Source organism: Ciceribacter sp. L1K22 (assembly GCF_017599385.1).
Classification (GTDB): Bacteria; Pseudomonadota; Alphaproteobacteria; order Rhizobiales; family Rhizobiaceae; genus Allorhizobium.
The window spans coordinates 1,576,907-1,633,847 of sequence record NZ_JAGFPK010000001.1; the positions used below are offsets into that span (position 1 = coordinate 1,576,907).

General features: G+C 60.3%; 53 protein-coding genes (2 of these 53 cut by a window edge). 23 read left to right on the forward strand and 30 right to left on the reverse strand.

Features of this window, described 5'->3' with window-relative positions; genetic code table 11:
- Both rpsF and J5J09_RS07955 read right to left on the reverse strand, forming a co-directional pair.
- A protein-coding gene (gene rpsF, locus J5J09_RS07950; protein WP_208549122.1) for a 30S ribosomal protein S6 crosses the window boundary here: on the reverse strand, nt 1–210 show its beginning. The gene continues 237 nt to the left of window position 1, outside the view; the window shows 210 of its 447 coding nt (coding positions 1–210); it begins with the start codon at nt 208–210; its stop codon lies beyond the left edge, outside the window.
- Nucleotides 211–499: 289 nt separating this feature from the next.
- Entirely contained in the window at nt 500–2,500 is a 2,001-nt protein-coding gene (locus J5J09_RS07955) for an EAL domain-containing protein (protein WP_208549123.1), read from the reverse strand.
- Nucleotides 2,501–2,778: 278 nt separating this feature from the next.
- Between J5J09_RS07955 and J5J09_RS07960 the strand changes: the two genes are divergently transcribed.
- Nucleotides 2,779–3,825 carry a class I SAM-dependent methyltransferase gene (locus J5J09_RS07960; RefSeq protein ID WP_208549124.1) on the forward strand — a complete coding sequence of 349 codons (1,047 nt, stop codon included), beginning with the start codon at nt 2,779–2,781 and terminating at the stop codon, nt 3,823–3,825.
- Nucleotides 3,826–3,911: 86 nt separating this feature from the next.
- On the opposite strand, the gene J5J09_RS07965 is transcribed toward J5J09_RS07960, so the two are convergent.
- The gene (locus tag J5J09_RS07965) at nt 3,912–4,823 is read right to left on the reverse strand and encodes a calcium/sodium antiporter (protein WP_348646479.1); all 912 of its coding nucleotides are present in this window, start codon (nt 4,821–4,823) and stop codon (nt 3,912–3,914) included.
- Nucleotides 4,824–4,955: 132 nt separating this feature from the next.
- Nucleotides 4,956–5,999, reverse strand: coding sequence for an aldo/keto reductase (locus J5J09_RS07970; protein ID WP_208549126.1), 1,044 nt, complete (start codon nt 5,997–5,999; stop codon nt 4,956–4,958).
- A 194-nt stretch (nt 6,000–6,193) separates the two neighbouring features.
- Here J5J09_RS07970 and fabD point away from each other — a divergent pair, with 194 nt between their 5' ends.
- From fabD to J5J09_RS08010, 8 genes are all read left to right on the forward strand, one after another.
- On the forward strand, nt 6,194–7,138 hold the full coding sequence (gene fabD, locus J5J09_RS07975; RefSeq protein WP_208549127.1) for an ACP S-malonyltransferase: 945 nt from the start codon (nt 6,194–6,196) through the stop codon (nt 7,136–7,138).
- 27 nt (nt 7,139–7,165) lie between these two features.
- Nucleotides 7,166–7,903 carry a 3-oxoacyl-[acyl-carrier-protein] reductase gene (gene fabG / locus J5J09_RS07980; RefSeq protein WP_208549128.1) on the forward strand — a complete coding sequence of 246 codons (738 nt, stop codon included), beginning with the start codon at nt 7,166–7,168 and terminating at the stop codon, nt 7,901–7,903.
- Between the two features lie 273 nt (nt 7,904–8,176).
- Nucleotides 8,177–8,413 carry an acyl carrier protein gene (locus J5J09_RS07985; RefSeq protein ID WP_120663470.1) on the forward strand — a complete coding sequence of 79 codons (237 nt, stop codon included), beginning with the start codon at nt 8,177–8,179 and terminating at the stop codon, nt 8,411–8,413.
- A gap of 111 nt (nt 8,414–8,524) precedes the next feature.
- Nucleotides 8,525–9,787 (forward strand): beta-ketoacyl-ACP synthase II, encoded by a 1,263-nt coding sequence (gene fabF / locus J5J09_RS07990; RefSeq protein WP_208549129.1) that lies wholly within the window; start codon nt 8,525–8,527, stop codon nt 9,785–9,787.
- Nucleotides 9,788–9,930: 143 nt separating this feature from the next.
- A complete protein-coding gene (gene mltG / locus J5J09_RS07995) occupies nt 9,931–11,097 on the forward strand; it encodes an endolytic transglycosylase MltG (RefSeq protein ID WP_208553349.1) in 1,167 nt (388 codons plus the stop codon).
- Between the two features lie 19 nt (nt 11,098–11,116).
- Entirely contained in the window at nt 11,117–12,007 is an 891-nt protein-coding gene (locus J5J09_RS08000) for a YicC/YloC family endoribonuclease (RefSeq protein WP_208549130.1), read from the forward strand.
- 2 nt (nt 12,008–12,009) lie between these two features.
- Entirely contained in the window at nt 12,010–12,657 is a 648-nt protein-coding gene (gmk, locus tag J5J09_RS08005) for a guanylate kinase (RefSeq protein WP_208549131.1), read from the forward strand.
- 115 nt (nt 12,658–12,772) lie between these two features.
- Nucleotides 12,773–14,965 (forward strand): methyl-accepting chemotaxis protein, encoded by a 2,193-nt coding sequence (locus tag J5J09_RS08010; RefSeq protein WP_281436215.1) that lies wholly within the window; start codon nt 12,773–12,775, stop codon nt 14,963–14,965.
- Nucleotides 14,966–15,002: 37 nt separating this feature from the next.
- On the opposite strand, the gene rsmA is transcribed toward J5J09_RS08010, so the two are convergent.
- The 6 genes from rsmA to J5J09_RS08040 all read right to left on the reverse strand — a co-directional run bounded on the left by rsmA (nt 15,003) and on the right by J5J09_RS08040 (nt 22,605).
- Entirely contained in the window at nt 15,003–15,833 is an 831-nt protein-coding gene (gene rsmA, locus J5J09_RS08015) for a 16S rRNA (adenine(1518)-N(6)/adenine(1519)-N(6))-dimethyltransferase RsmA (protein ID WP_208549133.1), read from the reverse strand.
- On the reverse strand, nt 15,833–16,858 hold the full coding sequence (pdxA, locus tag J5J09_RS08020; RefSeq protein ID WP_208549134.1) for a 4-hydroxythreonine-4-phosphate dehydrogenase PdxA: 1,026 nt from the start codon (nt 16,856–16,858) through the stop codon (nt 15,833–15,835). The genes rsmA and pdxA overlap by 1 nt, the downstream gene beginning before the upstream one ends.
- Nucleotides 16,859–16,879: 21 nt before the next feature.
- Entirely contained in the window at nt 16,880–17,827 is a 948-nt protein-coding gene (locus J5J09_RS08025; RefSeq protein ID WP_208549135.1) for a peptidylprolyl isomerase, read from the reverse strand.
- A gap of 160 nt (nt 17,828–17,987) precedes the next feature.
- Nucleotides 17,988–20,252: an LPS-assembly protein LptD gene (locus J5J09_RS08030; protein WP_246745935.1), complete on the reverse strand. Its 2,265-nt coding sequence runs from the start codon at nt 20,250–20,252 to the stop codon at nt 17,988–17,990.
- 98 nt (nt 20,253–20,350) lie between these two features.
- Complete coding sequence (gene lptG, locus J5J09_RS08035) at nt 20,351–21,433, reverse strand: LPS export ABC transporter permease LptG (RefSeq protein ID WP_208549137.1); 1,083 nt, start codon at nt 21,431–21,433, stop codon at nt 20,351–20,353.
- Nucleotides 21,430–22,605: an LptF/LptG family permease gene (locus J5J09_RS08040; protein ID WP_208549138.1), complete on the reverse strand. Its 1,176-nt coding sequence runs from the start codon at nt 22,603–22,605 to the stop codon at nt 21,430–21,432. Before J5J09_RS08040 ends, lptG begins: the two co-directional genes overlap by 4 nt.
- 334 nt (nt 22,606–22,939) lie before the next feature.
- Here J5J09_RS08040 and J5J09_RS08045 point away from each other — a divergent pair, with 334 nt between their 5' ends.
- Nucleotides 22,940–24,436, forward strand: a complete 1,497-nt coding sequence (locus tag J5J09_RS08045) for a leucyl aminopeptidase (RefSeq protein WP_208549139.1) — start codon at nt 22,940–22,942, stop codon at nt 24,434–24,436.
- 17 nt (nt 24,437–24,453) lie between these two features.
- Nucleotides 24,454–24,903: a DNA polymerase III subunit chi gene (locus tag J5J09_RS08050; RefSeq protein WP_208549140.1), complete on the forward strand. Its 450-nt coding sequence runs from the start codon at nt 24,454–24,456 to the stop codon at nt 24,901–24,903.
- Nucleotides 24,904–24,948: 45 nt separating this feature from the next.
- Here the strand turns inward: J5J09_RS08050 and J5J09_RS08055 are convergent, their stop codons facing one another.
- Nucleotides 24,949–26,829 (reverse strand): ABC-F family ATP-binding cassette domain-containing protein, encoded by a 1,881-nt coding sequence (locus J5J09_RS08055; RefSeq protein WP_208549141.1) that lies wholly within the window; start codon nt 26,827–26,829, stop codon nt 24,949–24,951.
- 130 nt (nt 26,830–26,959) lie between these two features.
- On the reverse strand, nt 26,960–28,009 hold the full coding sequence (locus tag J5J09_RS08060) for a GGDEF domain-containing protein (RefSeq protein WP_208549142.1): 1,050 nt from the start codon (nt 28,007–28,009) through the stop codon (nt 26,960–26,962).
- A gap of 626 nt (nt 28,010–28,635) precedes the next feature.
- On the opposite strand from J5J09_RS08060, the gene J5J09_RS22835 reads away from it, so the two are divergent.
- On the forward strand, nt 28,636–30,225 hold the full coding sequence (locus tag J5J09_RS22835; RefSeq protein ID WP_246745805.1) for a methyl-accepting chemotaxis protein: 1,590 nt from the start codon (nt 28,636–28,638) through the stop codon (nt 30,223–30,225).
- Nucleotides 30,226–30,285: 60 nt separating this feature from the next.
- Here J5J09_RS22835 and J5J09_RS08070 read toward each other — a convergent pair whose 3' ends face one another.
- On the reverse strand, nt 30,286–30,795 hold the full coding sequence (locus J5J09_RS08070) for a DinB family protein (RefSeq protein ID WP_208549143.1): 510 nt from the start codon (nt 30,793–30,795) through the stop codon (nt 30,286–30,288).
- A 135-nt stretch (nt 30,796–30,930) separates the two neighbouring features.
- On the opposite strand from J5J09_RS08070, the gene J5J09_RS08075 reads away from it, so the two are divergent.
- The 3 genes from J5J09_RS08075 (at nt 30,931) to J5J09_RS08085 (ending at nt 32,834) form a co-directional block, all read left to right on the forward strand.
- Nucleotides 30,931–31,614, forward strand: a complete 684-nt coding sequence (locus J5J09_RS08075; protein WP_208549144.1) for a glutathione S-transferase family protein — start codon at nt 30,931–30,933, stop codon at nt 31,612–31,614.
- Between the two features lie 117 nt (nt 31,615–31,731).
- Nucleotides 31,732–32,154 (forward strand): nucleoside-diphosphate kinase, encoded by a 423-nt coding sequence (gene ndk / locus J5J09_RS08080; protein ID WP_113459297.1) that lies wholly within the window; start codon nt 31,732–31,734, stop codon nt 32,152–32,154.
- 179 nt (nt 32,155–32,333) lie between these two features.
- Complete coding sequence (locus J5J09_RS08085; protein ID WP_208549145.1) at nt 32,334–32,834, forward strand: RICIN domain-containing protein; 501 nt, start codon at nt 32,334–32,336, stop codon at nt 32,832–32,834.
- Nucleotides 32,835–32,837: 3 nt separating this feature from the next.
- Here J5J09_RS08085 and J5J09_RS08090 read toward each other — a convergent pair whose 3' ends face one another.
- Nucleotides 32,838–33,368: a hypothetical protein gene (locus tag J5J09_RS08090; RefSeq protein ID WP_208553353.1), complete on the reverse strand. Its 531-nt coding sequence runs from the start codon at nt 33,366–33,368 to the stop codon at nt 32,838–32,840.
- Nucleotides 33,368–33,916, reverse strand: coding sequence for a CGNR zinc finger domain-containing protein (locus J5J09_RS08095; RefSeq protein ID WP_208549146.1), 549 nt, complete (start codon nt 33,914–33,916; stop codon nt 33,368–33,370). Before J5J09_RS08095 ends, J5J09_RS08090 begins: the two co-directional genes overlap by 1 nt.
- A 59-nt stretch (nt 33,917–33,975) precedes the next feature.
- Here J5J09_RS08095 and J5J09_RS08100 point away from each other — a divergent pair, with 59 nt between their 5' ends.
- The gene (locus tag J5J09_RS08100; RefSeq protein ID WP_208549147.1) at nt 33,976–34,872 is read left to right on the forward strand and encodes a branched-chain amino acid ABC transporter permease; all 897 of its coding nucleotides are present in this window, start codon (nt 33,976–33,978) and stop codon (nt 34,870–34,872) included.
- Nucleotides 34,873–34,878: 6 nt separating this feature from the next.
- On the opposite strand, the gene J5J09_RS08105 is transcribed toward J5J09_RS08100, so the two are convergent.
- From J5J09_RS08105 to J5J09_RS08125, 5 genes are all read right to left on the reverse strand, one after another.
- On the reverse strand, nt 34,879–35,340 hold the full coding sequence (locus tag J5J09_RS08105) for a molybdenum cofactor biosynthesis protein MoaE (protein ID WP_208549148.1): 462 nt from the start codon (nt 35,338–35,340) through the stop codon (nt 34,879–34,881).
- Nucleotides 35,341–35,344: 4 nt separating this feature from the next.
- Nucleotides 35,345–35,599, reverse strand: a complete 255-nt coding sequence (gene moaD / locus J5J09_RS08110; protein ID WP_208549149.1) for a molybdopterin converting factor subunit 1 — start codon at nt 35,597–35,599, stop codon at nt 35,345–35,347.
- Complete coding sequence (gene pgsA / locus J5J09_RS08115; protein ID WP_208549150.1) at nt 35,599–36,186, reverse strand: CDP-diacylglycerol--glycerol-3-phosphate 3-phosphatidyltransferase; 588 nt, start codon at nt 36,184–36,186, stop codon at nt 35,599–35,601. Before pgsA ends, moaD begins: the two co-directional genes overlap by 1 nt.
- A 114-nt stretch (nt 36,187–36,300) precedes the next feature.
- Complete coding sequence (gene uvrC / locus J5J09_RS08120) at nt 36,301–38,328, reverse strand: excinuclease ABC subunit UvrC (protein ID WP_208549151.1); 2,028 nt, start codon at nt 38,326–38,328, stop codon at nt 36,301–36,303.
- Complete coding sequence (locus J5J09_RS08125) at nt 38,325–39,089, reverse strand: SDR family oxidoreductase (RefSeq protein WP_208553357.1); 765 nt, start codon at nt 39,087–39,089, stop codon at nt 38,325–38,327. Before J5J09_RS08125 ends, uvrC begins: the two co-directional genes overlap by 4 nt.
- Nucleotides 39,090–39,446: 357 nt before the next feature.
- Here J5J09_RS08125 and J5J09_RS08130 point away from each other — a divergent pair, with 357 nt between their 5' ends.
- A complete protein-coding gene (locus J5J09_RS08130; RefSeq protein ID WP_208549152.1) occupies nt 39,447–40,088 on the forward strand; it encodes an outer membrane protein in 642 nt (213 codons plus the stop codon).
- A gap of 53 nt (nt 40,089–40,141) precedes the next feature.
- On the opposite strand, the gene J5J09_RS08135 is transcribed toward J5J09_RS08130, so the two are convergent.
- Together J5J09_RS08135 and J5J09_RS08140 are read right to left on the reverse strand one after the other, a co-directional pair.
- On the reverse strand, nt 40,142–40,738 hold the full coding sequence (locus J5J09_RS08135; protein ID WP_208549153.1) for a glutathione S-transferase: 597 nt from the start codon (nt 40,736–40,738) through the stop codon (nt 40,142–40,144).
- A gap of 30 nt (nt 40,739–40,768) precedes the next feature.
- Nucleotides 40,769–41,431, reverse strand: coding sequence for a ribonuclease (locus J5J09_RS08140; RefSeq protein ID WP_246745806.1), 663 nt, complete (start codon nt 41,429–41,431; stop codon nt 40,769–40,771).
- Nucleotides 41,432–41,512: 81 nt separating this feature from the next.
- Here J5J09_RS08140 and J5J09_RS08145 point away from each other — a divergent pair, with 81 nt between their 5' ends.
- Entirely contained in the window at nt 41,513–42,472 is a 960-nt protein-coding gene (locus tag J5J09_RS08145) for a lysylphosphatidylglycerol synthase domain-containing protein (protein WP_208549155.1), read from the forward strand.
- A 4-nt stretch (nt 42,473–42,476) separates the two neighbouring features.
- Here the strand turns inward: J5J09_RS08145 and J5J09_RS08150 are convergent, their stop codons facing one another.
- Nucleotides 42,477–43,325 (reverse strand): 23S rRNA (adenine(2030)-N(6))-methyltransferase RlmJ, encoded by an 849-nt coding sequence (locus J5J09_RS08150; RefSeq protein WP_208549156.1) that lies wholly within the window; start codon nt 43,323–43,325, stop codon nt 42,477–42,479.
- Between the two features lie 55 nt (nt 43,326–43,380).
- Between J5J09_RS08150 and J5J09_RS08155 the strand changes: the two genes are divergently transcribed.
- Together J5J09_RS08155 and J5J09_RS08160 are read left to right on the forward strand one after the other, a co-directional pair.
- The gene (locus J5J09_RS08155) at nt 43,381–45,519 is read left to right on the forward strand and encodes a molybdopterin oxidoreductase family protein (protein WP_246745807.1); all 2,139 of its coding nucleotides are present in this window, start codon (nt 43,381–43,383) and stop codon (nt 45,517–45,519) included.
- A complete protein-coding gene (locus tag J5J09_RS08160; protein ID WP_208549157.1) occupies nt 45,516–46,106 on the forward strand; it encodes an NUDIX domain-containing protein in 591 nt (196 codons plus the stop codon). Before J5J09_RS08155 ends, J5J09_RS08160 begins: the two co-directional genes overlap by 4 nt.
- 90 nt (nt 46,107–46,196) lie before the next feature.
- Here J5J09_RS08160 and J5J09_RS08165 read toward each other — a convergent pair whose 3' ends face one another.
- The 5 genes from J5J09_RS08165 to J5J09_RS08185 all read right to left on the reverse strand — a co-directional run bounded on the left by J5J09_RS08165 (nt 46,197) and on the right by J5J09_RS08185 (nt 52,901).
- On the reverse strand, nt 46,197–47,120 hold the full coding sequence (locus tag J5J09_RS08165) for an omptin family outer membrane protease (protein ID WP_208549158.1): 924 nt from the start codon (nt 47,118–47,120) through the stop codon (nt 46,197–46,199).
- Nucleotides 47,121–47,272: 152 nt separating this feature from the next.
- Nucleotides 47,273–48,793 carry an exopolyphosphatase gene (ppx, locus tag J5J09_RS08170; protein ID WP_208549159.1) on the reverse strand — a complete coding sequence of 507 codons (1,521 nt, stop codon included), beginning with the start codon at nt 48,791–48,793 and terminating at the stop codon, nt 47,273–47,275.
- Nucleotides 48,794–48,803: 10 nt separating this feature from the next.
- On the reverse strand, nt 48,804–50,996 hold the full coding sequence (locus J5J09_RS08175; RefSeq protein ID WP_208549160.1) for an RNA degradosome polyphosphate kinase: 2,193 nt from the start codon (nt 50,994–50,996) through the stop codon (nt 48,804–48,806).
- A 54-nt stretch (nt 50,997–51,050) separates the two neighbouring features.
- A complete protein-coding gene (gene hdaA / locus J5J09_RS08180) occupies nt 51,051–51,779 on the reverse strand; it encodes a DnaA regulatory inactivator HdaA (RefSeq protein WP_208549161.1) in 729 nt (242 codons plus the stop codon).
- A complete protein-coding gene (locus tag J5J09_RS08185; protein WP_208549162.1) occupies nt 51,780–52,901 on the reverse strand; it encodes an AI-2E family transporter in 1,122 nt (373 codons plus the stop codon).
- A 261-nt stretch (nt 52,902–53,162) separates the two neighbouring features.
- On the opposite strand from J5J09_RS08185, the gene purM reads away from it, so the two are divergent.
- Together purM and purN are read left to right on the forward strand one after the other, a co-directional pair.
- On the forward strand, nt 53,163–54,236 hold the full coding sequence (purM, locus tag J5J09_RS08190; RefSeq protein WP_208549163.1) for a phosphoribosylformylglycinamidine cyclo-ligase: 1,074 nt from the start codon (nt 53,163–53,165) through the stop codon (nt 54,234–54,236).
- Complete coding sequence (gene purN / locus J5J09_RS08195; RefSeq protein ID WP_208549164.1) at nt 54,233–54,883, forward strand: phosphoribosylglycinamide formyltransferase; 651 nt, start codon at nt 54,233–54,235, stop codon at nt 54,881–54,883. The genes purM and purN overlap by 4 nt, the downstream gene beginning before the upstream one ends.
- A gap of 60 nt (nt 54,884–54,943) precedes the next feature.
- Here the strand turns inward: purN and J5J09_RS08200 are convergent, their stop codons facing one another.
- Nucleotides 54,944–55,750, reverse strand: a complete 807-nt coding sequence (locus J5J09_RS08200) for an SDR family oxidoreductase (protein ID WP_208549165.1) — start codon at nt 55,748–55,750, stop codon at nt 54,944–54,946.
- Between the two features lie 201 nt (nt 55,751–55,951).
- Here J5J09_RS08200 and J5J09_RS08205 point away from each other — a divergent pair, with 201 nt between their 5' ends.
- A complete protein-coding gene (locus J5J09_RS08205) occupies nt 55,952–56,233 on the forward strand; it encodes a hypothetical protein (protein ID WP_208549166.1) in 282 nt (93 codons plus the stop codon).
- A 45-nt stretch (nt 56,234–56,278) separates the two neighbouring features.
- Here the strand turns inward: J5J09_RS08205 and J5J09_RS08210 are convergent, their stop codons facing one another.
- Nucleotides 56,279–56,941, reverse strand: the 3' portion of a protein-coding gene (locus tag J5J09_RS08210) for an esterase-like activity of phytase family protein (RefSeq protein ID WP_208549167.1). It continues 696 nt past the right edge of the window; 663 of the gene's 1,359 nt are visible here — the last part of the coding sequence; the start codon falls outside the window, past its right edge; its stop codon occupies nt 56,279–56,281.

The following is a 56,941-nucleotide window of genomic DNA, read 5'->3' on the forward strand; positions in this document are numbered from 1 at the left end:
AGCTGCCGGAGCGTCGATGTCCATCAGGGCGTAGTGAGCCTTGCGGTTCTTCTTGATGCGGTAGGTGAGGGACTTCAGACCCCAGTTTTCTACGCGCCCGACCTTGCCGCCGTTAGCTTCGAGAACACCCTTGTACTGTTCGACGAGGGCATCAACCTGCTGAGCGGACATATCCTGCCGGGCAAGGAATACATGTTCGTAAAGAGCCATTGTAGACTTGCCTTTCTTGCGGTTGTCACACCCGGATCCGGCGCTAAGCCTCAACGACTGCTCCTGATCGGATGAGCCGAGGCAAGAAAAGCGTTGTTCGAGACGGTCGAGAGCGGAGACACGGGAGACCGGAACCCTCTGGTTCCTGCGGCTTTCACGACGAAAACCAGCCCTCCGTTCAGCCACCAGCCAAATGACCGGGTGTTGTGAACAGCGCGCTTATACGGATTTTCCGGGGAAAGGCAAGGACTTTGCAAAGTTCGCCGTGCCGGTCAGGTCGCGGGTCTTGCTACCGACGCGCGGATGATTTGCGGCCTGCCACCGCCTCGACCTTCTTCGGCTCTGCTGTGAACTGCTCGACCGGCACGGGGCGACCGACATGGTAGCCCTGCAGGTGGTCGATCTTGTACTCTTCCATGAGAGCCTGTTGGTCTCCCGTCTCCACGCCTTCGACCAGGATGGTACGGGTCCTGTTCCGCAGCAAGCTGATGATGTCCTGCATCATCGTCCGGCCACGCTTCTGGTCGCAGTCATGCAGGAAGGAGCGGTCAATCTTCACCGTGTCGAAGTCGATCAGCCTAAGCCACGAGAGACCGGCGAAGCCTGTGCCGAAATCGTCGAGCCAGATCTGGACCCCCATTTTCTTCAGGTCGCTGATGCAGCGCAGGATATCGGAGTTCATCTCCATTTCCACGCCTTCGGTTATTTCGAACGCGAGGCGCCCGCCGGAGACACCGGTTTCGGCGAGGATAAGGGCGACAGACGCGGCGAAACCGGGCATCTTGAGCTGTATAGGCGAGACATTGACGCTGACGACCTGCACGAGGTCCTTCGCCAGAAGGTCGACGCAAACCGTCCGGATCGCCCATCGCCCAAGTTCGATAATGGCTCCTGTCCGTTCCGCGATAGGGATGAACACCGCCGGGGACACGGGCGCTCCGTCCAGCATTTTCAGCCGCATCAGCGCCTCGGCAGCTTCTATCGTGCCGCTCTGCACGCCACGGATCGGTTGATAGACGAGCGACACAAGCTTTTGCTCCAGGGCAATCTTCAGGATCGCCGCGATATGCTCGCTTTCGTCGCTGCTCTGCGGGTCGTCCGGATCGAAGAGCTTCACCCCGTTGCGGCCGTTGGCCTTGGCCGTGTAGAGGGCCCGATCGGCCTCGTGGATGATCTTTTCGAGCTTGACCGACTGGCCACGCGTCAGGGACGCACCGACGCTCACGGTGACAATCGAAATACCGTCGCGGCGCTGTCCGTGCGGCAGCGCCATTTCACGTACGGACCGGCATATGGTCTCGGCAAGGTCCGCGACCTCTTTCTGATCCTCGACTCGCGCGATGACGATGAACTCCTCGCCGCCATATCGCCCGATCGCCGCGTCATAATGGGATATGGCGTCGTACAGACCTTTCGCCACGGTGGTGAGGCAGCGATCGCCTTCCTGATGACCATAGCAGTCGTTATAGCGCTTGAAGAAGTCGACATCGACAAGCAGCACGGCGAACATCACGCCGTTTTCCTGCCAGTCCTGCCAGCGCGTGCGAAGGCGCTGATCGACCGCGCGTCGATTTTCGAGCCCGGTCAGTGGATCGGTGTTCGAGAGCCTGAGGAGCGCCTTGCCCCGTTCCTCCGATGCATTCTGCTGCAGGCGGGCCTCAAGCGCGTTCAGGAAGACCTTGAAACGCTCACGGTTCAGTTGGAGGTTCACGTAGGACGTAAATACGAAGCAGGATATGCAGAAGGCGCCAAGGATAAGTTTGTAGATCAGATCCATGGGCATGTAGGCGTAGAGCGACCCGAGGAAGATCGCCATTGTCGTTGTCGAGGCGGCGAGTGCCACCGGAAAGCGGAAGCTGAAAAACAGGTTCAGGCTCATCATGAAGATCGCGCCAAAAACCATGTAATAGGAGAATGACGCCGTCTCCGCAGTGTTCCAGCCGGTTAAAAGCCAGACCACGTAGCCGCTGAGAACGGCGGTTGCCGCCAGGACGTCCACCAGATTGGCGCTCGCCCGCAGGCGCAATGTCAGTTCCAGAAGGCAGAGCGAAACGATACCCACCGCAAACCGGCCCGCGACCGTCTGCGCGGCGACGTCTCGCAGGAACAGGACGTCTGTGAGGGAGTAAAGCAGGTATGCTGCGACAGCGATCCACAGACCATGCCGAGTGACCTGCTTGCGCTTGCTTTCACTTTCGCTGTCGTAAAGCGAGCGCAAGGATTCCGGAGCCGGCTTCATCGGCTCGCTGCGAAAGTCGGTCTCGATCATATCGGCCAATACATGCGTCATGCATTATCACCACCAGCCCTACGCCACCTCGCGAGAAACCTGCGTCTCGGGTGCAGCCGCCGCACTAACTCAAACCCTAAAAATTTCGTCTGCGCCGGCCGTTCAAAGGCCCTTTATGTGACACACACTACCTACATCGCGTTAACGTTTTCCAAATTCATTGAAATTGTAGGGGTCAAATTGGGAATTAACCAATCCTTGCGAATTCCAAGGCCCAAGCTGGCGTCGCTGGCAACTTTAGGGGTAGAGTTAACTGTATATTAACCAGTGAGGCTCCCATGGCTGAACTCAATTTTGCACTTGATGGCGAAAGCCTTATTACCCCCCAGTCTGTAAGCAAGGAACTTTCCTCCTCGTCTTCCGTCGACCAATTTGCCGAGCAGCTTCCCACTGCGAAGGCCGAGCTTGCGCTGATCATGCGCTTTGCAGTGCAGCGTATTGAAGATCGGGTGGACCCCGCCCAGACTGTCAAATGGCTCATCGGAGCCCTTCATGACATCCGCCACAAATTCGGACCTGCCATCTGGATGGAACTCATCCCGATCGTCCAGGCCCACCCTTCGGCCAGAATTTTCCAGCAGTGCCCGTTCACCCGCTGGTCTTTCGAAAAGCCGAGGGGCTACTCGGGCGATGCGAGCCTGATCGACTTCATCTACGGTCATCAGGATGTGGCGCACGAGGTGGCGAAGTCGACACCGCTTGGTCTCGGCATCTTCGAATACACGATCAACGCGCCCGGCCCGGTGGCCGTGCGGGAACGGCGGGATATCCTCACGCAGTACGTCGATGACATCGCCGCCGAGAAGGGGCCGGATACGGAAATTCTGACCGTTGCTGCCGGCCATCTTCGCGAGGCCGAAAAATCGGTCGCGCTTCGCAATGGCGGCATCAAGCGCTGGGTCGCTCTTGATCAGGATCCGATCAGCATCGGCACCATCTCCAGCCAGTTTGGCGGCACCTGCATCGAGGCGATCGACGGCTCGGTGCGTGGGCTTCTCGGAAAGAAGCACCAGATCGGCAAGTTCGACTTCATCTACGCGGCCGGTCTCTACGACTATCTGGCCGACAAGGTGGCGATCAAGCTCACCCAGGTCTGCATGGAGATGCTGAAGCCTGACGGTGTCTTTCTGTTTGCGAACTTCACCGATGAAATGGCCGATGATGGCTACATGGAGTCCTATATGAACTGGGAGCTCCTGCAGCGTTCGGAGGCGGACATGTGGCGGGTGATCAACTCCAGCGTTGAACGTAACACCGTGGACGCCCGCGTGTGGTTTGGCGACAACCGCAACATCATCTACGGAACGATCCGCAAGCGGGCGTAAAGTAGTGGCAGATCAGAAGTCATGGCCCGCCATTGGCGGGCCATTTCATTTTAAGGTACTAAACTTGCCGAGTGTGCTGGCCCAGGTCACACCTGAACCAGCGCGACCGTGTAGGCACCGTAAAACACGAGCATCGCTGCGGCCACGAGCCTCTTGACGCCCACATGCGTGAGGAGCAGGGCGGCGAACCCGAGGGTCACCACAAGCATCACCGGCACATCGAACATGCCGAACCGCGCATCGACGCCGATCGGCTGTATCACCGAGGTAACCCCGAGGATGAACAGGATGTTGAAGATATTCGATCCGACGATATTGCCGATCATGATGTCGGAGTGCTTGCGCAGCGCCGACATGACGCCGGTTGCAAGTTCGGGCAGGGAGGTGCCGACGGCGACCACTGTCAGGCCGATCACCGCTTCGGAGACGCCGAAATCGCGGGCAAGGCTTGTGGCGCCGCGCACCAGAAGCTCCGCTCCGACAAAGAGCGTGGCAAGACCGCCGAGAATGAGGAGCGCCATGAATCCCGGACCAAGCGTTTCGTGGCGAACGTCCTCATCCGCCGCACCCTTGCCCTGCACATACGCATAACCGAGATAGGCCGCCAGAACCGCGACCATCGCCAATCCGACGATCCGGCCAATCTCCCCGAACTGAACCAACCCCAGCAGCAGCAGCGATGCACCTATCATCACATAGGTGTCGCGCTTCACGCCTTTGTCCCAGTGCGTGATCGGGAAGATCATCGCACAGGCGCCGATGATCAACAGGATATTCGCCGTATTCGATCCGACCACGTTGCCGATCGCAATATCCGACGAGCCGGAGAGTGCGGCGCGGACGGAAACCAGAAGCTCCGGCATGGATGTGCCGAAGCCGACGATCACCAACGAGACGATCAGGGTCGGAAGGCCGAGTTTTTGTGCCAGCGCGATTGCGCCGCGCAGCAGCCATTCCGCACCAAAATAGAGACCGACCAGGCCCCCGAGAACCAGCACATAATCCAAGAAAATCCCCTTCTATTCGGGCGCGGGCGCCCTGCATCGACCGGAGAGCAGGTGGTAATCGGGTGTGTGTCTTTTCAAGAGCGACACGTTCACGAAAATGTTGGTCCGTGCTGACGGTACCGCTCAGATGGCCATGGGATACATGCGGTGCACCTTGGCAATCTCCCGCAACACATCCTCGGACAGCGTTATATCGGCCGAGCCGATGTCGATCTTCAACTGTTCCATGCTCGTTGCCCCGATGATGACCGAGGCCATGAACGGACGAGTCAGGCAAAAGGCGAGCGCCATCTGGGAAGGATCGAGGCCGTGATTGCGGGCGATATCCACATAGGCCCTCGTTGCCGGTTCCTGCATCGGCTTCAATCGCCCGCCGATGTCGCCGTTGATCGAAGCTCTTGAGCCGGCGGGCTTTTGCCCGTCGAGATACTTGCCGGACAGGATACCGCCAGCGAGAGGTGAATAGGCGAGAAGACCGACCTCCTCGTGATGCGAAAGTTCCGCCATGTCGAGGTCATGCGTTCGGTAGAGAAGATTATATTCGTTCTGCACCGTCGCCACGCGCGGAAGCCCGCGGCTTTCGGCGAGCGAAATGAATTTTTGTGTTCCCCACGTCGTCTCGTTGGATAGTCCGATCGCACGAATCTTGCCTGCCTTGACGCAGACATCGAGCGCTTCCAGCTTTTCCAGCATCCCGTCGATCGCAGCCTGCCGGTCCTGCGTCGAAGGATCGTATGTCCAGACCTGCCGGAAGTGGTAGTGGCCGCGGTTCGGCCAGTGAATCTGGAAGAGATCGATGTAGTCGGTCTGCAAACGCGTCAGGCTCGCATCGACCGCCTCTATGACGGTCTGGCCGGTGATTGGTCGCCCTTCCCGAATATAGGACCGCCCCGCGCCGGCGACCTTGGTAGCAAGCACCACATCCTTTCGTTTGCCGGTCTTAGCAAACCAGTTGCCGATGATCTTTTCGGTAAGAGTGTAGGTTTCCGGGGAAAGGGGAGTGGTCGGATAGAGTTCTGCCGTGTCGAAGAAGTTGACGCCGTTTTCCACGGCATAATCCATCTGCGCAAAGGCCTCAGCCTCGGAATTCTGCGAGCCCCAGGTCATGGTGCCGAGGCAGATTTCGGACACGGAAATGCCAGTGCGGCCGAGTGTGTTGTATTTCATGGAACGTCCCGGTTTCTGAAGAAGGCTGCGAGCTTGGAAGGCGAGACGCGAATTTAGGCCGCTTCGTCGTCCGCGCAAGTCGTTTCAGGTCATTTCTGTTACGCCTATTGCCTCGCCGCAACAGGCTGATCACTTGACTCCCGCCGGACAAACGTGAATTGGAGGGCAAAAAGATCAGGGAAGGACGACCGCCTATGTCAGTCGCATTCACGTTTCCAGGCCAGGGCAGCCAGTCCGTCGGCATGGGCAAGGAGCTGGCCGAAACCTATGCCGAGGCGCGTGCCGTGTTCGAGGAGGTCGATGAGGCACTCGGCGAAAAGCTGTCGGCGGTGATGTTCGACGGCCCGGAAGAGACGCTCACCCTCACCGCGAATGCCCAACCCGCCCTGATGGCCGTTTCCATGGCCGTGATCCGCATTCTGGAGGCGAGGGGCCTCAACCTCAAGGACAAGGTCTCCTTTGTTGCCGGTCATTCGCTTGGCGAATACTCAGCACTCTGCGCTGCCGGAACCTTTTCGCTCGCCGACACGGCGCGGCTTCTGCGCATTCGCGGCAATGCCATGCAGGCTGCCGTGCCGGTAGGCGAGGGCGCCATGGCGGCGATCATCGGCCTCGAGCACGGGGACGTAGAGGCCGTGTGTCAGGAGGCGTCCACCGCCGGTTCATGCCAGATCGCCAACGACAACGGCGGTGGCCAGCTCGTCATTTCCGGCGCGAAGGCCGCCGTCGAAAAAGCAGCCGCACTGGCGTCTGAAAAGGGCGCAAAGCGTGCCATCATGCTGCCGGTCTCCGCACCCTTCCATTCCGCGCTGATGGCCCCTGCCGCCGATGCCATGCGTGAGGCGCTTTCCAAGGTCGAAAAGAAAAGCCCGGTCGTGCCGCTGATCGCCAATGTCCGTGCCGCGCCGGTAACGGACGCCCAAGAGATTGCCGCATTGTTGGTGGAGCAGGTCACCGGTCAGGTCCGCTGGCGCGAGACCGTTGAATGGTTCGGCGCCAATGGCGTGACGACCCTCTATGAATTGGGCTCCGGCAAGGTGCTGACCGGCTTGGCCCGGCGCATCGATAAGACCGTCAATGGCATCTCCGTCAATACGCCGGCAGATATCGACGCCGCTCTGGCGACGATGCTCGGCTGACCACGTTCGAAAGAAAAGGATAGAAACATGTTCGATCTTTCAGGCCGCAAGGCCCTTGTGACCGGCGCGACCGGCGGCATCGGCGAGGAGATCGCCCGCCAGTTGCACGCGCGTGGCGCCATTGTCGGCTTGCACGGGACCCGTGTGGAAAAGCTCGAAGCGCTTGCCGCAGAGCTAGGCGATCGTGTGAAGATCTTCCCGGCCAACCTGTCGGATCGTGACGAGGTCAAGGCGCTCGGCGAGAAGGCCGAAGCCGAACTTGAGGGTGTCGACATTCTCGTCAACAATGCCGGCATCACCAAGGATGGCCTTTTCGTCCGCATGTCCGATGCCGACTGGGATGCGGTGCTTGAGGTCAACCTCACCGCCGTCTTCCGTCTGACGCGTGAACTCACCCATCCAATGATGCGTCGTCGTTTTGGCCGTATCATCAACATCACATCTGTCGTCGGCGTCACCGGCAATCCAGGCCAGGCCAACTATTGCGCTTCCAAGGCTGGCATGATCGGCTTCTCCAAATCCTTGGCGCAGGAGATTGCCACTCGCAACGTGACCGTCAACTGCGTCGCTCCGGGCTTTATCGAAAGTGCGATGACCGGCAAGCTGAACGACAAGCAGAAGGAAGCCATCATGGGTGCCATACCCATGAAGCGTATGGGCACCGGTGCGGAAGTCGCGTCCGCGGTGGTTTATCTCGCTTCCAACGAGGCCAGCTACATGACAGGTCAGACACTGCATGTGAATGGCGGCATGGCAATGATCTGATCCGCCTCAACCACCTGCAAAATTGGGTGTTGAGCGGATCGGACACGCACATTTTCTGGCTTTGCGACGGGAGTAAACCGTGTTAAGCGGGCCATGACTGTGAACAGTCGCCCCTTCAAGGGCATACGGCAATTGCGTTTTTCCACGATGTTGCCGAATGTGGACGGGGCCGAACGGGTTTGCCGGACGATAGGCAGAAATGCGTTGTCCGGCTTTGACAGGCAAAGGGTCCATCATGGACCTTTGTGATGATTAAAGGTCGAGGAAACCGACATGAGCGATATCGCAGAACGCGTAAAGAAAATTGTTGTAGATCACCTGGGCGTTGAAGCCGACAAGGTCGTTGAGAGCGCCAGCTTCATTGATGATCTGGGCGCGGATTCGCTCGACACGGTCGAACTGGTCATGGCGTTCGAAGAGGAATTCGGCGTCGAAATCCCGGACGATGCTGCTGACTCGATCCTGACCGTCGGCGACGCTGTCAAGTTCATCGAGAAAGCCCAGGCCTGATCGAGCGCGATCCGAAATGGAATGGGCAGTCGCTGCCCGTTCCCTCTGGCCCGCTTAGTGCGGGCCTCTCTGTTTTGAGTGGCATCTGCGAATAGGTGGGGTCAGCCGACGATGAGACGTGTCGTTATCACCGGGACCGGGATGGTATCCCCCTTGGGATGCGGAACGGAAGTGACGTGGTCCCGGCTTCTGCAGGGGCAGAGCGGTGCTCGCCTCGTGACGGAATTCGAGGTCGATGACCTCCCCGCCAAAATTGCCAACCGCATTCCTGTGGGCGATGGAAGTGACGGCACGTTCAATGCCGATGACTGGCTGGAGCCCAAGGAACAGCGCAAGGTCGATCCCTTTATCATTTATGCGATCGCGGCCGCCGACATGGCGCTGGCCGATGCTGACTGGCACCCGCAAACGGATGATGACCAGATTGCTACCGGCGTTCTGATTGGCTCCGGCATCGGCGGAATCGAGGGCATTGTCGAGGCTGGATACACGCTGCGCGACAAGGGCCCCCGTCGTATATCGCCATTTTTCATCCCGGGCCGCCTGATCAACCTCGCCTCTGGCCAGGTTTCGATCAAGCACAAGCTGCGCGGTCCCAACCACTCCGTTGTCACCGCATGCTCGACGGGTGCCCACGCCATCGGTGACGCCAGCCGTTTGATCGCTCTCGGCGATGCCGACGTGATGGTGGCCGGAGGCACGGAGTCACCGATCAGCCGTATATCGCTTGCCGGCTTTGCCGCCTGCAAGGCGCTGTCCACGGCCCGTAACGACGAGCCGACCAAGGCGTCGCGTCCCTACGATCGCGACCGGGACGGGTTTGTCATGGGCGAAGGAGCGGGCGTTGTGGTTCTTGAAGAACTCGAACACGCGAAGGCACGCGGCGCGAAGATCTACGCCGAAGTCGTCGGCTACGGACTGTCGGGCGACGCGTTCCACATAACCGCTCCGTCTGAAGACGGTGAGGGCGCCTACCGCTGCATGACGATGGCGCTGAAGCGCGCGGGCCTGGGCGCCTCCGACATCGACTATATCAACGCCCATGGCACTTCGACTATGGCCGACACGATCGAGCTCGGGGCCGTTGAGCGCCTTGTCGGCAATGCCGCGTCGAAGATCTCAATGTCGTCCACGAAGTCCGCGATAGGGCATCTGCTCGGAGCGGCGGGGGCGGTCGAAGCCATCTTCTCCGCGCTCGCGATCCGTGACAATGTCGCTCCTCCCACGCTCAATCTCGATAATCCCGACGTCGAGACGGCGATAGACCTTGTCCCGCATGTGGCGCGCAGACGCGACATCAATGTTGCGCTGTCGAACTCATTCGGCTTCGGCGGTACCAACGCTTCACTCGTATTGCGTCGCTACGAAGGTTGACGAGCGGCCTGCGGGCTGCGCCGGATTGTGGATCGCTCCCGTCGAGGCTGGCCGAACCGGTATTTTGCCGCAATGCTCGGCGAGACAGCGGAGCCGATTACTTTGAGAGGACTGCCGTGACCGATAACAGTCAGAACGATGGGATCCAGTTTGGCCGAACCGGTGATGCACCGCGGCCGGCGAGCGGACCCATCATTCCGAAGTCGCCGACAGAAGCGCTCCGGCCGGAACGCGTTCCGCAGCCGCCGCGTCGCTCCCGAAAGGCGCGCAGCCAGTTAGTCATTTTCCTGAACTTCCTGATGACCTTGGCGGTCGCCGTTTGTGTCGTGGCCGTCGCTGGCTTCTACTATGTCATGTCCGCCTATCAGGAGCGCGGACCGCTCCCGACCAATGCCCACTTCGTCGTGCAGAATGGTGCAGGCCTTGCGGCCATCGCCAACAGTCTCGAGCGCAACGGCCTGGTGTCGGACGCGCGTATCTTCCGTTATGTCACGGCGACCTACCTTCGTGACGGCGAGACGCTGAAAGCGGGAGAGTACGAGATCAAGGCGAACGCCTCCATGAAAGAGATCATGGAACTGCTGAAATCAGGTAAGTCGATTCTGTACGCCTTCTCGGTGCCCGAGGGACTGACTGTGAAGCAGGTTTTCCAGCGCTTGGCCAACGACGAGATTCTGGAAGGTGAGGTGCCTGAGGACTTGCCTGCGGAGGGCAGCCTGCGTCCCGATACCTACAAGTTCTCCCGAGGTACCACCCGCGGCGAAATCGTCCAGCAGATGCTGGCGGCGCAGCAGCGGCTTGTCGACGACATCTGGGAGCGGCGCGATCCGGATCTGCCGATCAAGACCAAGGAAGAGTTTGTGATACTCGCCTCCATCGTCGAGAGGGAGACCGGCAAGGATGACGAGCGCGCCCATGTGGCGTCCGTATTCATGAACCGCCTGAGCAAAGGCATGCGCCTTCAGTCGGATCCCACCATCGTCTACGGTTTGTTCGGCGGTGACGGGAAGCCTTCTGATCGTCCGATCTATCAGTCGGATCTGAAGAAGGAGACCCCGTACAATACCTATGTCATCAAGGGTCTTCCGCCAGGACCGATCGCTAATCCAGGCAAGGCCGCGCTTGAGGCTGTGGCGCAGCCGTGGAAGACCGAAGACCTGTATTTCGTGGCTGATGGCACCGGAGGGCACGCTTTTGCAGCGACGCTTGACGAGCACAACGCCAACGTCCGCCGCTGGCGCAAGATAGAAGCCGAGCGCGGCGTCGACCCCGATGTGGTGGTCGAGGCCGGGAGCGAAGACGCCAACTGATACGGGAAGGGAACCTGCCATGACGCTGCAATCCATGACCGGCTTTGCCCGCAGCGAAGGCACCAGTGGGCGCTACCGCTGGGCGTGGGAGTTGCGCTCCGTCAACGGCAAGGGTCTGGATGTGCGACTTCGCCTGCCGTCCGGCATGGAAGGCTATGAAGCCGAGGCCAAGCGTCTCGTGTCCGAGAAGTTCTCCCGCGGCAATCTGCAGGTCTCGCTGACCGTGTCCGTGGCCGAGACCAGGATCGAGGCGGTGCTCAACCGCGACGCGCTGGCGGCTGTCCTGGCGCTGCGCGAGGAAATCGGACCAGAGCTTATCGATATGGCGCCGATGAAGCTGGACACGCTCATGGGCATTCGCGGTCTCGTCGAGTTGCAGGAAGCCCCGGACAGTGACGAAGCCGTCGAAGCGCGAGAAGCAGTGATCCTTGCAGGCCTGGCCGACGCAGTCGATTCTCTGCGCCTGATGCGTGAAGGCGAGGGCGAGGCATTGAAAACCGTGCTCGCCGCTCATGTGGATCGCATCGAAGAACTGACGCGCACCGTCGAGCAGGATCCATCCCGCACACCTGCTGAAATTATCAGGAAGCTGGAGAGCCAGATATCCGCCCTGATCGACAGCGCCCCGTCTCTTGATCGTGACCGTCTCCATATGGAGGCGGCTTTGCTCGCCACCAAGGCCGATCTGCGCGAGGAAATCGACCGGCTCAATGCCCATGTTTCTGCCGCACGGGAACTCCTGGAGAAGGGCGGGCCGATTGGGCGCAAGCTCGATTTCCTGGCGCAGGAATTCAATCGCGAATCGAATACTATCTGTTCCAAGTCGAATTCTGTCGCTGTCACGGCGGCCGGCATCGAACTGAAGGTCGTGATCGACCAGTTCCGCGAGCAGGTTCAAAATCTGGAGTAGTTATGGCGACGGGGCAGACGGGGGCGATCGAGGTCGCCAGGCGGGGACTGATGCTGGTGATTTCCTCCCCCTCAGGGGCGGGAAAATCGACGATTGCGCGCACTTTGCTTGAGAAGGATCGCAACATCGGCATTTCAGTCAGCGTCACGACGCGCGAACGGCGCCAGAGCGAGATCGAAGGCGTGCACTACCACTTCGTCTCCAAGCGGGAATTCGAGCGCCTCAGGGATTCAGACTCGCTGCTCGAATGGGCCGAGGTGCACGGCAACTTCTACGGCACCCCGCGTGAACCGGTCGAACGGGCCATGTCGGACGGCCGGGATATGTTGTTTGACGTCGACTGGCAGGGTGCCCAGCAGATGCAGGACAAGATGGGAGCGGACATTGTCTCGATCTTCATCCTTCCGCCCACGATGGCCGAGCTGCAGTCCCGCCTTCATCGTCGTGCGGAGGATACCGAGGAGGTTATCCAGACGCGCCTTGCAAATTCGCGGGCGGAGATCGCCCATTGGCGCGAATACGATTACGTGATCATCAACGATGATCTCAACAACGCCTTTGACGCCGTTCAGTCGATCGTAAAGGCCGAGCGCCTGCGCCGGGATCGTCGGCATGGGTTGTTCGATTTCGTAAACGACCTTGTAAAGTAGCGCACAAGACTAGCCGTCAGGTTGTGGCTGAATATTTTTCTGCCTTTAAAATTCAATTTAACTAAAGTTAAACATAATACGCGCACAGATTGTGTCGAACTTATCGCTCGACCTGATGGGGGACAACGTGCGCCTTATCGATATTCCCGTGAAGTGGCGGTTGCTGGCGGCGCTGGCAGTGCCTTTGGCCGCTGCAGCGACTCTTTCCTATCTGCAAGCCGTGACGACGTTTCAAAGTTACAGAGATGCGAAACATCTGCAGGATGTAGGATCCGACTTGGCGGTTATTGGCGATCTCGTCCACCAATTACAGGGCGAACGTGGTATGACAGCCGGCTTTTTGAGCTCCAAGGGACAGAAGCTCGGCAAGGAGATGATGGCCATGCGCGAGAAAGCGGGCCCACAACTCCAATCGATGAACACGGTGATCGACCACATTTCAGCTGAGGGAGATCCGGCTCTCATCCGTCATGTTGACACCATCCGTACCGAGCTTGCCATGATCGCTGACATTCGCGGACGGATCGACAGACTGGAGGTGGAACGGGGCGAAGCCTTTGCCTACTACACCGGAACGATCATCCACCTCATGAATCTCTCGCGAGAGTTTTCCCTGGCAGTAACGTCCAAAAGCGTGACCGGCAAGCTGGTCGCCTACAGTCTGCTGATGAACGCGAAGGAGGTGGCCGGACAGGAGCGTGGCATGGGCAATGGCTATATCACCGCCGGCGCCTTCGATGCGAAAACCTATCTTCAGTTTATCGGTCTGCACGGCGCCCAGCTGGCGCTTCTGAACCAGTACATAGAGCTCTTGCCAGAAGATGTGCGCCCGCAGTTCAAGGCCGAGATCGAGAGTGAGGATGCGAGGAAAGTTCAGGAATATCGGAGCCGGATGCTGTCACTCGAAGCATCCAGGGATCTTTCCGGGCTTGACGCACGGGAGTGGTTTGACTTCACCACCCGGCGCATCGAACACCTCAAGGAAATCGAAAACGAAACGTTGGCCGGTATCATAGAGGATGCCAAAATTTTGGCCGATTCCGAGTTGCGGCACCTTCTTGTTGTCGTGTCGATCGTCGGCGGCGGTTTCGTGCTTGCGTTTCTCATGACCGGCTCGTTGACCTATACCGTGGTTCGCCCTCTTGGCATGCTGACGGACGCTGTGCAGCGGCTGGCGGCGGGAGAGGTTGACGTGCATCTGATCCACTCCGAGGGCAAGGACGAGATTGGTCGCATGGGACAGGCGATCCGTCAGTGCATCGCGAACTCGGAGGAACAGGCGGCGCGCGAACGTGAGGAGGAGCTTCGACAGATCGCGGCGAAGCAGGCGCGTGAGCGGGAAGCCGAACAGGAGCGGGCCCTGCGCGCCGAACAGATCAGCTTCGCTGTGGATCAATTGGCCGGAGGGCTGGACGCGCTTGCCGCCGGCAACCTCGGTTACCGGGTAAACCGCTCCTTCGCGCCGGACCTCGATGCATTGCGGCAGAATTTCAACAGTTCCATGGACAGGCTGCTGGACGTCATGTCGACGATCAGCGACGGGACGCGGACAATTCACGGTGGAACCAAGGAACTGCAGCAGGCAGCGAACAGCCTCGCTCAACGAACTGAAAGACAGGCCGCCGCCCTTGAGGAGGCCTCCGCCTCGCTGGGAGAGGTTACCGGCACTTTGAGAGACTCCGCCAAGCGTGCGGAACAGGTCGGCATGCTGGTCGGGCGGGCGACCGTGGATGCGCGTCGATCCGCCGAGGTGGTGGTGAGCACCGTAGAAGCCATCGGCCAGATTGAGCAGTCTTCAGGCCAGATCAGTCAGATCATTGGCGTCATCGATGAAATTGCTTTCCAGACCAATCTTCTCGCGCTGAACGCCGGCGTCGAGGCGGCTCGCGCGGGCGAGGCAGGAAAGGGATTTGCTGTCGTCGCCCAGGAAGTCCGAGAGTTGGCCCAAAGATCGGCCAGTGCCGCGCGTGAGATCAAACAGCTCATAGAGCGCTCGGCGCGCGAAGTGAAGGCAGGCGTTGATCTCGTTGGCGAGACGGGCCAGGCCCTAAAGGGGATCGAGGAACATGTTGCGCGCATCAACGATGAAGTGTCCGCGATTGTCCGCGCCACGCAGGAACAGTCGGCGGCACTCGGCGAAATCACGGCCGCGATCAACCAGATGGATCAGGTGACGCAGCAGAACGCGGCGATGGTCGAGGAAACGAACGCCTCAACCCATGGGCTCGCGACGGAGGCGGATCGTCTGAAAGAGCAGGTGAGCGTGTTCGACATCCGGACCGCACCGCCTTCGGCGCAGGCTGCCTGAGCGAAGTCTATGTCGAATGTCCGCAGAACGCCGTTGGTCAAAGTAGATTAGCGAGCCTTACGAACTCTTCGACCGAGAGTGTTTCCGCCCGGCGCGCCGGATCGATGTCCGCCTTGAGGAGCAACGCCTCGCCGCCGAGCGGTTTCAGGCTCTGGCGGAGCATCTTGCGGCGCTGGCCGAAGGCGGCGTGCGTCACTCTCTCGAGCTTGCCCGCGTCGCACGGCAGTGGCGAGGGGCGCGGCACCAGATGCACCACTGTTGACGTCACCTTCGGCGGCGGCGTAAAGGCCTGAGGCGGAATGTCGAATGCCATGTGCGCATCCGTCCGCCAGCCACAGAGAACGCCGAGGCGGCCGTAGTGATCGTCGTCCTCCTGTGCCACGATGCGCTGGCCCACTTCCTTCTGAAACATCAGCGTCAAGGACTGCCAGAAAGGTGGCCACCGACCGGGAAGGAGCCAGTCGATGAGCAATTGCGTGCCGACATTATAGGGGAGGTTCGCGATGATCTTCACCGGCTCTTCGGCTGGGACCAAGGCTGCAAAGTCGGTTTTAAGAGCGTCGCCCTCGATCACGTCCAGCCGTCCAGGATAGTGACCAGCAATCTCGGCAAGCGCCGGCAGGCAACGGCTGTCGCGCTCGACAGCGACAACCTTTTTTGCACCCAGCGCCAGAATGGCGCGCGTCAGCCCACCAGGACCGGGACCGACCTCGAATACCGTCACGCCTTCCAGCGACCCGGCGGTACGCGCAACCTTTTGCGTCAGATTGAGGTCGAGCAGGAAATTCTGGCCGAGCGCCTTACGGGCGTCGAGCCCGTGCCGCGCGATGACATCGCGCAGCGGCGGCAATCCATCGAGCGCCGCCATCAGGACGTTGCCACTGTTCGACCGGTGATGCTGTCGGCCAGCTTGAGCGCCGCGATCAGGCTGTTCGGTCTGGCTATTCCCGTTCCCGCCAGGCCGAACGCAGTGCCGTGATCGGGCGACGTGCGAACGAACGGCAGGCCAAGCGTCACGTTGACCGACTCGTCGAAGTCGAGTGCCTTGACCGGAATGAGCGCTTGATCATGATACATACACACGGCGACGTCGTAACGTCGGCGGGCATCATCGTGGAACATCGTGTCCGCAGGTAGCGGCCCGAATGCGTCAATGCCGAGATCGCGCACCTTCATCACGGCCGCATGGACGATATCTTCGTCCTCGGTCCCGAGCGCGCCGCCTTCACCCGCGTGGGGATTGAGACCCGCGACCGCCAGCCTTGGAGAAGCAAGTCCAAAACGGCCCTTGAGATCGGCCGAGACAATGCGGCAGGTTTCGACAATCGCATGCTCCGTCAGTGAACCCGGCACATCCTTGAGAGGAATATGCACGGTCACGGGAACAGCCCTGAGCTTGGGCCCGGCCAGCATCATCACGGGTCGATAGGCTTCATTCGTTCGCCGGCTTGCCAGATCCGCCAGAAATTCGGTGTGGCCCGGAAACTTGAAGCCGGACTCGTAAAGGACGGATTTTGCAATGGGATTGGTCACGACGCCGCGCACCTTGTCCTCCATGCAGAGGGCAACCGCCGTCTCGATCGCAGCGATGGTGGTTTTTGCGGTGGCCACATGCGGCTGGCCGGCGACCACGTCGATATCGCCACGTAGCGGAAGAACGGGCATGGCACCGTCAAACACGGCGGTCGTTTCGTTTACGTCCGTTTCGTGGATCGGCACATCCAGCTCCAGCTGGCGGGCACGAACTGCCAACACTGCAGGATCGCCGATATAAATAAAGGGCGGGATCGCCTTCTCCCGCCTCTGACGCCACGCCATCAAGGCGATGTCGGGGCCGATACCTGCGGGGTCCCCTTGGGTGAGGGCGAGGGGACGGTCTGAGCTGGCGGCCATATGCTGTCTTTCAGTCGACGATCAGCGATACACGATCTGCGCTTTGCTTCGCAGTTCTTCGATATACTTCTCGGAATTCGGATCGTCGCCCTTTTTCTCCTTGCCGATATCCTCGGCACGGAACACTACCTCTGCCGCAACATCGTCCGAGACCTGGCGCTGATTGCAGATCGCCAGATACTCGACGCCTTTTTCGGTGACGCGCGTGGCGGTCGTGCCGTTCGACGCCTTTTCGATCAGCGGCTTCCACTCGTCCGGCAATTCGGGTGCCATCACGCGGCCAAGATTGCGGATCGAGACATCCAGGTAATTCCGGGCAAAGTCCATGGCCCCGTCGCAGCCGGGGAACTTGGAACGCGATGCTTCCGCCTCGGCCTTACGTTTGCCGGTGATCGCATTCCGTTTCGATGCGGGCACGACGAAGATGACCTGCTTGAGGAAGTACTCGGTCGTCACCGGCTTCTGCTTGTTCTCAAGCATCTTGGCAATCACGTCCTGCTTGCTCAGTCCACCCGCACGTCCGCCGTAGCGGGCGTTGACGAGGCGAGGCCAGCTCATCTGCACCGCGAGGAATGACTTGAAATGCTCCACGCCGACACCGGCCTGTCCGAGGATTCCCGCCATCTGCTTCGGAGAAAGCTTGTTGGAGGCGGCGAAACGCTCGAAAGCCTTGTCTACTTCGGTGACGCTGACGGATGCGCCAACACGGGCGATCTCCTGCCGCTTCAGCGCTTCGGTGACAAGTTCCTCCAGCGCCAGCTTGTTCAGATTTCCGCTCCGGCGCTGCAGGCGCAGGAATGCTGCACGCTTCGCCACGTCGCCGCTCGTGATCGCGGTCTTGTTCACAACCGCCCTGATCTGACTCGCAGCCACAACAGGCGTCGGTACGAACGCCACGGAGGAGGCGACCGACACGGCCAGGAAAGCAGAAAGGATCGCCGCGCTCACGCCCTTGCGTCCATTGATCATCGAAAACCCCTTGCATTGCGTGCCAATTCACTGATGAACGTCATCAGCCGGGCACGGCGAGTATAATGTCACTCTCCGATTGCACAATCCTTTGGGCAAAACAATGACATGTGACCCTTAAGGCGTAACGCGATCGATCAAGCCTGTATCCGCAGCCGGATCAGCCGTCGAAACCGTCAATATCCGGGCTCCCGATCTGCACGTCGCCGAGTGTGCGGAAGGTGAGGCGTGCGCCGATCGACCAGTCGCTTGCTGACTCGTTCGTGATGTCACGCTTGCTGCTGTAACCGATCGAGAAGATGGTGCATTCGTCGGCATAGGAGATACCAATTCCGTGACGGTTGATCACGGCATTATTGATGTCCCAGGTCATGGAACCGAAAAGCGACCAGTATTCGTCCACCTTGACCGAGCTCGATGCCTGGAGTTCGTCGTTGTCAGACGTAAAACCATACTCTGGCTGAGCGGCGATCTGCGTGTATGTCAGATTTGCCTGCAGGTCCTCGTTTGCAAACGACAACGTGGCGTCTGTCCGCCGCAGTGACAGATCGTCCTCGTCCAGACGCGCGTTCGCCGCCAGAGAGACACCATTCGGCAAATCAATCGCGGCCATGCCGACGTAGTCCGAGACGTCTGTCTCAAGTCCTGAGTCTGCGCCGACCATCACGAGGTCGTCCGTCGCGAATGAGTTCAACCCTGCAAGGTGATAGGACTGACCGACAATGCTACGAAGACCTATTCCGTTGTCGAAAGAGCCGGTGTAGCGGATACCGACATTCGCCCGGGTGCCGCCCTCGACCCTGTCGAAGCCGGAGAATTTGTCCCGTTCGAAAAGGTTGGTGGCATCGAATACAAAGCTCTGAGCATCCTCGTTCGGCAGGCGTCCCGCCAGCCGCTCGTCGTTGCGCGCGTAGACCTGCGCGATCGGCTCGAAGATATGGGTGCTGTTGTCAGTGGTCACGAGCAGCGGGTACCGCGCCTCAAGGCCAGCAGTCAGCATGTAGCGCGAGGCGGTGTCCTCTTCGTAGTAATTGCCCGTATATCCACCCGGATTGTCCATCGCCAGGCCATAGCCGTCCCCACGCGCGGCGAGCAGAGGGGTCAGTTGCAGACCGCCCGGCATATTGACGCTGCGTTTCCACTCCGCTTCTGCTGTCAGGCGGGTGACGTTACCCTTAAGGCCGCGATAGCGCGTCAGGTCGTCAATACCGTCGCCGTTCGTGTCGACACTCGGATCGTCGGTCTTGAAGCGGGAAACCGACGTAAAGTTGAACGTCGCCGACAGCTGTCCGCCCGCCACCGGCTCCGGAGCATAATACTCGTAGTCAACGACTGGCAGAACGGTCGGCTGCTGCTTCTCCGCATTCTCCTCGGGATCGGCATCCTGCACGTCGAAATAATAACCGCGCATGTCGAACGAGTTACGTTTCCCCAGTCCTGTCAGGTAGATCTGGTTGGTATGCGTGGTATCGTCGAGGCCATCAAGTTCGTAGGTGCGCGCGAAGTTGTTGTCGGTTTGCGCCATCACGTCCCAGCCGAAAGACCAACGCGGATTGATCTTGAATTCGCCCTTGGAGGACACCATCCCACGCCAGTCTTTTTCGGCGTCGCTCGTTCCCGCATCGAACTTGTCTGGGTTCATCTGGTTGATGCCGGCGATGCGTAAAGAGGCGCTGCCCTTTTCGAAGCGCTGACGTATCTCGCCGTCGAGAAGCACCCCCTGCGAGGTAAAGCCGGTCGCGCTGACAGTCGCGTCCATATGGTTGGAAATGGCGTAATAGTAGGGGATGGTGATGCCGAAGCCGATGTTCTCCGCTGTCCGCATGGTCGGGAACAGGAAGCCCGACTTGCGCTTGACGGTATGGTCCGGAACTTCGATTGCCGGAACCGTCGCGATCGGTCGGCCGAACAGTTCAAAACGCGCTTTCTCGAGCCGGACGGTGTGCTTCTCGCCGTTCTGAATGACACGCTCGGCCTTGACCTGCCATAGCGGCGGTTTCTCCGGATGTTCGGCGCAAGGCAGGCAGGCGGTGTAAACCCCCTTGTATAGAATCAGATCGGTTCCGTTGACCCGCTCGCCCCGCTCAGCCGCCAGGCGGGTGTTGTCCGTCGTCTCGATCCGCAGCGCACTGACGAAGCCGTCAGCGAAGTTGTCGGTGACATCCAGCGTATCGGCATACATGCGGTTGCCGTTTGGCTCGACCAGCTCGATATCGCCATAGGCCATCATTCGGCCGCTCTTCTGGTCGTAGACGACGCGGCGCGCGACCATCTGGTAGCTGGCGTAGTTGATCTGCACGCCTCCGACTGCGGTGATACGCTCTGCATCACGGTCGTAGAGCAGCTCGTTTGCCGCAAGTATGAGCTTCGCGTCGGCCGGAATGGTCGGTTCGAGCGCGCTAACCGAATTGTTCTGCTGAGCCATTGCAGGCTGATACGCAGGCGCGACAAGAAGCGCAGCCGTGCTTGTCAGCAGAGCCGCGAGGAGCCGCCTGATCGTTTTGCGGTCACCTGCTGCCGCCACTAACCGTCCTCCTGATGAAGCAGAATCGTCGCCCCGAGCGAGAGCGCTACGACCACTGGAACCCAGGCCGCCACGAAGGGCGGAACGACGCCACTGCTTCCGAATGCTCTCACGAGCACCGAAACGACATAAAGCACGAAGCCGGATAGGATTCCACCCAGAATCACCGAGCGGGATTGGTTGAACCTGCTGAATTTCAATGAAACAGTTGCGGCAATAAGTGTCATGGCCACCAGGAGTAGGGGCAGGGAAATCAATGAATGATACTGTGTCTCGAGCGCCTTTGTCGACACACCGAAAGATCGTGCAACTGCGATTTTGTTAGAAAGATCATAAAATGCAACGGTTTCCGGCGTGGCCAGGCGCTCCTGAACAAATTCTCTTTGTAGATTGGTATCGACCTTGGCTGTGGCGAGCCTTGTGGGAATTTCACCCGGTCGAGTCTCTGTGACGTCGTTAAGCAGCCAGTAACCCTCTTTCAACTTTGCCGAGGCGGCGTCCTGTCGGAGGATGATTCGACCGTCCCCGTCGAAGTGGATGAGAACCGCGTCGACAAGAAGCGTTCCTTCTTCCATGACGGTTCTCGCCCCGAGAATGACGTCCTGATTGCCGCTGATCTGTCTCAACCACGGGATTGATCGGGAGCTCGCATTGTTTCCGGATTGGCGCCATTCCGACTGCGTCTGCAGGGCCTGTCGCTGTCCCCACGCGGCGAGCGGATTGAGCGCGAATGTGGTGACCAGACCCACGACGAATGCGCCCAACACAAAGGGTGTCATAAACTGCCACACGGAGATGCCGGCGGCTCGCGCCACGACCAGTTCCGATTTCCGGTTCAGCGCGATCAGTACCGTCATGCCCACGAAAAGCGTGATGAATGGGACCGTCTGCTGAAAGATAAGCGGAAGCCGCAGCGCGGTCAGATAAAGCGCGCCGGCAACCGTAAACCCGTCGAGGTCCGAGAAACGTCCCGTTGTCTCGCTGAAATCGATCAAGAAGGTGATCGAGGCCACGCCAAGGAAAAACCACAAGGTCACCACGACGTAACGCTTCAGAAAATACCGGCCGAGCGTCGTGATCATCGCGGCCCACCCTTGGGGTTGTCGATCCCGTCGATCCTTGCCTGCACGGCGCTCAGCCACCCCGAGCTATGTCGCGTGAAGGCTGCCGGCATGCGCAGGGCTCGTCCGCGCAACAAAACAAGAAGCGCGCCACCACCAGCCACCAGTGGAACCAGGTAAGGAAGCGGCGTGTAGGCGGGACTGCGCTCAACAAGGTTCACGGTGTAGCTTGAAAGCCAGTAGAGACCGAGTGCGGTTGTCAGTGTGATCGCCATCGGATGGAGCCGCGCTTCCCGATGCGAGCGAGCGTCTCCCGCGATGACCAGCGATATCAGGGCGACGACCATCGGCATAAGCCAGCCTGTCAGCCGCTCGTGAAACTCAGCACGATATTCACCCGGTGATTTGATGACGTCAGGGTCCGTCGGGTCCGGCGACATAAGAAAGAAAAGATCCCGATCATTGGCCTTGTAACGAGCCTGGCCGCGAGTCTGGGACAATTCCGAAAGATCGAAGGAGTAGGAATCGAAGCGAACGACCGACACGTTACCGTCCGGAGCCTTCCGCTGAACTTCACCGTCCCGCATCACCAGCGCCTTTCCGCTTTCGTCGACGGCCCCTTCGCGCGCGTAGTAGATAAGGTCGAAGTTGGGATCTCGCGAATCGGCGACGAACAGCCCCTTGAGGATGCGCCCCGACAGCCGCTCGGAAATCTGCACGTAAAGGCCGTCGCCAACCCGTCGAAATGTCTTTTCCTCGATGACCGAGGAGAGAAGGTCGGCATAGGCCGCCGCGATCATGTCGCGCGCAGCCACCCTGAGCTTCGGTTCGACGAAATTGCTCAAGGTGAATGAGAAGGCGCAGAGCGCGGCGGCGAGAACGATAACGGGGCGGTTGATGATGCTTCGTGGCGCTCCGGCCGCGTCGATGACCGGTAGTTCGGAGTCGTTGTTCATGGCGGTCAGCGTTTGCGTGATTCCGATGACCAGCGCGAAAGGCATCACGGCCGGGATGAGCGTCGGCAAAATAAGACTTGCGAGCTTCATGAACGAACCGATCGACTGCCCGCTATCGGTCACCAGGTTGATGCGCGCCAATACCTGGGTCGTCCATATGATCGCCAGCACAGGCAGTAACGCGGTCAGAAACATCTGCCAAACGCGTTTGAGAACATAGGCTTCGAGAAGCTTCATCCGGTAACCTGATTTGTCCAGCGGGGACGATAACATCCAATTCGACCGGCTTATTACGCTGTCGAAACCGTTTTGGCGACAGGCAACATGAAGGGCAGAACGTCCTCCCCGTCGGTTCCTCGGACACGCGGCAGCAAAGACACAGGACGCACCGACGGCAGAGTGCCCTCGCTTTTTCACCGGGATTGAGGCGATAATCGGAACAGTCGCGCAGCGCGGTGTGCCCAAGCCCATGCATCAAGGGGTTGGGAAGTAAAATGTCGAACCGCTCTTGCCTTGCCGGCCGAAACCGACATGATCGCGCCTGACAGATAGCATACCTGATGGAGTGATCATGGCTGCCAAACTCGATATTTCCTTCGCTAAATCGGCACGTCTCGCAGGAGCGACCGCGATCCTTCTTCAGACGGCGGAGGCAGGCCCGGCAGGATTGTCCGACGCTGATCCGGCCGGCGTATACGACCGGGCTGCGACTGTAAGGAAATTCAAGGCGAAGGCCATGTCGACCCTCGATATCGTGGCACCCCACGGCTCCGAAGCCGACCGGATTGTCGTCCTGGGTCTGGGCAAGGCCGACTCGCTGAAGGGACATGATTGGCTGCGTGCCGGCGGTACCGCTGCCTCCGTTCTAAAGGGCGCTGAAAAGGCCGTCGTCTATACTGATGCTCCAGGCGCAGATGTTTCCGCAAACGCCGTGGCTGACTTTGCGCTCGGCATGCTTCTGCGGGCCTACAAATTCGATACCTACAAGTCCGCCAAGAAGGATGACGAGGACGAGGCCCCCTCAAAAGAGAAGACGTTAAAGGTCACCATCGTCACAGCCGATGTGGCAGCCGCAAAAAAGGCGTTTCAGGTGGCCGAGGCAGTCGCCGAAGGCGTTATCCTCGCGCGAAACCTCGTCAACGAGCCGGCGAATATTCTTGGTCCTGAAGAGTTCGCGGCGAAGGCGCGCGAACTGGAAAAGCTGGGAGTCGAGATCGAAATCCTCGGAGAGAAGGAGATGAAGAAGCTGGGTATGGGCGCTCTGCTTGGTGTCTCCCAAGGATCGGTGCGGCCGCCCCGGCTGGTGATCATGCAGTGGAAGGGCGGCAAGCCGAAGGACAAGCCGCTCGCTTTTATCGGGAAGGGAGTCGTTTTCGATACCGGCGGCATCTCGATCAAACCCGCTGCCGGCATGGAAGATATGAAGGGCGACATGGGCGGCGCGGCCGCCGTGACCGGACTGATGCACACGCTCGCCGCGCGCAAGGCGAAGGCGAATGTCATCGGCATCATCGGCCTGGTCGAGAACATGCCTGATGGAAACGCCCAGCGTCCTGGGGATATCGTCACCTCTATGTCGGGCCAGACGATCGAGGTCATCAACACCGATGCCGAAGGCCGCCTCGTGCTTTGCGATGCGCTCTGGTATTGCAATGATAGGTTCAAGCCCGAGTTCATGATCAACCTTGCGACATTGACCGGCGCCATCATGGTCGCGCTGGGAAGCCATCATGCCGGCCTCTTTTCGAATGACGACGCGTTGTCGGACGCGCTACTGAAGGCCGGCGTGGCAAGCAACGAGCGGCTGTGGCGCATGCCGCTCGGCGACGAGTACGACAAGATGATCGATTCCAAGTTTGCCGACATGAAGAATACCGGCGGCCGTTACGCCGGCTCGATCACTGCTGCGCAGTTTTTGAAGCGCTTCGTCGGATCGACGCCGTGGGCGCATCTTGATATCGCCGGGACCGCGATGGGGTCGCCGACGGATGAGATCAATCAGTCCTGGGGTTCCGGCTTCGGTGTCCGCCTGCTCGATGAGTTCGTTCGCGCCAATTACGAAGCCTGAGAGGGACGTGGACGGTCTTGGCCGAGATCCTGTTTTACCATCTGACTGAATCCAAATTGGAGAACGCCCTTCCGCCCTTGCTTGAAAAAAGCGTCGAGCGGGGCTGGAAGGTTGCCGTGCAGACCGTCGATGAACCGCGGCGGGATGCGCTCGACGCCCATCTGTGGACATGGCGTGACGAGAGTTTTCTGCCCCATGGCACCGACGCAGCACCGGATGCCGAGGATCAGCCGATCCTGCTGACGACGGAAACGGACAATCGTAACCGCGCCACCGTGCGTTTCGTCGTCGACGGCGCGGAGCCGCCGCCGACCCTTGACTATGACCGCGTGGTGTTCGTCTTCGACGGACATGACCAGAGCCAGCTTGAAGCTGCGCGCGAGCATTGGAAGCGGCTGAAGGGCGCGGGGCACGCGCTTACCTACTGGCAGCAGACGCCAGAAGGGCGATGGGAGAAGAAGGCCTGATTGTTCACGCGAGACCGGTTCTGGCTGCTTGCCGTTGCAAGCGTCTCATCCAGCCATTGCTTCCTCGTACTCGGTCGACAGTTCTAGCCATTCTTCCTCGGCAGCCGAGAGTTTTGCCGCTGCCTCGCCACGCTGCTTCGCTTTTTCCGCTGCCTTGGCGGGAGCCTTCTCGTAGAGAGCAGGATCGGCAAGTTCGGCATCAAGCGCCTGAATCAAACTCTCCAGCTTCTTCGTCAACGTCTCGATATCGTTGATCCTTTTCCTGAGCGGTGCGAGCGAGGCACGCTTGTCGGCGGCGGCCTTGCGCTGGTCGGCCTTGTTGACCTGAAGTCCCGCGTCGAGCTTCTCCTCGGCCTTTTTCGGCGAAGCGACGACAAGGCTGCGATAGTCCTCCATGTCGCCCTCGAAGACGCTGACGGTCCCGCCGTTGACCAGCCAGAGCCGGTCGACGGTCGCCTCGATAAGGTGCCGGTCGTGGGCGATCAGGATGACGGCGCCGTTGTAGTCGTTGAGAGCCTCGATCAGCGCCCGGCGGCTGTCGATGTCGAGGTGGTTGGTCGGCTCGTCGAGGATAAGCAGGTTCGGGGCATGAAATGCCGAAAGCCCCATCAGCAGACGCGCCTTTTCCCCACCGGACAGGTCCTTCGCCGCCGTCGCCATCTTCTCCGTCGAGAGCCCCATCTGCGCGACGCGGGCGCGCACCTGCGCCTCGCCGGCCAGCGGCATCAGCCGGCGCACGTGGTCCACAGGCGTTTCGTTCGGAATGAGATCGTCGAGCTGGTGCTGGGCGAAGAAGCCGACCGAGAGGTTCGGGGCTAGCTTCATCTCGCCCGCCTGCAATTGAAGTCGCCCGGCAATCAGCTTGGCGAACGTCGACTTGCCGTTGCCGTTCGAGCCGAGCAGCGCAATGCGGTCGTCGTTGTCGATCCGCAGGTTGATCCCTTTCAGGATCGGCTTCCCCGGTGCATATCCCACCGCGCCGCCGTTGATGGCGACGATGGGGGAGGCGGGCTGCTTCTCCGGCTCAGGGAAAGTGATCGGCTGGACGTGGTCCTCGATGACGGATGCCACGGTCCCAAGCCTTTCCAGCGCCTTGACGCGGCTCTGCGCCTGCCGGGCCTTTGACGCCTTGGCCTTGAAGCGGTCGATGAAGCTCTGGAGATGCTTGCGGGCCGCTTCGTTCTTGGCCTTTGCCTTCATCTGCAACTCGTCGGCCTCAGCCTTCTGCCGCTCGAACTGGTCGTATCCGCCGCGATAGAAGGTCAGTTTCTTCTGGTCGAGATGGATAATCGAGTTGACGGCGGTGTTGAGAAGGTCGCGATCGTGGCTGATGACGATGACGGTGTGCGGATAACGTCGCACATATTCTTCCAGCCAAAGCGTACCTTCAAGATCGAGATAGTTGGTGGGTTCGTCGAGCAGCAGCAGGTCCGGTTCTGAGAACAGCACCGCCGCCAGCGCGACGCGCATGCGCCAGCCGCCGGAAAAGGACGAGGCGGGCCGCAACTGCGCCTCGTGATCGAAGCCGAGACCAGAGAGAATGGTTGCGGCGCGCGCTTCCGCCGAATGGGCACCGATATCTGCGAGCCTCGTCTGGATTTCGGCGATCCGGTGCGGATCGGTGGCCGTTTCGGCTTCCGCTAGCAGGGCCGCCCGTTCCTTGTCTGCGGCCAGCACGATCGAGATCAGCGAGTCTTCGGTTCCCGGCGCTTCCTGGGCAACTTGGCCGATGCGCGCATTCTTCGGGATCGACACGGCTCCACTTTCGGCCGCAAGGTCGCCGGTGATGACACGAAACAGCGTCGACTTTCCCGCTCCGTTACGGCCCACCAGGCCGGCTTTCGCCCCGGCCGGCAGCGACAGGGTCGCATGGTCTATGAGAAGGCGCCCGGCGATACGGGCGGAAAGGTCGGTTATCGTAATCATGTTACGGCTTTTGCCCCAAGGCCAAAGCCAAGACAAGTGTCTGCTGACGAGATCAGAACGGCGGAATGCCGACGTTTAGGCTGTAGCCCCGCACGGCCGTCAGGCAACGGCTTCGACGTTGCCTGTCGGTCTAGCGTCCGAAGCGCATGATCGGATTACGGCTCTCCTGGCGCGCGCCTTTCAGTGCATGCTCGGCCTGTGCCAACAGATCGTCGGGGCGCACCGCGTTGTCGGCGAGGGAATAGCCGACGGCCAGTTGCACGCCGCCGCCGTTCAGTTCGTTTTCCGCGGCGTAGATCAGGTTCGTTTCGACGGCGTGCCGCAGCCTTTCGCCGATCGCCACGACGTCATCCTGATCTACTTCGTGGAAGATGAAGAGAAATTGGCTGTCATCGTTGCGCGCGACGAAATCGTTCTTCTTGATCGTCTTTCGGAAGATCGCGGCAAGTCGCTTCAGCATGCGGTTGGCGGCATCTTCGCCATATTGGCGGCGGATTGAATCCAGATCGTCTGCTTCGGCCGCAACGACGGCGATACGAGGCTGGGTGGCGGCGCCGTAGATGTCCTCCAGGCGACGGGTCATCGCCACCCGGTTGGGCAGGCCCGTCAAGCGGTCGCGCAAGGCTGCTTCGTGAGCCTGTTTTGCAGCCTTCTCGGCCGTTTCGATCTTTGCCAGTCCCGATTTGAGCGTCTCCGCAAGGCCCAGCTCGGCCTGGCCGAGTTCGGTCGCCGATGCGTTGAGGAAATCCAGCTCGTCGATCAGGCTCGCCAGGCTGCGCTGCTCGTCCTCGCGCAGCGCGTTAGCGATCATGTCCAGCGAGCGGACGAAAGTCTGTTTTCGCTCAATACCGCTCGCGAGCATGTCGGACAGGTTCTTGAGGATCGTTACCGCGTCGCGCTGGATCTTCTCTTCCGCCAGTCCACAATGGCTGACGAGACGGTACTTGAGGCCCAACTGGTCGAGGTGGAGCTGAGAGGGACGGCTGCCGAGCGCCTCAAGGTCACGGCCGAGAGCCGGATCGTGCCCAAACATCGATTCGTAAAAGAGTTCGTAGTTGCGCGGCAGACCGGCCACCTGGCGTCGCGCCATGTGCTTGGCGACCTTCTGAAGCGTTTCGATGCCAAGGCTCGGCGTATGTTGATCCGTCCTGGCGGTCTTGCCTCTCGTCATAACATCCATTTTTCTCACCAAACCATGCCAGCGGGCTGGCTCTAAAAGTCGTTTTTAAATCTTGCCTGGAATACTCCCGTCAGGTTCTTGAAATTTACATAAAATACGAGTTTACGGCGGTTCGGCCGGATGCTTTCGGAACTCAGGGTTAATGCACGGTTTCCGCTTTGCAACCCGCTGTCTCTCACCCAGATGGCAATTAAGACATTCTTAGCGCCGCACTATTAAATTGCTGAATAGGGAAGAATACGTTCGATCGAAGTGTTCGGACGCAGGAGGGTGGGCTTGACCCGGCGGGCGACAATTTCTCCACCGAGGGTGCGACCGGGGGAGGCGGCGATAGACAAGAGGGTCGTCGCGACGTTTTTCGTTTTATTTCTCATTCTGGTTCTCGCCTTGTGGTCATTGCCGAGCGGGCGTTTCGTTCTGGTTCTAACCAGTCCGGCGGCGACAGCCAGTGACACCCTGGAGGTAATTGGCTCGGCAGGCGGCTCCTTCGTCTCTGCCGGGCGTCTTCCCTGGATGGCCGTAGCCTATTCTGACGCTGACGATTTCCCGGCCCGCCTCATGCAGGCGGGAGCGATGCTGGTCCTTAACCACCAACTGGCCGTAGGCTGTTATCAAAGGAATTTGGAATGAACTCCCTAGCAATGCTACGCCAGAAGGCGTCAGTTGGCATCATAGCGATCTTGTGGTTGAACTTTGCTTTAACGTTCGCTCGCGAAGTATTCCGGGCCGATGGCTTCGACTACATGACAGTGCTGGCGAGTGCCATCATCGTCGGTTCGTCCTCGCTTCTGTGGGCTAAGGACCGTACGGGTCCGAACACGCGCGTGGTGACATCCATGGCGCATGCGGCAACCGTTGCGCTGCTGGTTTATGCTTTCCAAGGCTCGCCGCTCCAGATCGATATTCATATGTACTTCTTCGCGTCGCTCGCGATCTGTTCGATCTGGATCGATTGGCGCGCACTCGTCGGCTATGCCGCGTTGGTCGCCGTACATCATCTGCTTCTGTATTTTGTCATGCCGCTCGCCGTTTTCCCGGGCGAGTCGGACTTCTCGCGCGTCGTGCTTCATGCCGTCGTTCTCGTGCTGCAAACAGGCATCCTAATCGCACTTTCCTACGCCGTCGTGAGAGCTTTCGTTTCCTCTGACGCAGCCGTGGAGGCTTCGACTTCCGCTGAGCGAAACGCGACCGATATGGCCGACCGCGCGCGCCAAGCCGATCGTCAGGCTACCGAACAGCGCGAACTGCGTGAGCAGGAAAAGGCACGTGAGGCCGCTGCCGTACATGCGGCCGTAAGCGAGCTCGGAGATGCGCTGTCGGCGCTCGCCAACGGCGATCTCGCTTACCGAATTGGCAAACCGTTCGAGGGTGAGCTGGACAAGCTGCGAGGCTTCTACAATGCCTCAATGGAGAACCTTGAGGCTGTTCTCGGCAGGGCCGGCCAGGTCGTCGAGACGATTCGCGCTGGTGCTGGCCAGATCAGCCACGCCAATGGTGACCTCTCTGCGCGAACCGAGCGTCAGGCCGCTTCGATCGAAGAGACAGCCAGTGCGCTTGGCTTGGTCACCGGCACCGTCAAGGAAACCGCTCGCGTTGCCGAGGAAGTCGGACGTCGGGTTTCGCATGCCCGTGACGGCGCGGAGAAATCCGGAGCGATCGTAACGAGTGCGGTCGAGGCCATGAGCAAGATTGAAGCCTCTTCACGCGAGATCAACCAGATCATCAGCGTGATCGACGAAATCGCGTTCCAGACCAACCTGTTGGCGCTGAATGCCGGTGTCGAGGCCGCACGCGCAGGTGAAGCCGGCAAGGGGTTCGCGGTCGTTGCGCAGGAGGTGCGCGAACTGGCTCAACGTTCGGCCAAGGCCGCGAAGGAGATCAAGGCGCTGATCGGTGCCTCGGCTGATCAGGTGAAGAGCGGTGTCGGTCTCGTTGACCAGACCGGTGAGGTGCTGCACGTCATCGCCGAAGAGGTGAAGAGCATCAGCGCCGAGATCGAGAAGATAGTCAGCGGCGCGCGCGAACAGGCCCAAGGCCTGGTCGAGATCGACAGTGCGATTGGAGATATCGATCGCAACACCCAGAAGAATGCGGCCATGGTGGAAGAGTCCACTGCGGCGATTACAACGCTGGCCGCTGAAGCCGCCGCGCTGGAAAATCTTATGCGGCGATTTACCTTCAGCCAGGTCAACGCGTCGCACCGAAAAGCGGCGTGAGACGACAGAGCAAAGTCATCAGGAAATCGGTGCGGCGCTCATGAGGCGCCGCTCCACGATTCATAGCCATTCCTTGCCATCGCTCCTCAGGAAGTAGATCAGGTCAAGGCTCAGGCTTGGCTTGCCGAGCGCCGTCAGTGTCGAATGGCATTGGCCACGGTGATGGGTCTGGTGGTTGAAGAAATGTGCCACCGCGGGAGCGAGCTTGTGGGTGATCGGCGTCGGATTGGTCACCGGCGTGTAGGTGAAGGTCTGCGAAAGCTGCTCCGGCGTCAGCGTATCCGCCCATCGCACAATGCGCTCGTCTTCCGCCTGGCGGGCGATGGACAGTGCCGCGAAATCCGCAAATGGCTTCTCGTCAAGAGTCCGATGTACCGGGCCTTCGCCCGTGAACCGATGCATCCATAGTCGGTCAGTGACCACAAGATGCGTCAGCGTGGCGAACAAAGAGCCGAAGAATGCGCCTTTGTCGGCGTGCAATTCCCCGTCCGACAGTCCTTCGGCAGCCGTGTAGAGCAGGCCGTTGGCCCAAGCGTTATAGGCGGCGAACATGCGATAGTGTTCCGTCATCATGCGATCCTCCGGTCCTTCATCTTTGCGTCGAGATTTAGCGGAAGTCGTCGTGATGAGTCTCATGAATTAAGCTGATTTGATCTGCCCGCGATCGGCGGCGATAATGGACGCTGTTTGACCCAAGGAGTCCCGATGTCCATCACCCTCTACTCGCTATGTGGCGCCGATCGCGGGCGCCCGTTTTCACCGCACTGCTGGAAGGTGGTCATGGCGCTGCGGCACAAGGGACTCGATTACGTCGAGGAGCCCCTGGCCTTCACCGCCATACCCACGATCGAAGGCGGTGCGACGAAGATCGTGCCCCTTCTGCGCGACGGGGACCGACTGGTTGCGGACAGCTTCGCGATCGCAGACTATCTCGATCAGACCTATGCGGATCGCCCGACCTTGTTCGGAGGGGAGGCGGGCCGCGCTGCCGCGCGGTTCGTGGAGAGTTTCTCCCAGTCTGTCGTCCATCCTGCGATCACCAAGATCGCCGTCATGGACATCCACGACATGCTGGACGACGTGGACCAGTCCTATTTCCGCGAAAGCCGCCGCCAGCGGCTGGGACGCGACATCAGCGAATTTGTGCCGGGCAGGCAGGCTGAGATCGAAGCCTTCCCCGCAAAACTGCAGCCGCTTCGCGTAATGCTCGGCCATCAGCCGTTCATCGGCGGCGCTTTGCCCCTCTTCGCCGACTACATCGTCTTCGGCGCGCTGCAGTGGCTCAGGATCACGACAGGGTCGGTTCATCTGCCTGGAGACGACCCGGTCCAGTCCTGGTTCGAGCGGCTGCTGGATCTCTACGAGGGCGCGGCGCGCAAGGTTGCCTGATCGCGCCTGTGCCTTCCATTGTGACGCCTGCGTGAATTTCGCCGATCCCTCTTGTCTTCGTGATTCGGGGCGGGTAGATACCGCCCACTTTCCCTGACAGACAAAAGGATGAGACTGATGGCGATTGAACGCACCTTCTCGATGATCAAGCCCGATGCCACCAAGCGCAACCTGACCGGCGCCATCACCAAGGTCTTCGAAGACAACGGCCTGCGTGTCGTCGCTTCCAAGCGCGTATGGATGAGCAAGCGCGAAGCCGAAGGCTTCTACGCCGTTCACAAGGAACGCCCCTTCTTCGGCGAACTGGTTGAAGGCATGACCTCGGGCCCGACCGTCGTTCAGGTTCTCGAAGGCGAAAACGCCATCCTGAAGAACCGCGAGATCATGGGCGCCACGAACCCGGCCAACGCCGATGAAGGCACCATCCGCAAGATGTTCGCCCTGTCGATCGGCGAAAACTCGGTTCACGGTTCGGACGCCCCGGAAACCGCTGCCCAGGAAATCAAGTACTGGTTCGCCGACACCGAGATCGTCGGCTGAACGGATCCTCGCGGTCTTTCCGGCGATTGATGATGAATTCGAAACCGGTGCCGAAAGGCGCCGGTTTTTTGTTGTGCCCTCCCGTTCCGTCAGGAGCGGCATTCATGCAAACTTTGGTCGGGATTTCGCGGCGGTTTCTGCTAAAGCCTTGGGCCTTGCAACGCGATCCCGGAGGCAACATGACTTTTTGTACCCGCTTACTTGGCGTCTCTTTGGCGATATCGACCATGCTCGTTCCCGTCGTCGCTGCCGCCGAGTCGATAAGGCTCGCGACGCAGTTCACCGGCACCGGTTCGGGCATGCAGGTTTGGACCGACGGACCCTTTCAAGGGATGGCGCAGATGGTGCCACGCAATGGCGACCGGGGTCAGAACTGGATCGTGACATCAGAGCCAGAGGGGGATTGGGTGCGTCTCCGCAACGAGGCGACCGGCAACGGCATGTGCCTCGATGTTACGAATGGCGGTGATCCCGCTTACATCGTCAGAATGCAGCCGTGCGCCAATTATTCGGGCCAGCTCTGGCGGATTTCCGGCGCTGACGACAAGATGCGATTTACGACGCAGTTTCTCGGCGAAAGCTACTGCCTCGACGTGGTCAATGGCGGCATGATGGACCGGTTCCTGCTGATGGCGCCGTGCGGCAATTATTCCGGTCAGCTGTGGAACTTGAACCCGTAAACGTCACGTGCTGGTATCGACGGCGGGGCAGTCGCGGGCCGGTGAATAGTCGGCCGTCCCGTCGCCGGGATAAACCTCGGGGTTCGGCGTGTAGACCGGTCCGACAACAAGCGGCTTGGCCGGCAGGATCGTCTGGTCCAGGCTCGAGGTGACGCTGGTTTCGATTGTCTGGATCGGCTTTCCGTTTCCATCGCTGATCCGGATCGACACGGCATAGGGACGATCCCGGACGATGCAGTGGACGGCCGGGCTTTCGAGCGCGATCTTCTCCCAGGTCGGGGAAATCCGGGTGTGTGTGACGAGCGGCGGACCGCCTGCTGGATTCTCGAAGCTGGTTTCGATGACGCTTTCGTCCGGCAACTCGCCCTTGCGGGCAAGGGTCAGGACATAGGTTGCCTCCGCGACGCGGTAGTTGAAGATGAAGATGCGGCCGGACACCGCCAGTGGACCTTCGTCCTCGCGCTGACATCCGGTTGTCGAAAGCGCCATGGTGGCGACCAGCAAGACTGTGGTCGCGGCTCGCGTGAACGTCATCATGACGTCGTCTCCTTTTTCCGTCGATAGTGTCTGTTAGCTTTGGTTCGGTTGCCGCAGACGGACATGTCGCACCAGGTCCGACTGCGGTTCTTGCTCCGGTCGAGAAACAGCCAGCCGCAATTACCGCAGATTTTCATTCGCCCGGGTTCTGGCTCGGCGAGTAGTTTCAGCGCCGAGCGGGCGGTGGAAACCGCGAGATCCGACTCTTCGGAGGCGCTGCGAAGGCAGGTGGCTGCTCGTTCCAACAGCCGCGCCAGTCTGATCCTATCGTCCAGACCCAATGTCCTGCTGCGGAAATAGTCGTCGATCGCTTCTCTCAGGGCGATAAGCGCCGGGCGGCTCTCCTCTCGCACAGGCTGCAACTCACCAAACAACGCCTTCTCAGCACAGAAGGCGTTTGCCGCGTCGGCGAAATCATCCATCTGCGACGCGATTGCAAAGCGGTCGACGCTGCGAGACGGATCGAAGCGCAGGATGACGCTGTTGGCCACATCCAGAGCCAGGGCTCCGCCAGAAAAGCGGTGAGGGGTCCAGGAAAAGGTCATACGGAAATTATAACTGGTAAAAGCTTTTTTGCTAGTTATAAAAGCAGCAGGAGCGACCGATGGCCTATTTTCTCCAGCAACTCGTCAACGCGATACCGATCGCCGCGCTCTACGCGGCGCTCGCCTTCGGATACTCCGTCGCCTTCGGCATGACCCGTCGCGCCGATATCGTGTTCGGAGGGCTTTTTGCCTTTGCCGGCCAGATCTATCTGCTTTTCACTGCCATGGGCTGGAACGCTTTCATCCTGGTGCTACCTGCGGCGCTGGTTATGGGCGGCCTCGTATCCCTTGGCTACACGCTCGCCGCCGGGTATTGGGTCGGAAAAAGCGTCATGCTGCCTCTCCACCGGCGCTCTCCGAATGCCGTGATCGCAGCGTCGCTGGCCGTTCTCGTCGTCATTTCAGAAACCGGGCGGCTTGCGCTTGACAGTCGGGGACTATGGCTGCCGCGATTTCTTGACCAGCGCTTGATCTTCTGGCGCTCGGCGGGTTTCGACGTCAGTCTCACGCTTATCCAACTCGTGAACGCCACGCTGATGGCGACAATCGTTGCCAGTGGGCATGCGATCTTGTCGAGAACTTCCGCCGGTCGGATCTGGCGCGGCGTTTCGGACGATCCGGCGGCTGCCGCGCTGTGCGGCGTCGATGCTGGGCGGGTATTTATCCTGTCCTACCTGGCGGCGACAGCGATCGCGGCCATCTGCGGCATCCTTGCCACGTCCTACTACGGAACGATGGATTTCGGGGCAGGGCTGATGTTCGGCCTGAAGGTCGTGCTGATCGCCGCCGCCGGTGGCTATGGCGTCCCGCTTCGTTCCGCGCTTGGTGCTGCGGCGATCGGGGTGGCCGAGACCATGTGGAGCGGCTACGCCCCAATCGTCTGGCGGGACTTAATTGTCGTCGGCGCCCTTGTGATGGTGTTGGTAATCAGTCGCCGTGAGCGCGTCGTACCGTAGGCGGTGTCAGGTCCACTTGTCCCTGGCGCGGTCGTCCGCATCCCTTGCGGCAACCCAGTCACCCGCCGAGCCGTCCGTGCCGTGTTCCTTCTTCCAGAAGGGAGCGGATGTCTTCAGGAAGTCCATCATGAAGCTCGCACCATCGAATGCCGCCTGGCGGTGAGGAGCGGAGGCGGCAACGAGTACGATGTTCTCGCCTGGCGCGATCTTGCCGAAGCGGTGGACTGCCACCAGCCCACGCAGGCCGAAGCGCGAAATGGCTTCCGCGCCGATGCGCTGCATCTCAGCTTCCGCCATGCCCGGATAATGTTCGAGTTCCAGCGCTGCCAGCCGACCGCCGTCATCCCGGCAAAGGCCGGTAAAAGTCACCACAGCACCAATGTCCTTGCGGCCGCCGCTCAAGTGGCGCACTTCCGCGTTCAGGTCGAAATCCTCCCGCTGAACGCGGATGACGGGAGCGATGTTCATTGCTTCAACCGCCCGTCATCGGCGGAAATAGCGCGATTTCGCGGGCACCGGTGATCAATTCGTCGTGCTGCACATGCTCCTGGTTCACGGCGACGCGGATGGCAGTTGGAACACGCAGGGCATTTTCGTAGTCCTCGCCAAGACCGCGGAGATGTTCGATCAGGTCGCCGGCGGTCTTCACGTCCTCCGGCAGGTCGAGCTCTTCCTCACCCTTCCCGATCCGTTCGCGCACCCAGGCGAAATAGACGAGCTTGACCATTAGCCCTCCTCGACAATGTGCTTGGCGCCGGCCTTGAAGTAGTCGTAGCCGGTATAGAAGGTCAGGATTGCGGCAATCCAAAGCAGCACGATGCCCAGTTCGGTGGTGTAGGGAAGCACCTTGTCCCCTGCCGGGCCGGCAAGCAGGAAGGCGATGGCGACCATCTGCACGGTAGTCTTCCATTTGGCAATCCGCGTTACTGGCACGCTGACCTTCAGCGCGGCGAGGTATTCTCGAAGCCCCGACACGAGGATTTCACGGCAGAGAATGGTGATTGCGGCCCAGAGCGACCAGCCGGCGATCGTGCCGTCGGCTGCCATAAGCAGCAGCACGGACGCCACCAGCAGCTTGTCAGCGATCGGATCCAGCATGCGACCGATATTGGAGGTCTGATTCCAGATCCGCGCCAGATAGCCATCGAAGAAGTCGGTGATGGACGCAATCACAAACAGGGACAGCGCCGTCCAGCGTGCGAAATCGGAGCTCTGCAGCCGTCCCTCGAGGAAAAAGCACAGCACGATCAGCGGCACCGCAACAATACGGCCGTAGGTCAGGAGATTTGGAATGTTGTATGCGCGGGAAGCCATGATGACCTGTCTTGGTGAGGTTGCGGGTAGATGACGGTTTTCACCGGCCGCCGTCAACACCCACGGTGACGGAATCAAATAGACAATTTTCCGGTCGCGGCGCCCGAAGACACGTCATTCGGCGCCGTTTTCGTGAAAATGATTGTAAACAAGCCGCGCGACGGCTTCTGAAATCCCTTCGACGGCCATCAGATCGCTGACGGCTGCCCGTGACACGGCTTTCGCCGTTCCGAAATGCTGCAGCAGCGCACGCTTGCGCGTCGGGCCGATCCCGGCGATCTCGTCGAGCGGGTTCTTGACCATTTCCTTCTTGCGCCGCGCCCGATGGGAGCCGATCGCGAAACGGTGCGCCTCGTCGCGCATGCGCTGAATGAAATAGAGGACCGGATCGCGCGGCGGCAGCGTGAAGTCAGGCTGGCCATCGACGAAAAAGCGCTCGCGCCCCGCTTCGCGATCCACGCCTTTTGCGACGCCGATCGCCGTGACGCAGTCGCGAATGCCCAGTTCGTCGAGGATTCCGCGAACAGCCGTCATCTGACCCTGACCGCCATCGATCAGGATAACATCGGGCCAGGCCGGAAAACCGGCATCGGCGTCGTCCGGCGGCGCGTTGGAGCGGTCCGGCTTACCTTCTTCCTTCAGAAGGCGGCTGAAGCGGCGCGTCATCACCTCACGCATCATGCCGAAGTCGTCACCGGGTGTGATGTCGGTGGAGCGGATGTTGAACTTGCGATACTGGTTCTTCACGAAGCCTTCCGGGCCAGCGACGACCATGCCGCCCACGGCATTCGTGCCCATGATGTGGGAGTTGTCGTATATCTCGATCCGGCGCGGCACATAGGCGAGCTTGAACGTTTCGGCAAAACCGGCAAGCAGCCTTGCCTGCGATGAAGTCTCGGCAAGTTTGCGCCCATGCGCCTCCCGGGCATTCGAGACCACGTGATCGACGACGTCCTTCTTCTCGCCCCGCTGCGGTACGAGGATCTGCACCTTGTGCCCGGCCTTTTCCGACAGCGCTGTCGCCAGCAGGTCCTGCTCATCGATTGTCTCGGACAGCAGGATCTGTCGCGGACACGGCTTGTCGTCGTAGAATTGCGCAAGAAAGGCATTCAGCACTTCCGCGCCCGTCATTTGCGGATCGGCTTTCGGGAAGTAGGCACGATTGCCCCAGTTCTGTCCGGTGCGGAAGAAGAACACCTGGATACACGTAAGGCCACCTTCGTGGTGTACGGCGAACACGTCGGCCTCTTCGGTGCTCGACAGATTGATGCCCTGGTGGCTCTGAACGTGGCTGAGCGCCGCGAGCCTGTCGCGGTAGACCGCGGCGCGCTCGAAATCGAGGTCTTCCGCCGCCTCGTTCATCTGGCCCGCGATTGTCGCCTTCACCGCCTGGCTCTTGCCGGAAAGGAAGTCCTTCGCCTCGTCCACCAGTTCATCATACGCCGCATCGCTGATCTCGTGCGTGCAGGGACCGGAACAGCGCTTGATCTGGTAGAGCAGGCAGGGTCGGGTACGGGTTTCAAACACACTGTCGGTGCAGGTCCGCAGCAGAAAGGCGCGCTGAAGCGAGTTGATGGTGCGGCCAACGGCGCTCGCCGAGGCGAAGGGGCCGAAATAGTCGCCCTTGCGTGCACGGGCACCACGATGCTTATAGATGGCCGGCGCCCGGCTGTCGCCGGTGATGAGGATGTACGGAAAGCTCTTGTCGTCGCGCAGCAGCACGTTGAAGCGCGGGCGGAGGCGCTTGATGAGGTTGGCTTCAAGCAGCAGCGCCTCGACCTCGGTTCGCGTGGTGACGAACTCCATGTGGGTCGTCTCTCGCACCATGCGTCCGAGACGGTTCGAATGCACACGGCCCTGGGCGTAATTGCCGACCCTCTTCTTCAGGCTGCGGGCCTTGCCGACATACAGCACGTCGCCATCCGCGTTCAGCATGCGGTACACGCCGGGGGCGTTCGGAAGCTTCTTCACGAATTCCGCGATCAGCTCGGCACCCTTCAAACCCTGCGTATCGGCGCCGCCTTCGCTCCAGTCGATGGCCGGGACGGCAACGGGGAGGGAGGGTTCGGAGACGACGTCGTCATCTTCTTCCTCCGTCTCGTCGTAAAGTACGCCGCCATCGGTGAGCTTGCCGCTCGTCATTCATTGATCTCCGCTTCGCCGGGAAGGCGCCAAATCAGATGTTGTCCCCCATCCAGTGCAATCATTTGGCCCGTGATCGACGGCGTGTCAAAAAGAAAGCGGACCGTCCGGCCGAACTCATCAAGAGACGGCCCACGTCCGAGTGGCAGGCTGTCGATCTGGGCCTGGAAGTCTGCCTCGGCCTGCCGTTCGCTCCGCACCGAAGGGCCTGGTCCAATCGCATTCACGCGAATTCGGGGGGCGAAGGCTTGCGCCATCGTACGCGTCATCGTCCACAGCGTTGACTTGGAGAGCGTGTAGCTGAAGAAGCGTGGTGTCAGCGCCCACACTCTTTGATCGATGATGTTCACGATCAAGCCTGGCGTATCACCCGGCAACTGCCGCGCCAGCGCCGCCCCTAGGATCATCGGAGCCCGGACGTGCAGATCGAAATGGCGCGAATAGGTCTCGGCGTCGAATTGATCTGCGCCATCCTCGGCAAAAACGGATGCATTGTTGACCAAAACCTGGATCGGGCCCAGCAGCGCTGCAGCCCGCTCAACAAGGGTATCGACGTCCGGCGATTGCCGCAAGTCGGCCGAAACGGCGACGGCCCGGTATCCATCCCGTCGCAGCATCGCGGCATGTTGCTCGGCCTCCTCCAGCGAGCCGTTCGCATGGATCGCAACCCCATATCCCTGACGCGCGAGGTCATCCGCAATGGCGCGACCTAGTCGTTTCCCCGCGCCGGTGATCAGCGCATTGATGTTTTTCGTGTCCAAGATCGTGTTCCCCAACCGCCAGCCCTTGTAGCGGGGGATATAGCTCTTCGGTTGACATAAAGAAGGGGCGGATTGGCGCTCTGCTGCCAAATCATGGCCAGATTCATGTTCGCAGACGACATGAACTCTGTGGCGTTAAGACGTTGAAGAGAATTATCATTTTGTTAGGGTTAACCCTTTCCCTGTCGCATTATAGCAACATCGAATTTTCACCATCTGGCCGCCGCAAACATTTCACATTTTGGCTCTTTCGAATCCGCATTTGAAATCCATCTTCCGGTGGAACGGGCAGGGACCACAAGCGTTCTGGTAGCCAAGCCGCTCAGCGGCACACCCGGACTGAAAAGGAGAATTATAATGCGTAAATTCATGCTGACCCTCATGGCCTCCGCGGCTGGCGTGATGGCCTTTACCTCGGCTCAGGCAGCTGATGCCGTCGAGCAGATCCCCGAAGCTCCGGCTGCGACTGAAACCTACACGGCTCCGCCGCAGGGCTGGACCGGCGCCTATATCGGTGGCGGTGTCACCTACGACTGGGGTCGCATGGGCGGCGGTGACCGCGACATCGACGGCATTGGTGGCACCGTCTATGGCGGTTACAACTGGCAAAGTGGCCCGATCGTGTACGGTGCGGAAGCTGACGTGTCTTATAACGGCGCAGACGGTGACGCCGGAGCAGGTCTCACCGGCGAAAACGGAGTAAACGGCTCTATTCGCGGTCGTATCGGTTACGACATGAACCCCTTCCTGATCTACGGTACCGGTGGTCTGGCGGTCGGCAATCACGAGCTTTCGGATGGCACGAACTCTGACGACAAGACGGCGCTCGGCTATACTGTAGGTGCTGGTGTCGAAGCCTTGGTGACCGACAACATCACCGCACGCGTTGAATATCGCTACACCGACTATCAGTCGAAGGACTTTGACCTCGGCGGAACGACCTACTCGCGCGGTTTCGACGACCATAGCGTCAAGGTCGGTATCGGTATGAAGTTCTGATCCGAACAAGACAGCGACAAGGAAGCCGGGCCACTGTGCCCGGCTTTTTTCGTTCAGGCGCGCGGCTTTAGGTCATGAAACGCAGGGAACCGCTTCGAGAATTTACCGGTCCATGCGGCAAGCGCCACCCGTCCGTCCTCCCATTGTCCGGGAAAACGCAGGAGAAGATACCCGATCATCGCAGCCATCGAGAAGTGGCCGCCGTGTAGAGTCTTGCCTGTCTTTGGCAGGTTCGCGTCGAGCCAGTCCAGTCCGCGCGTCACCTTTCGCCATTGTTTATCGATCGCCGGCTGATGGACCTTGTCCTCAGGCCGAAACCGCCGTTCGTAGACGATGGCGACGAGGCTATCCATGATGCCGTCGCACAACGCCTCCAGAACCTCGGCCTCGGTCCGTTTGCTGTCTTTGCGCGGGTAGAGTTTCCGGCCGGAGTCCCGATCGAGAAAATGCATGATCGCGCGGCTGTCGAAGATCGCTTCTCCTGCGTCGGGAATAAGTGTTGGAATTTTCCCGAGCGGATTTGCGTCCGTGAGCAGTGAGGGCTCGTCGGCTGTTGCCACCTGAATGAGGTCTAGCGGAATGCCGAGATAGGATGCCGCCATCACGACCTTGGCGGAATAGGGGGAACTGGGCGAATAGAGCAGTTTCATAAGTTATACCCTGCGGGTTTTTCGAGCGAGCTAGCGAATGGGCGGGAGCGTGAGGCTGCTTGCCTTGCATCCCGCAGTGTCGACCTGGTGGCATTCGCGGAACCGCAGGTCGCTGGTCAGGCATATCCGGACTTCCTTGACCCGCTGACCATCACAGGCCACGGCTATGCCTCCGCGCAAAAGCCCGGGATTTGCGGCGACAAACAGATCCTCGATCTCTGTAGCACCGATTTCGTCGCCGTGGCTGCCTTGCCCTAGAAGATTCTCGGGCAGATGTAAGGCTTCGAAAGCCCGACGCGTCGTTTCCAGATATTGTTCTTGGCTGAGCCCCGAGCAGGTTCCGTGCTTGCGCCATTGATGGCCGATCAGCCCCATGCTGGGCATGATGTCGAAAAAGCGACGTCCGAGGCTTTCAGGCACGCGACCGGGATGAGGGCTGGTGCAGAATTCCGGATAGCCGTGCTCGTACTGTGGCCACAGGCCATGAACCACGAAACCGTGCCGCTTGGTCAGCCCGCATTGCTGCCGGTTGTTCTGTCCTTCCTCCGACAGGCAGTACGTCGGCGACCATGACAGCGAGAGCACGAAGAAATCGAACAGGTCCTCTCGGTGTTGATCAGCCCTCACCGGAAACAGGAGGACGAAAAATGTCGCAAGTGTCGCAATTAGGCGCCGCAAAGGTTGATCGCTCAAGGGCAGGACCTCTAAGGTGATGCTTCGAACGCGGCCCCCCGAGGAAGTCAAGGTCGCGGGGAGACAAGAACGGCAAGACGCATGGGATTCAAAAAATACCTTTGGCCCGCCGTGGCGACGGCGACCATAGCGGTTTCAGGTTGGCTTCTCTACAAGGAATTGCGGGGATTATCGGTCGAGGAACTGGGCGACAGCCTCGGGGCCATCACGCCGGGAGGCTGGTTCCTGTGTGGGGTGTCCGCGGTGATATCCTATATGGCCCTTGCCGGATATGACCGGATAGCCCTGGCCCATCTGGACAGGCATGTGAACTGGCTTTTCATAACCGTCTGCTCCTTCACCACGTACGCGCTCTCCCATAACGTGGGGGCATCGGTTCTTTCAGGTGGCGTCGTCCGCTACAGGGCCTATTCGTCGAAGGGGTTGAACGGCGCTGAAATAGGCATTCTGATTGCCTTCTGTTCCTTCACGTTTGCGCTCGGAACCATCCTCCTTGCCGGCGTGGTGCTGATCGTCGATCCGTCGATCATGGAGCGTTTCGGCGACGCCCTTCCATTGCGGGCCACTGCGGCGACAGGTTACGGGCTGCTGACGCTCGTCGCCATCTACTTCGTCGGCAGCTTTCTGAAGGTCAGGACGTTGACGCTCGGTCCTGTCAGGATGGCATATCCGGCGCCGCGCATCATACTGTCCCAACTCCTGATCGGGCCACTGGAATTGATAGGCGCCGCCGGAATCATCTATTTTGCTTTGCCGGAGGTTGGGAATCCCGGTTTCGTCATCGTTTTGGGGATTTTCCTCGTGTCCTTCTCGGCGGCGTTGATCAGCCATGTGCCCGGAGGGCTCGGCGTTCTCGAGCTGATTTTCATCATGGGCCTGCCGGATATGGATCCCGCCGACGTGATCGCTGCACTCTTGGTGTTCCGTCTGTTTTACCTGATCATACCGTTTGCAATGGCGCTCGGAGTCATAGGCTTTTTCGAGCACTCGCAATTCCGGCTGAAGAAAAAGACGCAGTCGGACGACGTTTCGAAGAATTAGAACGTCATTCCCCGCGCAGCCAGAAACAGCGTTGCGAGGCGTAGCGATCTTGCGCCAGCACGGCCTTCAGTTCGGGCAGGAGCAGATGCAGTTCGTCCTTCAGGGTGAAGGGTGGGTTGACGACGATCAGACCGGAGCCCGAAAGACCGGCGGTGTCGCGGTCGCTCTTGATCGAGAGTTCTGCACAGAGCATCTTCGGAATCTCAAGCGCCTTTAGAGCCTCGTGGAACGGCGCGATCGGTGCACCTTTCTTGATCGGATACCACAGGCAGTAGACGCCCGTCGGAAACCGTCGGTACGCCTTCGCAAGACCGTCCACCAATCGCTCGTATTCGTTCTCGGCCTCGAACGGCGGATCGACGAGAACGATCCCACGCTTCTCCTTCGGCGGCAGATGAGCACCGAGCGCCAGCCAGCCGTCAAGCTCTGTGACGCGCACCTGGAAGTCGCCCTCGAACAAGCGGGAGAGAGTGCGGTAATCCTGTGGATGGAGCTCCATGGCAGACAGTCGATCCTGCGACCGCAAGAGCATGCGTGCGAGTTTGGGCGAGCCGGGATACCGACTGATCTCGCCATCGGCATTCAAGCCCCGGACGGCATTCAGATAGGGAGCGAGCAGCGCGCTGGCCCTTTCCGACAGGTCAGCCTTCATCAGGCGTCCGATGCCGTCGATCCATTCGCCGGTCTTCTGCGCCTCCTCGGACGAAAGATCGTAAAGCCCGATACCCGCATGGGTGTCGAGGACCCGAAAGGCTTTGTCCTTCTGCTGCAGATAAGCGATTAGCCGGGCCAGAACGGCGTGCTTGAGGACATCGGCGAAATTGCCCGCGTGGTAGATGTGGCGGTAGTTCATGACCGTTCCTGCCGATGGATGATTTGTCTCGATGGGCCTTTTGGGCGTGCGGCGCATGTCCTATAGAAAAGGCATGAACATCGCCACACCCCCACGTTCCGCTTCCATCGGTCATACGGTCTGTCCGCACGACTGTCCATCGGCCTGCGCCCTCGATGTCGATATCGGGGCGGACGACCGTATGGGCAGGGTGAGGGGCAGCGCCGACAATACCTACACCGCCGGCGTGATCTGCGCCAAGGTCGCCCGCTATGCCGAGCGCCTCTATCATACCGACCGGTTGTTGGTTCCGAAACGGCGGAAAGGCGCCAAAGGCGCCGGCGACTGGCAGGAAATATCCTGGGAGGCGGCGCTCGACGAGATCGCCGACGCGTTCGTCAAGGCCGAACAGATGCATGGCTCAGAGGCCGTCTGGCCGTATTTCTACGCCGGCACCATGGGGCAGGTCCAGCGTGACTCGATCGAGCGTCTTCGCCATGCCAGGCGTTATTCCGGTTTCTTCGGCTCGATCTGCACTAATATGGCTTGGACGGGCTACGTGATGGGCACCGGTGCCTTGAGAAGCCCCGATCCACGCGAGATGGCCGTTTCGGACTGCGTCGTGATCTGGGGCACCAATCCTGTGTCGACCCAGGTCAACGTGATGACCCATGCGGTCAAGGCGAGAAAGGACCGCGGTGCGAAGATCGTCGTCATCGATATCTACGATAATCCGACGATAAAGCAGGCCGATATGGGTCTGATTGTCCGCCCAGGCACGGATGCGGCGCTTGCATGTGCCGTCATGCACATCGCCTTTCGCGACGGCTATGCCGACCGGGCCTACATGGAGAAATACGCGGACGATCCGGCCGGTCTCGAACTTCACTTGAAGTCCAGAACCCCGGAGTGGGCAGCTGCGATCACGGGACTGTCGGTGGACGAGATCGAAGCGTTCGCGCGCCTTGTCGGGACGACGAAGAAGACCTTTTTCCGGCTCGGTTATGGCTTCACGCGCAGCCGCAATGGCGCAGTGTCCATGCACGCGGCATTGTCGATCGCCACCGTGCTTGGGTCCTGGCAGTACGAAGGCGGCGGCGCCTTCCACAACAACGGCGAGATCTTCAGGCTGAACAAGGCGGAACTGTTGGGGACGGCCTATGCCGATCCGGACATCCGCATGCTGGATCAGTCGCAGATCGGCCGTGTGCTGACCGGCGATGCGCAGGCACTTCGTCATCGCGGTCCGGTCACCGCCTTGCTGATCCAGAACACGAACCCAGTCAACGTGGCTCCGGAGCAAAGGCTCGTGAAGCAGGGTTTTCTACGGGACGATCTCTTCGTTGCCGTGCATGAGCAATTCATGACCGATACCGCGTTACTGGCGGACATCGTTCTGCCGGCAACCATGTTCGTCGAGCATGACGATCTTTATCGCGGCGGCGGCCACAGCCACATACTGCTCGGCCCGAAACTCGTCGAGCCCCCATCAACCGTCCGGACGAACCTCTTCGTCATCGAGGAACTGGCAAAGCGTCTCGGTGTCGCCGACCGTCCGGGTTTCGGTCTCACGGAGCGTGAACACATCGACCTGATGCTGAAGCCGAACGGGTTGCCGGGATACGACGAACTTCTGGTCGACCGCTGGATCGACTGCCAGCCGCCGTTCCGGGAAGCGCATTATCTCGACGGCTTCGGACACGCCGGAGGCCGCTTCCGCTTCAAGCCGGACTGGGAGAATGGCCGTGCGCCAAACAAGCCCCCGGCCTCGATGGGGGTTCAGGGACCCGTCGCAGAGCTTCCCGTGTTTCCGGATTACATCGAGACCATAGAGTTGCCGGATAGTACCCATCCGTTCCGGCTGGCCACGTCGCCGGCCCGCAATTTCCTGAATTCGACCTTCGCCGAGACCCCGACATCGCGTCAGAAGGAAGGCAGGCCGGAGGTGATGATCAGCGCTGAGGATGCCGCCCGGCTCGGCATCGGAACCGGCGACATCGTCCGGATCGGAAACCTGAGAGGCGACCTTCGAATTCATGCCAAAGTCACCGACGCCGTCAAGCCAGGTGTCTTGGTGGCCGAGGGGCTTTGGCCGAACTCGGCACATCTTGATGGCGAGGGGATAAACGTTTTGACCGGCGGCGACGCCGTGGCTCCGCACGGTGGTGCGGCTTTCCACGACAACCGCGTCTGGCTGGAGCGCCTCGGTTCATGACCAAATTCGATCGTACGAAGATCGCCGTCGTTTCGGACGAGACGCTCTGGAAAGGCTGGAGCCATCTCCGTCGTCTCACTTTCGATTACACAAGCGACGAGGGTGAGACGAGCCGACTGACTTGGGAAGTCCTTGATCGGGGCGAGGCGGCCTGCGTCCTGCTGTATGACGAGGGCCGCGACTTTGTCGTACTGGTCCGCCAGTTTCGTGTGCCCGCTTATCTGAAAGGCGATCGGCCGTTCCTCCTGGAGGTGCCCGCTGGTGGGCTTGAAGCCGGCGAGGATCCCGCCGAGGCGATCCGCCGCGAGATTCTGGAGGAAACCGGGTATCAGGTGGGTGAAATCCGCGAGCTCTTTTCGGCATACATGTCGCCGGGCGCTTTCGCGGAAAAGGTTCACTTCTTCCACGCAGCCGTGACCCCCGACATGAAGGTATCCGCAGGCGGTGGCCATGCAACGGAACACGAGGATCTGGAAGTTCTGGAGGTTCCTGTCGCTGATGCCTTCGCGATGATCGAAAGCGGCGACATCGTCGACGGCAAAACCATCATGCTCCTGCAGTGGCTTGCCCTTCGTAGAAAAGAGTGAGGCCACGGCCGCAATCGTGACCGTGGCCTCGCGAGCGACCCGAAAGCCGCTCGCCGGGGTTCTGCGGATGCTGTGCGCGATCCGCTCTTTTCAGAATGTGCCTTTGAGGCCGAACGAGATCGAAATGGTCTCGAAGGTGGCGCCTGCACCGTCCTCAAAATACAAGTCGGCGGAGCCGCCGGTTGTGTCCACGATCTTCACATCACCGTAGGAGTGGAAAACCTTGTCCCAGGAGCCCGTCAGGTAGAGCGATGCGCTCTGCGTCAGGGCGTAGTTGGCGGTTATGGATGCGCCGAGCATGGGGGCCATGTCCATGCTGTCATAGAAGCGCAGGTCGCGCGCCCAGTGATCGTCGATGTCCTCGATGCCGAAGCTGACGCCGCCGCGCAGGCCACCGCTGAAGGTAAACTGGCCGACCTTGTGCTCGCCGCTGACAGCCAGGTAGCCGACCGGCACCTTCTGTTGGTAACTGATGCCCTTTTCGCCGTCGGGGAAATTGCCGACGTCGTCGCGGAATCCGTTGTAGCTGTAGATGTAGGAGCCACCATAGGCCGTCCATTTGACGTCGCTATAGGTGAAGCCGGCGCCGATGCTCACGGCAGAGGCGTCGTCCTTGAAGACCTCACGATCGATCTGGATATTGGCGCTGAAGTAATGGTCAAGACGGGTATCCGGATGAATCGAGCGGTCGCTCCATTCGTCGGGAACCACCAGCCAGTCGTAGTCGACCATGTGTCCGTCGCCGCCCGTGCCGATATCAAGGTCGCCTCGGATCGTCCAATCCTTGTCCAGCTCTGCTTCTAGGCCAAGAGTAAAGATCGAAACCCATTTGCTTTCCCAGTTAAGTTCGCTGAGCTTCGATCTGCCATAGTAGACGAGTTCGTCGGCCTTGATGTTGGCAAGGCCGTATCCGCCGTAGATTGAAAAGTCGGGGCCGAGTGCGTCTTCAGCGAAAGCCAGCGCTGGACATGCAGCCAGTGCGCCTGCCAGCAGGCCGGTACGAAAAATGCTCATCTAGGAACGCCCCCTTGTTCACCGTGAATTCGGGGTGAACCTACTCAAGGTGAAGGCTTTGCCAACCGTCAGCATCGTCCAGAACTGGGCGGTTCCTCGACCATATCTGGTCGCAATTCGATTCATTGGCGGAAAACGGATGAAATTTCCGACTATTCGAACCGGAAGGCCAAGCGTTTGCCGGTGAGTTTCGCCAGCTGCTGTAATCTCCCGTCCAGACGTTCGCCCGCGAGATCCTCATGTATCGCCGGAACGACGAATTCGAGGTCCGTATCCGCTGCGGTGCTCTGCGCGAACGTCAACTTGTTGATGATGCCCGGCATCGAGGCGGAAAAGAGATAGACCACCCTCAGCAGTCCGCCGAGCAGCTTCGCGCGCTCGAGGAGCGGTTCGGTGGCGATCGCCGCCAGCGGCCCGGTCCGCCCGTCGTCGTATAGACCTTCAAAGCGATAGTAGTTCGTCAGTCCGATGAAGGCTCGACCCGGATGGGTAATGCCGACGAGCGAGGAATGCGCAATGATGTTGAGCGCCTGCAATCCTCTGTAGTCCGGATGCGCGCGCCAGCTGATATCGGCGAGCAGGCAGGCGGCCCGGCGATATCGGGCCTCTTCCTCGGTCTCTGTGACCCCGAAGAACGGCATCATCCGTCCTGTCCAGTCGGCCAGTTCACGTGCATGTTCCGGCGAACGCGCCCTCAGAATTGCGAGTTCGTCGGCTGCCGTCAGGAGCGGATCGAGCGCCTTGTCCTGGTCCGAGAGCAGCGAATAGAGATAGCCTTCGCGCACGCCCTGCGCCGAGAAGCAGACATTCCTGGGCTTCATGGCGACCAGCACTTCCCGCATGGCGACAGCACCGAAGGGTATGAGCGCGCGGCGGTTCTTCGAGATTGTGGACCAGGCGGGATCCTTGGCATTGGCGCCGGAAATGATGTCACCGAGAAACCTGACGATTTCATCGTAGGGCAACTCGTACCCCTGCATCATGTGCAGCGGATATCCGCGCATCTCCATGTGCAGTTTGGCGATATTGCGCCACGTTCCACCGACGGCGTAGAAGGTCCGGTCCTTCCCCCGTTGCAGCAATTGAGCTTTGACGATCAGTCTCCGAGCGAGTTCCTGTGCCTTGGGCAAGGCGCCGGCGGCACTTTCGGAAAGTCTCAGCCCGCCCAGCGGCAGGGTGATGCCCTTGCCGACGCTGGAGCCCTGGATGTCGATCAGTTCGAGCGAACCGCCGCCCAGATCTCCGGCGATACCATCGGGTTCATGAAAGCCGCTGATCACGCCGAGCGCGGAATAGAGTGCTTCCTGTTCGCCACTGAGGACCAGAACCTTCTGCCCAAGGATGCGCTCCGCTTCTTCGATGAAGGCCGGACCGTTGCTGGCTTCGCGGGCTGCGGCGGTTGCAAGCACGTACATCGCCGTCGCCTGAGCCTGACGAGAAAGAGCCGTGAAACGGCGCAGTGCCGCCAGTGCTCGCTCCACCCCGTCTTCGTCCATGCGTCCGCTTCCGGCGAGACCCTTGCCGAGCCCGCAGAGAACCTTTTCGTTGAAAAGGACGGTTGGTGCTCGCGACAGTCCCTCGTAAACCACGAGGCGGATCGAGTTCGACCCGATGTCGACGACGGAGACAGGAGCAATTCCGGGAAGGCGCCCCTGTGCTTCAGATCTTGTCATGAATGTCCAGTTATCGTTTCCGACCGGAAATCACTCCGGCGATCAGCTTTGGCGCGCTCGATTTCAAGGCTTCGCCGCGGCCCGAGAGGCTCGGATTGGTCATGAAATATTGCTGCGCATTGAACGGTTCTTCGCCTTGCCGCACGTCCATCCTGCGGGAGGTGCCGTCGGCCAATATCTCGTAGCTTTGTTGGTTGTCAATCAGATTGCCAAGCATGATCTGTGAAAGCACCTGCTCATGCACTGTCGGATTGACCAGCGGAACGAGCGTTTCCACGCGACGGTCCAGATTTCGCGGCATCATGTCGGCAGAGCCAATGTAGACGAGGGCCTTCTCCGACGGTAAACCATGGCCGTTGCCGAAGCAGAAAATGCGGCTGTGCTCCAGGAAGCGGCCGACGATCGACTTCACCCGGATATTGTCCGACAGACCGGGCACCCGGGGTCTCAGGCAGCATATGCCGCGGATCACCAGATCGACTTCGACGCCCGCGCGGCTGGCATTGTAAAGCGCATCGATGATTTCCGGATCGACGAGCGAATTCATCTTCATCCAGATGGCAGCCGGCCGTCCCGCTTTCGCGTGCTCGATTTCCTCGCCGATATGCCTGAGAATGCGCGGACGCAGCGTGTAGGGCGACACTGCGAGCTTCATGCTTTCTTCAGGCTCGCCGTAGCCCGTGATGAAGTTGAAGATGTTCGCCATGTCGTGAGCAATCTTCGGATTGCAGGTGAAGAACGACAGGTCGGTATAGATCTTGGCGGTGATCGGGTGGTAGTTGCCGGTGCCGAGGTGGCAATAAGTCCTGAGCTTGCCGTCTTCCCGACGCACCACCATCGACATCTTGGCATGTGTCTTGAGTTCGATGAAGCCGAACACGACCTGCACGCCGGCACGCTCGAGGTCGCGCGCCCAGCGGATGTTGGCCTCTTCATCGAAGCGGGCTTTCAGTTCGACCAGCGCCGTCACCGATTTCCCCGCTTCGGCGGCATCGATCAGAGCCCGGACGATCGGGCTGTCGTTCGAGGTGCGGTACAGTGTCTGCTTGATCGCAAGTACGTCCGGATCGCGGGCTGCCTGCAGCAGGAACTGCACGACGACGTCGAAACTTTCGTAAGGATGGTGGACAACCATATCCTTTTCACGGATCGCCGCCAGGCAGTCGCCCGCGTGCTCACGCACGCGTTCGGGGAAACGGGCATTGTAAGGTTCGAAACGTAAATCGTCGCGCGGCGCCTTGGTGATTTCCGAGATGGTGTTAAGTGCCAGCAGTCCGGGTAGAACCGCAACCCGGTTGTCCGGCACGCCCAGTTCATGGACCACGAATTGTCTGAGGGCGGCGGGCATTTCCGAGTCGGTCTCTATCCTGATCACCGAGCCGCGTCGCCTGCGCTTCAGGGCCGTTTCGAAGAAGCGGACCAGATCCTCTGCCTCTTCCTCCACCTCGATATCGCTGTCGCGGATGATGCGGAACGTGCCGAAGCCAGTGACCTCGTAACCGGGATAGAGCCGGTGGATGAACATGCCGACGGCGTCTTCGAGCGTGATGTAGCGAATCGCGTTCTTGTCGTCCGGCAGGCGGATGAAACGGTCGAGTGTGGGCGGCAATCGCAGCAGCGCCGTCATCGGCTCGCGCGTACGTTTGCTTTCCAGTTGCAGCCCCATCGAAAAGCCGAGGTTCGGGATGAAGGGGAAGGGATGCGCAGGATCGATGGACAACGGCGTGAGGACAGGAAAGATCGCCTCTTCGAATTCGTTTTCCAGCCAATGACGATCCTCGACCGACAATGCGGCCGGCCGGACGATCAGGATATCCTCCCGGGCCAGATATTGCTGCAGAACCGCCAGCGAAGCCTGCTGCTCCATCTGCAGGTTGTCGATTTCCTTCAGGATTTCCTCGAGCTGTTCCGCCGGCGTCTTGCCGTCAGGGCTTCGGACAACGATGCCCTGCCGGACCTGTCCTTCGAGACCGGCGACGCGCACCATGAAGAACTCGTCAAGGTTTGTCGCCGAAATCGACAGGAACCGCACCCGTTCAAGCAGGGGGTGGGCGGTGTTCAGCGTTTCTTCGAGAACCCGTCGGTTGAACTGGAGCCAGGAGAATTCCCGGTTGATGAAGCGCTCCGGGCTGTTCATCAGATCCTCGGGCGCGGCCGCGTCGATACCGTTGGTCGGCTGCCCCTCGATTGCGCCCGTATCCATGCTTCGCCCCCTCGTTCTCTCAACGCTTTCGGCAATTATAACAAATTCACGACGTTACTGTGACAGCTCATCCTGTTGTGAAGATTGCGCTAAAATGCCTTCTATGGCCTCCCCGGCGAGTGACTTCGACACCTTCGCGCGCCGCGAAAGTGCGAGCCTGTCGATGTTCTCCACCACCATTTGCGCAGCGCTGAAAGACCGTTCGATCCGGGTCATGATATAGGCGACGATCTTGTCGTCCACATGAAGCTGGCGGTCTGCGAAGAGCTTTACGATCAGTTGCGACAGGTGTTCCTCATCAGGCTCGCCGATCTCTATCATTGTCGCCGCGCGCAGGCGGGACTTAAGGTCGGGGAGCGACACCGGCCAGGCCAGCGGCCAGGTTCTTGCCGTCATCAGCAGAGACGTCGAGTTCTGGCGAACGCTGTTGATCACATGGAACAGTTCCGTCTCACTGAACTCGCGGCGGTCCGCGTCTTCCAGTATCACCGGCCCTGCGGCTGCAATCAGCGACGCCTGGCCGTTTTCCCGGGCGTCGATATCTGTGGCGCCGCTCGCATCCCGCCATATGGCCGCCAGATGTGATTTTCCAGAGCTTGGCGGCCCGGTGATGATGACCACCGGCGAAGGCCAGTCCGGCCAGCGATCGATCAGACCGACGGCGGCTTCCATGCGTTCCGACACCAATAGGTCGTCACGCCCCGACGACGGCGGATAGGCAAGGGCGAGCGGCAGTTGCTCGGCCTTTCGCCGTCGCGATGCCAGCTTTTTCAACTCACTCATTTACGCCTCGGGCAGACGGTCCGTCGATGTGATCACTGTCGACGACCGTTCGTTCTCGTAGAGATCACTTTCAAGATACCGACGCAGCGCGAAGCGGACAAGAACACCGACCGCCGCGGCAGCCGGTACGGCGATCAGGACGCCGACGAAGCCGAACAGGGCGCCGAAGGCAAACAGGGCGAACATCAGCCAGACGGGATGCAGTCCGACGCTGGAACCGATGAGCTTGGGTTGCAGGATATTGCCTTCGATGAACTGCCCGGAAAAGAAGAAGGCGGCCACGATGCCGACCTGCACCCAGTCTGCCCCGTATTGAACCAGCGCTACGCCAACGGCGAGCAACAGGCCAACGGTCGAGCCGACATAAGGGATGAAGCTGATGAAGCCTGTGAAGAGCCCGATCAGGAGGCCGAAGTTGAGACCGATCAGCGAAAGACCGATGCCGTAATAGATGGCCTGGATCAGGCACAGCGAGCCCTGGCCACGCACGAAGCCGGCGATCGCATTGTCCATCTCGGTCGCGATCTCACGGACATCGCCGAGGTAGCGACGCGGTACCCAGCTATCGACCTTGGCGATCATGCGGTCCCAGTCGAGAAGCATGTAGAAGGCCACGACCGGGGTGACCACAAGCAGCGAGGCGATGTCGACGATCGCCTTGCCGGAACTCCAGATCTGCGACAGCAGTGTGCCGACGAAGCCGATGCCCTCCGAAAGATAGCGCGAGAAGTTTGACTTGATCGTATCCATCTGCCCATCCACCCAGTCGGGCAGCCAGGCTGCATTGGATTGTGCGACCAGGTTCTGGAGTTGCGTCACATAGTCCGGAACCCGCTGGATAAAGTCATTGAGCTGTGAGGCCAGGAGCGGGATGATCAGCATCAGCGACAGCACGAAAACGACGACGAAGCTCACCAGGATGACGATCGTTGCCATCAGCCGGTTGAGGCCCCTGCGTTCCAGCCAGTCGGCCACCGGATCGAGGAAATAGGCAAGGGCCATCCCGGCGACGAAGGGCAGCAGGATTGTCCGGAACACCATCAGGAATAGAATGAAAACTGCCAGCACGCCGAGCCAGAACAGGAACTGGCGGCGGAGGCCGGAAGCGCTGATGTGTGACATTTTCTCTTCCTCTGGTCCGAGAACGGGAGCCGGGTGCGACGAAGCCTTTGTTGACTGACGAATACGGCAGCGGACTCGGGCCGGTCAAGCGCGGCGCTGGTCCAATGCTGGCCGGAGTGGCTGACATTGGATACTGGGGAGTAAAGCTACGGACATTCGGAATTAGCGTCCAAAACGGTCGCTTTTCCGGTGCCGGTCTTGCATCCTTGCACGCGTCATGTAATGGCGAGCCGCAAAAATACCCAGCCATGGAGAGCTGATATGAGCCAGCAAGACCGCAACGGCCTGACCTACAGCGACGCCGGGGTCGACATCGATGCCGGAAACCTGCTGGTTGAGAAGATCAAGCCCGCCGTGCGCTCCACCCGTCGCCCGGGTGCCGATGGAGAGATTGGCGGCTTCGGCGGACTCTTTGATCTCAAGGCCGCAGGCTTCAAGGATCCGATCCTCGTTGCCGCCAACGATGGCGTCGGCACCAAGCTGAAGATCGCCATCGACGCCAACATTCACGATACGGTCGGCATCGACCTCGTTGCCATGTGCGTCAACGATTTGGTCGTCCAAGGTGCGGAGCCGCTTCTCTTCCTGGACTACTTCGCCACCGGCAAGCTGGACCCGGAACAGGGTGCGGCGATCGTCGAGGGCATTGCCGCCGGCTGCCGCGAGGCGGGCTGCGCGCTGATCGGGGGAGAAACCGCCGAAATGCCGGGCATGTATTCATCCGGCGACTACGACCTTGCGGGGTTTGCCGTGGGCGCCGCAGAACGCGGGCAACTCCTTCCCGCTGGCGATATCGCCGCAGGTGACGTGATCCTCGGCCTCTCCTCGTCAGGCGTCCATTCCAACGGTTTTTCGCTCGTGCGCAAGATCGTCGAGCTCTCCGGCCTCGGCTGGGATGCCCCGGCACCCTTCGCGGAAGGAAAGTCGCTTGGTGCGGCTTTGTTGACCCCGACCCGCATCTACGTCAAGCCGCTCCTGAAGGCGATCCGCGAGACCGGCGCGCTGAAGGCGCTCGCCCACATCACCGGCGGCGGCTTCCCGGAAAACATTCCGCGTGTCCTGCCAAAGCACCTCGCCGCCGAAATCGACCTGTCTTCGATCAAGGTCCCGGCCGTGTTCTCCTGGCTAGCCAAAACCGGCGGCGTCGCCCGCAACGAGATGCTGCGCACCTTCAATTGCGGCGTCGGCATGATCGTCGTCGTTCCTGCTTCTGAAGCCGATCGGGTATCGGCGGCTCTGTCCGCGGAAGGCGAACCCGTTTTCACGCTCGGCCGCATGATCGAGCGTGGCGAAGGCGCATCTGGAACCGTTTACACGGGTGAACTCGCCCTATGATCCGCAAGCGCGTCGTCGTCTTCATCTCGGGCAGCGGCTCCAACATGATGGCGCTGCTGGCCGCGACGCGCGCACCTGATTTTCCCGCCGAAATTATCGCTGTCATCGCAGACAAGGCGGAAGCGGGCGGGCTTGCCAAGGCTGCCGCAGAAGGCGTCGCGACCTTTCATTTCGAGCGCAAGGCTTACGCCGGCAAGGCGGAGCATGAGGCGGCAATACTTGCCAAGCTCACTGAACTTGCACCCGACCTGATCTGCCTCGCCGGTTACATGCGGCTATTGTCGGCGGACTTCATTCGGGCGTACGACGGCCGTATCCTCAACATCCATCCGTCGCTTCTTCCGCTTTTCCCGGGGCTTCATACCCACGAGCGGGCAATTGAAGCGGGTATGCGCGTGAGTGGTTGCACCGTGCATTTCGTGACGCCAGGCATGGACGAAGGGCCGGTGATAGGTCAGGCGGCGGTTCCTGTTCTTCCGAGCGACACCGCCGACGCGCTGGCTGCCCGCGTATTGACGGTCGAGCATCGCCTCTATCCGGAGGCTCTGCGTCAGGTGGCCCTCGGCGCGGTTTCGATGAGCGCCGATGGCCGGGTGGTATCGATATCTGCTTCGACCGACGCCAGCGCCTTTATCGTCTCGACCTAATCCGGGCCCGCAGACGGGATTTCCTTCGATGTAGCCTCACGAAAAGGCGAGAAAGACGTTTCAGTCAGCCGGGTCACCGCTCGCTCGGCTCATGAAGGCCTCGGCGCCCTTTGCCAGCACGGCACGTGGAAGTAGCCTGGAGACGAAGGCGATCATCTTGTTGAACGGTCCGGCGACGACATTGTGGCGTCCGCGATCCAGCGCCGTGAGTCCAATCTCTGCCACCGGTCCGGGCTGCATCAGCATGCGGGCAGTCGTCGGATTGAGCCGGTGCTTGGCCCGCGACCAGAAATGCGTCTCGGTTGGACCGGGGCAGAGCACCGTGACCACGACCTTCTTGCGGCGCAATTCCTCGTGCAGGGCATAGCCGAGCGACAGGACATAGGACTTGGTCGCTGCGTAGACCGCGTAGCCGGGGATGGGTTGATAGGCGGCGGTGCTGGCGACGAGCAGGATGCGACCGCCGCCGCGTTCGGCCATATCCTTTGCAAATACGTGCGTGAGTTCCGTCAAGGCACGCACGTTGACGTCGATCATGGCGGCTTCCCGCTCGGTCGGCTGTTTTATGAAACGCCCATGGATGCCGAAGCCCGCGTTGTTGATGAGTGTGTCGATGGCAATGCCACGCTGCTTGATGGCGGCGTGCAACCGTGCGCCAGCGCCGACTTCTCCGAGTTCAAACGCCTCGCTCGCCACCTCGATGTGGAAGGTGCTGCTCAGCTCGCCTTCCAGCGCGGCAAGGGCATCCTTGTTCCGAGCGGTGAGCAGCAGATTGTAGCCTCGCTGCGCAAGTCCGGCGCAAAACGCTCGACCCAAACCGCCGGTGGCGCCTGTTACCAGGGCCCATCTGCCATGTCTTGCCGTCATGAATTGCTCCCTACCTGTCCCTCGACACTGTCACAGAGGCTCGGCCCCACCACAAGGCCAAGTGGGAATGCTGTGGCGCGACCGTCGTTTACGCGCGATTAACCCGTTGGCGCGGCACTGGATTTCACCCAGAAACGGACGTTGTGTCGAGTGGGCTTCGATCTATTGTCCGGCCAATCGGATTTCAGGAAGGAACTATCCATGGCCGACTACAAGCTGAACATCGACTTTAACGCGGATACGATCAAGCTGATCAACGACAGCAAACACCAGATCGTCGTGGCGAAGCCCATCGGTACAGGCGACGCGGGTAACCCGGTCTGGGTCAATATCAACCCGTTCGAGCAGAACAAGGTCGACTGGACCGAAGGCTACAGCATCTACGCTGGCCAGCCCAATTCGAACCAGTCTGCGACAACGGTTGGTACCGCGACCGAACCCGGCATCGACCTGACGCCGGAAAGCGATCTGTTCATCGCTTGACGAGATAAGGCCCGCGACCTTTCCGGTCGCGGGCCGTTCCGTTTTTTACTTCGCCGACAGGAACTCGCCGACTTCGAGCAGGACGAACTCGTTGTCGTCGGCCTTGTCCAGCGCGCGGCCGGCCGAGAAGGGCAGGTTGTTGTCGTTACCGACGACGATGTGTGTCGGATCGACTACGTCGACATTCTCGATGGTAACGAAGGGCATGTCGTAGAAGCCTTCGCCGCCGCCCTGACGCTTCTTGTTGTCGGGGTCGTCGATCTTCATCAGATCGATGTAGCCGATCTTGCGCACCGCCTTGCCGGCGTTCTCGTCTGTCATCTCGATCTTGTATATCCGCTTGTGCTTGGCCGGAACCGCGAAGCAGTCGGCGGCCGGTGCCTTCGGGTCGGCGCACGCCTTTTCGGCCGTGCCGGCGCCGTTGTCGCGCTCGATCACCAGTGCCGTTGTCTCGTCTATCATGTTGAAGTCGCCAATCGCTTCGCCACCTTCGGAGAGCGGATAGAGCCAGCTCTTGCCGGTCCAGGTTTTCGAAGCCACGTCAAACTCGATGACGCGCAGCGCCGTCAGGCTGTCGGCCTTCTCGACCGAACCGTCCTCGAGATAGAGCGGACCTTCCAGCATGCCATAGAGCTTGCTGCCGTCCTTCGACATGGCGAGACCTTCATAGCCGCCCGAACGCTTGAGGTTGAAGACCGGCATCTTTGC

Coding starts and splice junctions, on each gene's coding strand:
- J5J09_RS07955 (WP_208549123.1), bottom strand. CDS start 2,500: ATGACGCATGTATTGGCCGATATGATCGAGACCGACTTTCGCAGCGAG.
- J5J09_RS07960 (WP_208549124.1), top strand. CDS start 2,779: ATGGCTGAACTCAATTTTGCACTTGATGGCGAAAGCCTTATTACCCCC.
- J5J09_RS07970 (WP_208549126.1), bottom strand. CDS start 5,999: ATGAAATACAACACACTCGGCCGCACTGGCATTTCCGTGTCCGAAATC.
- fabD (WP_208549127.1), top strand. CDS start 6,194: ATGTCAGTCGCATTCACGTTTCCAGGCCAGGGCAGCCAGTCCGTCGGC.
- fabG (WP_208549128.1), top strand. CDS start 7,166: ATGTTCGATCTTTCAGGCCGCAAGGCCCTTGTGACCGGCGCGACCGGC.
- J5J09_RS07985 (WP_120663470.1), top strand. CDS start 8,177: ATGAGCGATATCGCAGAACGCGTAAAGAAAATTGTTGTAGATCACCTG.
- fabF (WP_208549129.1), top strand. CDS start 8,525: ATGAGACGTGTCGTTATCACCGGGACCGGGATGGTATCCCCCTTGGGA.
- J5J09_RS08000 (WP_208549130.1), top strand. CDS start 11,117: ATGACGCTGCAATCCATGACCGGCTTTGCCCGCAGCGAAGGCACCAGT.
- gmk (WP_208549131.1), top strand. CDS start 12,010: ATGGCGACGGGGCAGACGGGGGCGATCGAGGTCGCCAGGCGGGGACTG.
- J5J09_RS08010 (WP_281436215.1), top strand. CDS start 12,773: ATGGGGGACAACGTGCGCCTTATCGATATTCCCGTGAAGTGGCGGTTG.
- rsmA (WP_208549133.1), bottom strand. CDS start 15,833: ATGGCGGCGCTCGATGGATTGCCGCCGCTGCGCGATGTCATCGCGCGG.
- pdxA (WP_208549134.1), bottom strand. CDS start 16,858: ATGGCCGCCAGCTCAGACCGTCCCCTCGCCCTCACCCAAGGGGACCCC.
- J5J09_RS08025 (WP_208549135.1), bottom strand. CDS start 17,827: ATGATCAATGGACGCAAGGGCGTGAGCGCGGCGATCCTTTCTGCTTTC.
- J5J09_RS08030 (WP_246745935.1), bottom strand. CDS start 20,252: ATGGCTCAGCAGAACAATTCGGTTAGCGCGCTCGAACCGACCATTCCG.
- lptG (WP_208549137.1), bottom strand. CDS start 21,433: ATGATCACGACGCTCGGCCGGTATTTTCTGAAGCGTTACGTCGTGGTG.
- J5J09_RS08040 (WP_208549138.1), bottom strand. CDS start 22,605: ATGAAGCTTCTCGAAGCCTATGTTCTCAAACGCGTTTGGCAGATGTTT.
- J5J09_RS08045 (WP_208549139.1), top strand. CDS start 22,940: ATGGCTGCCAAACTCGATATTTCCTTCGCTAAATCGGCACGTCTCGCA.
- J5J09_RS08055 (WP_208549141.1), bottom strand. CDS start 26,829: ATGATTACGATAACCGACCTTTCCGCCCGTATCGCCGGGCGCCTTCTC.
- J5J09_RS08060 (WP_208549142.1), bottom strand. CDS start 28,009: ATGGATGTTATGACGAGAGGCAAGACCGCCAGGACGGATCAACATACG.
- J5J09_RS22835 (WP_246745805.1), top strand. CDS start 28,636: ATGAACTCCCTAGCAATGCTACGCCAGAAGGCGTCAGTTGGCATCATA.
- J5J09_RS08070 (WP_208549143.1), bottom strand. CDS start 30,795: ATGACGGAACACTATCGCATGTTCGCCGCCTATAACGCTTGGGCCAAC.
- J5J09_RS08075 (WP_208549144.1), top strand. CDS start 30,931: ATGTCCATCACCCTCTACTCGCTATGTGGCGCCGATCGCGGGCGCCCG.
- ndk (WP_113459297.1), top strand. CDS start 31,732: ATGGCGATTGAACGCACCTTCTCGATGATCAAGCCCGATGCCACCAAG.
- J5J09_RS08085 (WP_208549145.1), top strand. CDS start 32,334: ATGACTTTTTGTACCCGCTTACTTGGCGTCTCTTTGGCGATATCGACC.
- J5J09_RS08090 (WP_208553353.1), bottom strand. CDS start 33,368: ATGACGTTCACGCGAGCCGCGACCACAGTCTTGCTGGTCGCCACCATG.
- J5J09_RS08095 (WP_208549146.1), bottom strand. CDS start 33,916: ATGACCTTTTCCTGGACCCCTCACCGCTTTTCTGGCGGAGCCCTGGCT.
- J5J09_RS08100 (WP_208549147.1), top strand. CDS start 33,976: ATGGCCTATTTTCTCCAGCAACTCGTCAACGCGATACCGATCGCCGCG.
- J5J09_RS08105 (WP_208549148.1), bottom strand. CDS start 35,340: ATGAACATCGCTCCCGTCATCCGCGTTCAGCGGGAGGATTTCGACCTG.
- moaD (WP_208549149.1), bottom strand. CDS start 35,599: ATGGTCAAGCTCGTCTATTTCGCCTGGGTGCGCGAACGGATCGGGAAG.
- pgsA (WP_208549150.1), bottom strand. CDS start 36,186: ATGGCTTCCCGCGCATACAACATTCCAAATCTCCTGACCTACGGCCGT.
- uvrC (WP_208549151.1), bottom strand. CDS start 38,328: ATGACGAGCGGCAAGCTCACCGATGGCGGCGTACTTTACGACGAGACG.
- J5J09_RS08130 (WP_208549152.1), top strand. CDS start 39,447: ATGCGTAAATTCATGCTGACCCTCATGGCCTCCGCGGCTGGCGTGATG.
- J5J09_RS08135 (WP_208549153.1), bottom strand. CDS start 40,738: ATGAAACTGCTCTATTCGCCCAGTTCCCCCTATTCCGCCAAGGTCGTG.
- J5J09_RS08145 (WP_208549155.1), top strand. CDS start 41,513: ATGGGATTCAAAAAATACCTTTGGCCCGCCGTGGCGACGGCGACCATA.
- J5J09_RS08150 (WP_208549156.1), bottom strand. CDS start 43,325: ATGAACTACCGCCACATCTACCACGCGGGCAATTTCGCCGATGTCCTC.
- J5J09_RS08155 (WP_246745807.1), top strand. CDS start 43,381: ATGTCCTATAGAAAAGGCATGAACATCGCCACACCCCCACGTTCCGCT.
- J5J09_RS08160 (WP_208549157.1), top strand. CDS start 45,516: ATGACCAAATTCGATCGTACGAAGATCGCCGTCGTTTCGGACGAGACG.
- J5J09_RS08165 (WP_208549158.1), bottom strand. CDS start 47,120: ATGAGCATTTTTCGTACCGGCCTGCTGGCAGGCGCACTGGCTGCATGT.
- ppx (WP_208549159.1), bottom strand. CDS start 48,793: ATGACAAGATCTGAAGCACAGGGGCGCCTTCCCGGAATTGCTCCTGTC.
- J5J09_RS08175 (WP_208549160.1), bottom strand. CDS start 50,996: ATGGATACGGGCGCAATCGAGGGGCAGCCGACCAACGGTATCGACGCG.
- hdaA (WP_208549161.1), bottom strand. CDS start 51,779: ATGAGTGAGTTGAAAAAGCTGGCATCGCGACGGCGAAAGGCCGAGCAA.
- J5J09_RS08185 (WP_208549162.1), bottom strand. CDS start 52,901: ATGTCACACATCAGCGCTTCCGGCCTCCGCCGCCAGTTCCTGTTCTGG.
- purM (WP_208549163.1), top strand. CDS start 53,163: ATGAGCCAGCAAGACCGCAACGGCCTGACCTACAGCGACGCCGGGGTC.
- purN (WP_208549164.1), top strand. CDS start 54,233: ATGATCCGCAAGCGCGTCGTCGTCTTCATCTCGGGCAGCGGCTCCAAC.
- J5J09_RS08200 (WP_208549165.1), bottom strand. CDS start 55,750: ATGACGGCAAGACATGGCAGATGGGCCCTGGTAACAGGCGCCACCGGC.
- J5J09_RS08205 (WP_208549166.1), top strand. CDS start 55,952: ATGGCCGACTACAAGCTGAACATCGACTTTAACGCGGATACGATCAAG.